This window comes from Arcicella aquatica, assembly GCF_034928825.1.
Classification (GTDB): Bacteria; Bacteroidota; Bacteroidia; order Cytophagales; family Spirosomataceae; genus Arcicella; species Arcicella aquatica.
The window spans coordinates 1-57671 of sequence record NZ_JAYFUL010000021.1 but is presented as its reverse complement, the minus strand read 5'-3'; the positions used below and the strand labels follow the sequence as shown (position 1 = coordinate 57671).

Sequence of the window (57671 nt, the reverse complement as noted above, 5' to 3'; positions counted from 1 at the left end):
AAAAATGTAAACCTGCCAACTTGACGCTTATTACAGAAACTAATAAAGCATTGCTAGGCTTTAATAAGTCGTTGGTAAATGCGTGGGCTAGTAAATTTGCTGAGAATGAAAGTGTTTTAAATCGTATTCAAGTATGTATTTTTGAAGTCAATCAGCAAAAAACTTCGCTTCGTTTTTTCAAAAATTTATCTTTATCACAGCCATCCAAGAAATATTCCAATAAATGGTTGAAACTATCAAGCATTAAGATAGACTCAGCAGCAAAACCATTTTATATTATCAATCCTTCCACAAAAAAACAAGAGGTATTCGTGCAGGATGATGATAATAAAATTCATTATCTCAAAGGAGGGAAAACGGTTTGGTCATATCAGCTAGGTGGCAAATTAGTAGGAGAAATAAAAAATGTAAAAATATTGCCAACTGCTCAACAACAGTTATTATTGGCTTGCCCTACAAAAATCTACATACTTACTAAAAACGAAGGAGGTTTTGAGGTACACCCTATTACCAATAATACGGGTACGAGAATAAGCGATTTTATTCTTTTTGATAAAGAAACGGATAGAAAATTCAATACAACACTTTTTACTGCCAATGCAGCGTCCTTTAAAATAGATAAATCTTCGCTGAGCTTAAAACTTCATTATAAGCCTGTCAGCGGATTACAATATATTTTACCCATCTCAACTGTTATCCTAAGAGGGGTTGAATATGCTATTTTGTTAGATAAAAAAGGCAAACTTACTTTGCAAGATGCAGATGGAAATATTGCTAATGGTTTTCCGCTTGCCTTAAACCGTACGTTCAATGGCCCGGCAATATTAGAAGGTTCTGGAGAGAAGATTTCAATAAAGGCTTTGAGCGAAAATGGAGAATTATTTAGCGTAAGTTTGTCTGGAAAAATTATGGAGAAAAAACAGTTGTTAAGACCGAGTATTGAGATTAAATTCTTTTTATGTGCCGACCAACGCAATGCTGATTGGGTCATTATGAAAACGGATGGTAAAGATGTCGTAGTACTTGATAAAACTGAACGTGAAATATTTACCATCAAAGAGGAAACCTATGGGGTAAAACGGTTGAAATATTATAATCTGGGCATTGGAGGAAAGTACTTTGCTTTGACTAACAGCTATACAAACTATCGTTTTTTTGATGAAAATGGGAGTTACGTAGGAGGGATGCCACTGGTTTCTACGTCCTATCCAGTACTAACCTATTCAGAATCGTATCAAAAATTAATCATTGATATCACAACGCCTACTGCTTTTGAAAACTGGTCGGTGAAACTTCGTTAATATGCTTTTTAATTCTATTCATTTTTTAATTTTCTTTATCATCGTTACGCTTGGCTACTGGTCTTTGGGTTGGAATGGGCGTTGGAGATTACTGCTTTTTGCAAGTTGTTATTTCTACATGGTTTTTCAACCTATCTATATTTTAATCCTGTTTTTTACCATCATTATCGATTATTTTGCGGGTATTTATATAGAACAATCAAAAGGACATAGCAGGAAACTCCTCCTTATTATCAGTTTGATTTCCAATATTGGCATCTTGGCCATTTTTAAATATTACAACTTTTTTAATACCAATATTACCCACCTCTTACATTTTATTCATGTAAGGAATCCCGCACCTTATCTGAAAATTCTGTTACCCATCGGGCTATCTTTCCATACCTTTCAGGCAATGAGCTATACGATAGAAGTGTATAGAGGTAATCAAAAGGCTGAAAGACATTTTGGGATTTATGCGCTCTATGTGATGTTTTATCCACAGTTGGTAGCTGGCCCCATCGAAAGACCCCAGAATGTGATTCATCAATTTTATGAAAAGCATCACTATAATTGGGAGAAAGTAAAAAGTGGGCTCATGATGATGGCTTGGGGGTTGTTTAAAAAAGTGGTAATTGCCGACCGACTGGCTATGGTCGTAGATGCTGCGTATGGCAATCCTGCTGAGAAAAATGGACTATCGCTTTTGGTCGCCACTTTCTTTTATACCTTTCAGATTTATTGCGATTTCTCGGGCTATTCAGAAATTGCCTTGGGTTCTGCCAGAGTAATGGGCTTTGAATTGATGGAGAATTTTAAAAGTCCCTATTTTTCAAAATCTATTTCAGAATTTTGGCGTAGATGGCATATTTCTCTTTCTACGTGGTTTCGTGACTACCTCTATATCCCTTTAGGTGGAAACCGTGTAGCCGAATGGCGTAAATATTTCAATCAATTTGTGGTTTTTATGGTGAGTGGTTTGTGGCATGGTGCTCAGTGGACGTTTGTCATTTGGGGTTCTCTACACGGACTATACTTGGTGATAGCTGCTTTTAGAAATAAATATTTCCCCAAATTAACTTTGCCCCAAAATACGTTAGGAAAAGGCATCAACTTGATTACAACCTTTATATTGGTGATGTTGGCTTGGGTTTTCTTTAGAGCAAAAAATACGACGGATGCCTTGTTGATTCTGAAAAAAATAGCCTTTTCTTCGCCAAACGATTTATTAGAAACGCCTCTGAATGGCGTTGAAATGCTATTTTCTTTGGGGTTGATTATATTATTATTATGGAAAGAATTAAGGTATTTTTATATCAATACACAAAGCAATATCAAGTTTTACAGTTTGGTGTCGGTCATAATGATATTGGTGTATTACTTTGGGGTGTTCAATACCAATAATTTTATCTATTTTCAATTTTAAGAGGGCTTTTGGCTTTCGGATTTCAGCTGTCAGCTTTTGGACATTTGATTTCAGTATAAATTATGAATATTTGAGTAAAGCCTCAAAGCTAGCACCCGAAGTCCAACATCCGAAATATAAAAGCTAAAATCCGATGACCGATTGCCGAAGTCTGAAAGCTAATAAATAACTATGTTAAAAAGTATTTTAAAATATTCAGTACTCATTTTAGCCATATTTCTATGGCTACAAGCATACTTTCCAGCCATTTACATGAGTACCAAACTGTTTCCAGATGATTATCGGTTTGGTGATTTGTACCGACTTTCGTATCTGCCTGAGTTTAAACAAAAAGCAGAAAATTGTCATGAAAATTCAAAACCTTTAAATAGCGATACCTCTAATGTACATTTATACATTATTGGAGATAGCTTTTCAGAGGAAGCGAGAGTCAATAAAACAGATTTTAACACTGGGAAATACACTTATATCCATTGGGCAAAAGATGCCTATATTCAATTAGATAGCACTAAAAGGAATATCTTGATTTTGGAATCAGTAGAAAGGTCAGCGAAAGAACATCTTTCAAAAGATGTAGATAATTTCCGTTGTGAAAAACCTGTAGGAAAAGTGGAAGAACCACACTTAACTTTTCGTCAAAAAGTAATTAGAGGATGGGATAATGTATCCCCTGTAATATTCCCTCCTGGCACAGAAGAACGCCTTGAGCATACCTTATTCAATTATGATATATTTCTTTGGTTCAGAGAATTGAAAGCTAAAATGACGTTGGTTTTCTTTGATAGAATAGAGCCTAAAGTGATATTGTCGCCAGATAAACAGCATTTATTTTATATGGAGGAGGCCGATAGTACCCACGGGCGTTCTGCTTTTTTCCCTGTGACCGATGCCCTGATTGATACCTTCGTTACTCATGCTAACAACAGTAAAGAAAAATATTTAAAGGCGGGTTTTGATGAAGTGTATTTATCCATTATTCCCAACAAAGTAAGTGTACAATCGCCCGATTTAGGAAAATATAATCATTTGATAGAGCGTATTCAAAGCAATCCAGCTTTGAGCGTTCCCGTTATCGATACGTATGAAATATTCAGAAAATCACCTGAAAAGTATTATCTGAAAAGTGATACCCATTGGAACTGTGCGGGCAGAAATGTTTGGTTAAGTATTATCAACAAACAGATTATAGGAGAAGGCAAAAAATAAAGAGCCAGCTTGCACTGACCCTCATCTAGCGGGGAATTAAAAGTGGTTTGGCAAGATTACAACAAAGTAATAAAGCTTTTGATAACAGCACCCAAACGAACGGCATCAAATATACGCTGTTCTGTTGCACCGTGAGATTTTACGGATGCTTCGTGTGAGGTAACACACATTTCACAACCGTTAATCGCTGAAATAACTAAGCTTAATAATTCAAAGAATTCTTTACCAAGCACAGGGTTCATCATGATTGACATTCTGACACCTGCTGGGATGTTATTGTAAGTTTCTTTATCCATAAAATGGCGAAAACGATACAATACGTTATTAGCATTCATTAAAGATACGCAAGCGGCAACCTCTAAAAGTTCTTTTTCTTCCGCTCCTTTGCTTTTTGCAAGTTCTTCCAAAGCAGTAATCAAAGTACCTGATTTCTCGTTGATAGCTACTGATAACGCTAACAAAACGGCTTCTTTTTCTTTCAAAGTCTGTGCTTTCAAAGCGTTAGAAACATTGATTTTAAGGTCTTTGATATAACGGTGGTCGGCTGTGTTTAAGCGATCAAGGAAAAGGCTTTCAAATGTTGAAGGAAGGTTTACTTCTGCCAACAGATTATTTTTAGTTTCACTAACTGTTCCGAACATGATTTTAATTTGAAGAGGTGAAAATTAAGAGGCTTTATGTATTTAAAGCCTCTTAATTGGGAAATTAAACTGATAAAGTTTCTTCGCCTTGTTTCCAGTTACAAGGACAAAGTTCGTCTGTCTGAAGTGCATCTAAAACTCTTAATACTTCGTCAACGTTACGGCCAACAGATAAATCGTTAGCACATACCCAACGGATAATTCCTTGTGGGTCAACGATATAAGTAACACGGTAAGCGATTTTTTCGTTTGCTTCTAAAATACCTAATTCTTCAGCTAAAGATTTAGAAGTATCAGCTAACATAGGGAATTTTAATCCACGAAGATCGTCATGATTGTTTCTCCAAGCTAAGTGAACGAATTCTGAATCTGTAGAAGCACCAATTAATATAGCATCACGATCAGAGAAATCGTCGTATTTCGCATTGAAAGCAGCAATTTCAGTAGGACAAACAAAAGTGAAATCTTTTGGCCACCAGAACATCACTAACCACTTGTCAGCATTCTTGTGATCTTCTGAAGTAATATCGTAAAATTCTTTTCCTTTTTCAAGAGAAACTACTGCTGTTTTTTGGAATTTTGGGAATGTTGAGCCTAATGATAACATGATTTTTTTGTTTTCTGTTTAATTAAAATATAGAAATTGTACAATTTTTAGTTCTTTTAGAAAGAAATTAAGTATTACCGCATTTAAAAAGTAATATTTCTTTTTCTTTTACAAAGTTGCTCACTAATCTCTTTGTAAACAAATTGATAATATTGATATTTACATAGATATTCCTTATAACTTCTTTTAATAACATGACTATTACACAATTAGAATATGTAATTGCCGTCGAAAATCATAGAAATTTTGTGCAAGCTGCTGATAGTTGTTTTGTAACTCAACCAACTTTGAGTATGCAAATTCAAAAACTGGAAGATGAATTGGGTGTGAAAATTTTTGATAGGAGTCGTCAACCAGTAGTAACTACCCAAATTGGATTAGAAATTATTCAACAAGCTCGTATTACTATTGCTGAATTTTATAAAATCAAAGATGCTGTCAATTCTGGGAAACACGATGTAACTGGTGAAGTCCGTTTAGGGGTTATTCCTACCATTGCTCCCTACCTGTTACCACTTTTTTTAGCTAATTTTCTTGAAAAATATCCGAATGTTGAACTAAAGATTAAAGAACTTACTACTGATAGAATTGTACATGGCTTAAAGAATGATGATTTTGATTTGGGTTTAATCGCTACGCCTCTCCAACAGCCCAATATTGTAGAATATCCCATTTATTACGAAGAATTGGTTTTATATGTGTCAAAAGAAAATGCGATTTATCAGAAAAAATATGCACTTTCGGAAGATATTAACCCCAAGGAATTATGGCTTTTGGAGGAAGGACATTGTTTACGTTCGCAGATTGAGAATTTATGTGAATTAAAGCGTAAATCTATCGGCAGAAATCAATTTGAATATCAGGCTGGTAGCTTAGAGACCCTCCGAAAGATGGTTGAAAGAAACCAAGGTATCACTATCTTACCGGAACTGGCAACCATGGATTTTGATGATGAAAGATTAAAATTGATACGTCATTTTAAATCACCAGCGCCTGTCAGAGAAGTGAGTTTGGTAGCGCACAAAAATTTTGCGAAATTAGGCATCCTAAAAGCCCTAAAAGAATGTATCTTAGCAGCCCTACCAAAGGAATTGACTGTGGAAAAGAAAAGAAATATTGTGGAGGTAGCTTAGTTTTTCTCTTGGACTTAAGGATTGTGAGACTTTATGACTAGAGGATTTTAGGATAAAGGACTTTATGACTTTAAGCATGAAAGATTGATGACTTTTCGGACTTAAGGACATGAACAATTTAAGCGTCTCAAAAATCCTAAAGTCCTGTAGTCCTAAAGTCCTGTAGTCCTAAAGTCCTAAAGTCCTGTAGTCCTAAAGTCCTGTAGTCCTAAAGTCCTAAAGTCCTGTAGTCCTAAAGTCCTGTAGTCCTGTAGTCCTGTAGTCCTAAAGTCCTAAAGTCCATTAATCCTAAAATCTAACAATCCTGAAATCCCAAAAATCAACAAACAACAATGAAATTCATTATCACTTTATGCTTCTGTACCCTAAGCTTTTTAGGATTTTCGCAGTTATTCCAACCTAAAAAAGCATATACGCGACAAGATTCGCTTAGAGGTAGTATTACCCCCGAAAGAGCTTGGTGGAATCTTCAATACTATCACCTCAGTGTAAAAGTTCAACCCAACGACAGTACCATTTCTGGGAATAATTTGATTACCTATAAAGTATTAAAACCCGCGCAGGTAATACAAATTGATTTACAAAACCCAATGCAAATCACTAAGGTGATTCAGGATGGACAATCATTACATTATAAAAGAGATGGGAATGCTTTCTTTGTTGAATTACAAAAAAAGCAGGTGAAAGGTAAAACAGAATCTATCACGGTATTCTATGAAGGCAAACCAAGAATAGCTCGTCGCCCGCCTTGGGATGGAGGTTTTTCTTGGAAGAAAGATGCTGAGGGTAAATGGTTCATTACTACCTCGTGTCAAGGCTTAGGTGCAAGCGTTTGGTGGCCATGCAAAGACCACATGTATGACGAAGCCGACAGTATGCTCATTTCTATCACAGTGCCTAAAGGCTTACAGGATATTTCAAACGGACGATTGTTGAAAGTAGTCGATAATCCTGATGAGACAAGCACGTTCGATTGGTTCGTTGCTAATCCAATCAACAATTATGGTGTAAATATCAACATCGGAAATTACGTGCATTTCTCGGAAAAATATAAAGGACTAAAAGGCGATTTAGACTGCAATTATTATGTGCTACCGGCAGACCTAGAAAAAGCCAAAGTACAATTCAAACAAGTACCTATGATGCTCAAGGCCTTTGAACATTGGTTCGGACCATATCCATTTTATGAAGACGGTTATAAATTAGTACAAGTATCCTATTTAGGCATGGAACACCAAAGTTCTGTTACCTACGGTAATCATTTCGCTAATGGCTATTTAGGGAGAGATTTATCGGGAACAGGCTGGGGGCTGAAATGGGATTTTATCATTATTCATGAGTCTGGACATGAATGGTTTGCTAACAATATTACGGATAAAGACATCGCTGATATGTGGATTCATGAAAGCTTTACTAATTATTCAGAAAGCCTTTTTACTGAGTATCATTACGGCAAAGAAGCTGGGGCGGCTTATGTGAAGGGATGTAGGAAACTAATTGGCAACAAAGAGCCTATTATTGGTGACTATGAAGTAAATCAGGGAGGTTCCGGAGATATGTATTACAAAGGAGGAAATATGTTGCATACTATCCGACAGGTTATTGATAATGATGAAAAATGGAGACAAATTCTGGTAGGGCTGAACAAAGATTTTTATCACCAAACAGTAGATACCAAGCAAATAGAGACCTACATTTCCAAAAAATCAGGGATTAATTTAAGTAAAGTTTTTGATCAATACCTTAGAAATACCGAAATCCCTACTTTGGAATATAAAGTAGAGAATGGAGCGGTATCCTACCGCTGGACTACCTGCATTGATGGTTTTAATATGCCCATCAAAATAGAAAATGCCACAGGTAAGTATCAGTTTATTCAGCCAACTACAACTTGGAAAAGCATTAAAGGAATTAAAGACATAAAAATTGATGATAATTTTTATGTGAATATTAAAAAGGTGTAATTAAATATAGAAGCTGTTTAAACTTTCCGTTTCGGGTTAAACTAAGTCTTTTAGAATAGCTTGTTTCAAAATTTACTCGACGTAGCGATGCTATGCTTCGCAAATTTTGAAAAAATCAATTCAAAAATACAATACTTTCACCTCAAAATCCGAAAGTTTAAACCGCTTCATAATTTAATTCCATTTATAAAGATTTAAAATTTGTAGCCACTAACATTACGCTAATTTAATATAACTGTTAAATGTTGTTATTACCTTTAGGTTGAATATTCTATGGTACTAAATTATGGACAACAAAATAGTTATTTCGGTACTGATGTCGGTATTCAACACCGATTTTGTATTAGTAAAAAGGGCGATAGATTCTGTACTCAATCAAGATTATCAAGACTTTGAACTCATTATCATTGATGATGGCAGTAATAACGATACTCACTATCAAGTGCTTGATTATGCCAAAATACACGAAGATAAAGTGGTTTACCTACGCCATAAAAATAGGGGGCAATCCAATGCCATCAATAGAGGCATATCTTATAGCCGTGGGGAATATATTACCATTCTGGATGCAGACGACGAGTATAAGCCGAATCATTTACGAGCCTGTTTGAACGAAATAAAAGGAAACGACTTAATTGCTTCTACCACTAAGACAATCGTTGATAACGAAAATGACTATTATGTACCTGATAAATATAATCTTAATCGAATTATCCATGTAGATGATTGTATTTTGTTCGCAACACTTTTTGGAAAAAAGGAAGTATTTGACAAGTTGAAATTTCAAGATATTTACTCAGCAGATTCTTATTTTTATGAAAGTGCCGCCCAAAGGTATAATGTTAAAAAAGTAGATTTAAGAACTTATATCTATTACAGAAACATTTCGAGTAGTATCTGTTCAACCATGAAGAAAAAAATAAATGCCCTTGTCTAATCCCTTTCTAAATCATACTGATATTGTTAGTGAAGAACTAATACTGGGTTGTCATATTACAGGAGTCTATGATGTAAATCGTAACAATATCTTGAAAGATGATGATTTTGGTTTGGTAGAAAAATGGGCAACATCAACCCGGAAATTAAATTTAAAAGCTATTTTATTTCATAATAATTTCTCGGAAAATACTCAAAAAACCTTTGAAAGCGAGTATCTGTCTTTTGTTGACATAAAGTACGATACTCGCTTTAATCCAAACGTATTTCGTTATTATGTTTACAGAGAGTTCTTGAAAACACATTCAAAAGGTATAGAAAGTATTTTTGTAACAGATGTTTCGGATGTGGTTGTAGTAAAAAATCCTTTCAAAGAATTATTATTCCTCACAAACCCTGATACTCTTTTTTGCGGAGATGAACCCAAAATACTTGAAAATGATTGGATGATTGAACACGCTAGTCATTTACGAAGTAAAATACCCGACTATGCCTTGTATGAAAATAATTTCAAAGACGCTACTTTACTAAACTGTGGGGTAATTGGTGGAAATGTTCAGGTTATGAATCCTTTTTTAGATAAGCTCTGGTATATTCACGAAACCTATAATGATGACAATAAAACCGCATTTACGGGAGACATGGGAGCTTTTAATTATCTAGTAAGAACTCAATTTAATACAAGGCTAATCCATGGGGCACCTGTTAATACGGTCTTTAAAATGTTTGAAGAAACTAGAGAGGATTGTTGGTTTAGGCATAAATAATATATCATGAAGCTGTTTAAACTTTCCCTTTCGGGTTAAACTAAGTCTTTTAGAATAGCTTGTTCCAAAATTTACTCAACGTAGCGATGCTATGCTTCGCAAATTTTGAAAAAATCAATTCAAAAATACAATATTTTCACCTCAGAAACGGAAAGTTTAAACAGCTTCCATTTAATAATGAATTGAAAGTGTTTGATCGGAGCAAATCAATAAGAGTATTATTCTTTGTTTGAAAGAATAAATATGATATTATTTTAATAAATTTACTTTAAAATTTATTCTTTAGTTACAATTTATAAGTTTGTAAATGATATGAGACAAGCGACTATATATATAACGGATAACGAATACAGTCATTTTATTGAATTGGCGAAAAACCTTCATTACGTTAAAAGAATTGAGACAGATGAAGAGCCTATCAACGATACAATTTTAGAGAATATCAAAGCAGGATTGGAAGAAGTAAAACTTTTTAAAAAAGGAAAATTAAAAACTACATCAGCAAAAGATTTTTTGGATGAATTATAATATTGAACTTTCTGATAACTTTAAGAAAGAAGCCAAAAGACTAGTTAAAAAATACCCATCCTTAAAAGTGGAGTTGGCACAACTATTTGAAGAATTAGAAGTAAATCCCACAATGGGAACTCCGCTTGGTAATGATATTTATAAAATTAGATTAGCTATTTTATCTAAAAATAAAGGTAAATCAGGGAGGGCAAGAGTGTTGTCCTTTGTAAAAGTTACAGAGACATCGGTTCTACTATTTTCGATTTATAGCAAAGGAGAGAAGGATAATATCTCTCAAAAAGAAATAGATAGCCTTATTAAAGAGTATTTATAAATCTTATGTTGATGATATTTCTTCCTTATTAAACTACTACTTTTTTTTCAAAGCAGTCTTCACTACGTTTTCTTTTACTTTAAATTGTATGATGCTTTTGACTAGCTCAGCGGGGATTGGCTTGTTGATGGGAAAATGAATTGTTCCTTTAGCAGTATCATAACCATGTAGTGCTGTTTTAAACGCTTCAATGGCAGAAGCACCTGGGTAAAAGCCTATATGGTTTTTATAAGCAGCAAAATGGGCTAGTTTTCCATGAAGTTTAAAAATAGGAATATCATAACTGATTCCTTCTTCAGCATTAGGCGCAGCTTCGGCTATTATTAACCTAAGGGTTTGTAGCTGTTCTTGTATCTTCAAAGGGAAACCTGCGATGTAATCATCAATGGTATTGATTTTAATGGTCGAGTTTTTCATGGATTGCTCTGATTACTGGTTTTTATCCAAATCTATTAATTTTCAAGAAAATTTAACATAAAACATGAGTTATCCCGAATTTTAAAATCACAAAAAAGCGGTCAAAATTAGTTTTTGACCGCTTTTTTGTGATTGATTTTTCCCGAATTCCTACTGTTTGAGCGAAGCGAGTTTAGGAATTCTTGATTTTTTTGTTACTTTTTGTATCAAGACAAAAAGTAAGGTCGAGTATACATCCAAAAATCTTTGAAATCTTTTAAAATTTACAGATTTATGAGAAAATTCGGGATGTCTCATGTTTATGAAATAAATTGAAGGAAATTAATTCCCTACAATAAATACTGCATTTCCAAACAATAATTTACCATTTTGCCAGAAACCTCTGAAAATAGGGTCATTAGCTAAGTAAACAATTTGTCCACGACCAAAATCTTGCGTCCCGAAAATCAATGAATTTTTAAGTTTTTCCTGTGCTTTCACACCTACATAACCCGCAACTAAATCTTTGGTTTTAGTGACACCCACGTTCCAACCATCCGTTAAATATTGGAAATCAGTTGTTTCTAACACCAAACTATAGTAGTTTTTATCATAACCAAAAGCTAAAGGATGAGTATTATCCATTGAAAGTTTGTAAATACTTCCCGGTGTTTCTTCTGAAACAGATTCTCTTTCAGCATTGGCATAAACCTTTAATTTAGCCGATTCGTTTTCTTTGTCTTTATCCTTTTTCTTATCCTCTTCTTTGTGTTTCAACTCAAAGCCATCTTTGCCCGCTAAAGCATTCAATGCGCCTTGTATTGCAATCAATTTACCACCAGCACGTATCCAGTCTTTTACTTTGCTTAAGTTTCTGTCATCCAAAATTTTATTGTATCGACCATCTGCTAAAATCAACACATCGTATTTAGATAAATCAACTGTTCCCAATGTGTTTTCACCAATAATTGTAGCAGGATACTCAAGTTGTTTATCAAAGAAATGCCACGTACCACCAAAACCAGTAGCAGAAACACCATCACCTGAAACAATTGCCACTCTTGGAGGTGCTAAATAAGAAACATTGTCTGACCCAAAATCTGAACCTTTAGTGGACATACCTGTAGATACTGAATAAAGATTTACTTGGAACTTATCAGCTTCAGCTCTTACAATTTTATCGAAAGAATCGCCTAAGCGTTCGTTTCCTGTACGAGTAATTACTAAAGTACCTTCGTTATACGTTTGGTTTTCAATTTCAAAAGGCTTGGCTGCTGAACGAACTTTGATGCCTTTTTTCAACAAAGAAGCCAATAATTTCAACTCACTGAATGCTTGCCATTTTACAATATAAGCATACGGTTTTTCTATTTTTGATGTAGCAGGGACAAACTGAGGCTTGGGTGCTGGCGTAATTTTATCTTTTACAGCAAAGGCACTTAAACCATAAGCATACGGTAATGACCATGAAGTGATGTCGTAAGTCACTGAGTCTTCAACCATTGTTTTAGGTTCTAATAAAATCTTTAAGAACGTAGAGCGAGGTTGGAATAAGTTAATCACAATATCATCAGGGTCGATGGCGAAACCTACATTTTTATCATCCTGATAGCTATAACCAGCTGCGACTAATGATTTTCCTGCAATACCATATTGGAAGTTCTCGCGGTCTAAATAATTCAAAAACTCACGTGTTCTGCTCTCGTTACCTTTCGTTTTAAAAACAAATGATTTGTATTGACCTACTGGCGTTTTTTGAGCATTATCAAAGAACTTGATAAACTCAGTAACGGTTTTGTCTGCATTCGCTGAAATGGCTTCTAAACAAGAAAACGAAGTACTTAAGTGGTGGTCGATTCTTTGTTTTAAAGTAAGGGTATCGCCATCTCTTTTAGTAACGCCTAAGCCTCCTCTTCCGCCACCACCTTGTTCGTAGGTCATACCAAAAGCACCGTTATAAGTTGGGTAAGTATCACCATACGAAGGATATAGCAAGTCAAAACGTTCTTTTGAGAAATACAACCAACCATTTTTATCAAAATCACGTTTGTTATAATCACCCAAAATCTTCTGGAATTCTCTTTGCCAGCTAGTAATGTCTTCGTGATATGGTTTGGCAGAAGGTGAGAAATAATAAGGGTTTTCTACACCTTGCTCATGAAAGTCGGCATGAAGATGTGGCATCCATTGACGGTACACTGCCATTCTTTCTTGCGATTCTTTTTGCGTTTGCCAAGCCCAGTCACGGTTCAAATCGAATAAATAATGATTAAAACGGCCACCTGGCCAAGGTTCAGCATGTTCAATTGCAGCAGGGTTAGGATTATACACAGCACCTACTTTTTGATTATAAAAGTTTACATAACGGTCGTATCCATCAGGGTTAATGCTAGGGTCTAGGATAACCACAGTATTGGCCAAAACAGCTTTTGAACGTTCGTTACTAGGGTTCAACAACTCGTATAAAGTAAATGGGGCAGTGCTTGTTCCGCATGATTCATTACCATGTACGTTAAAACTCAACCAAGCAATCGCTGGTTGTTTTTTAGTAGGCTTTCCTTCCAACAAACCAATCGACTTTAAGTTATTGGTCCTGATTTCTTCTAATTGTGCAAAATTTTCAGCCGATGCTAAAATGGCAATCATCAATGGGCGACCTTCATTCGTTGAGCCATACTGAATCAATTTAACCTGATTAGGATTCTGGCGAGCTACATATTCGTAATAACTCACTACTTGATGATGTCTTAGAAAGCGTTCGCCTTTTTTAAAGTTTAGAAACTCTTCTGGAGACTGGAGCTTGCTTTGTGCTGATGCACAGATACTTAGTAGCAAAAATGCGTAAATTAATAGATTTTTGGGCATGATTTTGAGTTTTGATGAATAGATTCAAACCAAAAATAGAAATAAAAAACTTCCTAAAAAATCAATTGTCCTTTTTTTCACAACAAGATTTTTGAGGTACAGGGTCATAGCCACTACCGCCCCAAGGATGGCAAGAGGCAAAACGTTTGATACCTAAACGAAAGCCTTTCCAAAATCCCCAGATTTGAATGGCTTCAATCATGTATTGCGAACAAGTAGGAGTATAACGACAAGCATTCGGGAAAAAAGGAGAAATGAGTCCTTGATATATACGCACAAAAATAATAAGGATTTTACTAGGGATATTGGCCATTGGTTTGAATGTTTTCTCAAAGGTAAACATCCTTTTTCAAATGCTAAAAAAATCAATACAGCTTTGAATAATACATAAAATAAGCATCGCGAAATGAGGAAAGTTTAAGGTTTCATTGTGTTTTTAAGGATGAAATATAAATTAGTTTTATATTGCTTTACTATCCAAAATATCTCAACTATTTATCCGTATGAAAAAAAGAACATTTTTAAAAACATCATCAATTATGGTAGGAGGAATCGTGCTTTCTCGCTTAGTAGCTTGTAAGTCAGCACCAAAAACGCACCTGAAAAACTGGGCTGAAAATTTAGAATACAGTGCCGAAAATGTCTATTATCCCAAAAATGTAGAAGAAGTACAGGAAATTGTAAAGAAGTGCGATAGTCTCAAAGCGTTAGGGTCGCGTCATTCTTTTAATACGATTGCTGATAGTAGCGAGAATCAGATTTCCTTAAAAGACTTCAATAAAGTAGTCTCATTAGATAAAAAAGCGAATACTGTTACGGTAGAAGGCGGTATACAATATGGAGAATTAGCCCCTTATTTAGAAGAAAACGGTTATGCCTTACACAACTTGGCTTCCTTACCCCACATTTCAGTAGTGGGAGCTTGTGCAACCGCTACACATGGCTCGGGCGTAAAAAATGGAAACTTATCTACTGCCGTTACTGCTTTTGAATTTGTAAATGCCGAAGGAGAAGTAATCAATCTTTCAAAAGAAAAAGATGGCGAAAAGTTTAATGGTGCCGTAGTGGGGCTAGGAGCGTTAGGGGTAATTACGAAAATTACCTTGGCATTGCAACCGAGCTTTAAAATGAAGCAAGTAGTTTATCGAAATCTACCAATGAGCGCCTTAGAAAAGAACTTCGAGACCATCATGTCGAGTGGCTATAGTGTAAGCTTGTTTACCGACTGGAAGAATAAAAATATCAATGAAGTATGGGTAAAAAGTAAAGTAGAAGAAGACGATGCGACGGAAATTCCAGCAGCATTATTTGGGGCAAAATTAGCGACGCAAAACCTACATCCGATAGAAGAAATTTCAGCAGAAAACTGCACAGAGCAATTGGGTATACCGGGCGTATGGTATGAACGAATGCCACATTTTAAAATGGGTTTTACGCCAAGTGCAGGGAAAGAATTACAGTCGGAATACTTTGTTCCTATCGAACACGGCTATGAAGCTATGATGGCGATAGAGAAACTACACGAAAAAGTTAGTCCGCATATTTTTATCTCAGAAATTCGCGCCATTCAGGCAGACGATTTATGGATGAGTCCATGTTACAATCAAACGTGTGTAGCCATACATACTACTTGGAAACAAGAAGTAGACGTAGTAATGGGTATCCTTCCGCTTTTTGAAGAACAATTAGCACCTTTTAATGCCCGTCCACATTGGGCAAAACTCTTTACGATGGACGCAACGGTTTTACAAGGTCGAATTGGAAAGTTAAATGACTTTAAGGCTTTGGTAAAAGAATATGACCCCAAAGGAAAGTTTCAAAATGAGTTTTTGAAGAAGAATCTTAGTTAGGGATTGAATGTATTTAAAAAGAGGCTGCCAAATACTTTTTGGACAGCCTCTCTTAATTTTGTATCATTCCAAATCAATCACCTGTTTCCCCGCTACTAATGAAACTGTTTTGCCATTCCAAACAAATCTACCAGAAAGGTTAGGAGGTAGGGTTACTTCCCCTTGAATACCTGTTTTGTCTTTACGGTTTAGCTTTACAGTAATGTCTCCATTAGGGTGTGGCATTTTGCCTGAGATGTTTTCTAAGGTTCCTAAAGAAGGTTGGATACGTACTTCTTCAAAGCCGGGGACATCGGGCATGATTCCGCAGATAGTCGCTAGAAAATCATAATTAGGCGATGCCGACCAAGCATGACAGTCGGAGCGAGTAGGGTCGGCTTGTTCTGCAAAAGTGGTTAAACCAGTCTTGAGCATATCTCGCCACGGCGTTAGTGTGTCATAATACAAAGAAGCACTTCCTGTTTTTTTGAGGGCTTGTGTTAAATAAAAGCGGAAATAGAAAGTAGCCTGCGTTAAACTTGGGTCATTTAAAATCTTGTCCATAATAGCCTTTTCATTGGCTTTAGGCACAGCGTTGGCAAGGATAGCAAATATATTTGCGTGCTGACTAAATGCCTTTTTGTCAGGTGTGTCAGCCACTTCATTTTTGGTAGCATCCCAACATTGTTCATAGCTAGATTTCGACAGTAAATCTGCTAAAGTACGATAGTAAATAGCCTTTTCCTTGTCGCCATAAGTCTCATAAATAGCAGCCGCTTGTCGTAAAGTATAGGCATACTGAAAGCTGATAATAGATGAATTTCCATCGGTTGCTCCATCAGGAACTCCACCAATATCAGAGATAGCATTCCATCTCCAAGGCTTTGCCCAATCTACAAATGACCACCAGTTCATCGCTCCCAACATATTTTTTTGTGGGTCTATCTTTCTTTCATACCATCCCAAAACCTTTTCTATGTTTGGCATTAACGTTTTCATAAAGGCATCATCCTTGCGGTGCATCCAATAATCATACGCCATTGAGACCCAGAACAATGAGAAAGTAGGAATAATTTGAGGCGTATTACAGGGGTAACGGCTTTGGGTTAAACCCTCGGAAGTCATAGAATTATTGAAATCGGTCAAGGCTTTACGCATCAAACGGTCATCGCCCGAAACATATAATGATATTAAAGCTTGGATGCGGGTATCGCCCGTATATTGTAATTGTTCATAATAAGGGCAATCAAAATAGCTTTCACCTGCACACAAACGTGCCGTTTGCCAGCCTACTTTCCAGATGTTTTGTAGGCTTGGGTCATTGCTTGAAAAATTCGCCTTTTCTTCAAACGGGTAGCCCGTTTTTAATCCATAATAATCATCGATTGCTAAAGGCTGTTCTTTGGTGACAATCGTAATTTCTATGTAGCGATAGGTTCTAAACCAAAGGGGTTTGAAACTGCTTTTGGCTTGCCCGTCTGGATGAAAAATATCTTGGATACCAATGATTCTTTTGCCCTCAATCTCATTTCTGTTTCCTTTCACCCATTTTTCATCAATCAAAGCCTCAGCATATGTAAAAGTAATATCAGCAGATTTACCTCCGCTTACGATGATTTCAGGATAGGCAACAGTTTCAAATGTTTGGTCTAATAAAATAGTGGTTTTGCTATTAGCAGGAATTGTTAATGAGCCTTTTCCTTTCAACCAATTATCATGCATGGTGATAGTTTTTGTACTCTCAAACCTGCGAACGGTATTAATATTTTGATGGATTTCCTCCATTTGTGGAATAGTCCGAGGGACTAAATACCATTCTGCTCCTGAACCTGTACCCGAAATATAACCATGTTCTAAAGTTCTGGCTGATAGCCACTGACTATCATCAAATGATGGTTTTTCCCAATTGCTTGGAAACTTTGTGGCATCTACTTCTTCGCCACAGCCTACTACAATATAAGTACGTAATTTTGAACCTTCTACAGGGATAGGTTTATAGGCCTGATTTTGCAATACCTTCCAACTGTTATTAGTATTGGCAACACTTTCCAGTTCAGTATTTCCTTGGATGATAAACCCTGTTTTATTACTCATCTGTGCAGCAGGCATATATTCGCCAAAATTCCAAACTACAGCAGCAATGGTATTTTTTCCTTGAGTTAGGTATTGAGCAATATCGAAGGTTTCAAAATTCCAGTGCATTAAATCACTTCTAGCTGGTCCAGTGCCAATAAAATGTCCGTTTACAAAAAGCCTGTAGCGGTTATCTCCCGAAACATTAATGATAAACGTTGTAGGTTTCTGACTCAAATCAAAATTTTTACGAAAATGGAATACGCCAAAATCTTTAAGATTTACATTTTGTGGAGCAATCCAGTTAGCTTGCCAGCGTTGTTTGAGTACTTTAGGGCTGATTTGTTGGGCAGTAATTGGAAGTGTAAAAATCAAAGAGATAAGCAGTGCTTGCAGTACTTTCATTGTTGTTTTTGATTGATTGTGGATAATGAAACGAAAATACAGATTTACCATAATATTTCATGCCTGTTCTTACATGTTATGTTCAAATCATTTCCTACTTAGCTGGCTACATAAGTCCTATTGATTATCTATATATCCGCCTGATAATCTTAATTTTATCTCTAGCGAGGGAATTAATTCCCTCGCTAGAGATAAGAATTGAAAGATAGCTTCGTGATGTTGGTGCCAAGACTCTTGGTTTGAAGAATGATTTAACCTATTTGCAATGAGCGATAGAAAAAGCTTTTATACCTCATAAAACCCCAGTTTCTTGAGGGATAGAAGAAAAAAACGCAGTGCTATTCGGAATGTAGATAGTATTTTAAAAAAATAAAGGCTCTTCCCGATAACAGAAAGAGCCTTTATTTCAATCAAAAAATACTACTTCGTACCATACTTCTCAGCATATTTTTTGTACAAACGTTTTTGTTTGTCGTCCAAATCTACCTTGCGACCTTGAATGAATGCTTGTTCTACTTTCGCAGTACGCATATCCAATACATCACCCGCAGATACGATTAAAGTAGCCTGTTTGCCTACTTCTAAAGTACCCACTAGCTTATCAATCCCTAAGATTTTTGCATTATTAGCCGTGATAAGCTTCAATGCATCTTCTTTGTCCATGCCATGTCCTGCTACTGTACCAGCCACGAAAGGTAAATTACGTGTTCTCCAGTTTAAGCCGATATATGCTAAACCTACCAAAACTCCTTTTTGTTGCAATAACTGAGGCAATTTATAAGGCAAGTCAGTATCGTCGTCTACTTTATTAGGCAAACGGTGTGTTGTACCCACAATAACAGGCACATTGTTTTCTTTCAAGAAATCAGCTGCTAACAATGATTCTTCACCACCGATAATAACGATTTTCTTTACACCTTTTGCTTTAGCAAACTGTACCGCTTCGATAATTTCCTTACCATAGTCAGCCGAAATGTATAGATTTTTTGAACCGTCAAAAAGACCCTTCATCGCTTCCATCTTTACGTTGATTACCGCAGGATTTTTGATTTGTGCATAAGCAATCGCATCATCAAATGTTTTATCTAACTCTCTCAACAACTCATCTCTTTTATCGTTCTTTTTAGTCGTGGCTGTAAAAGTAGAAAAATCAAATTCACGTTTGAAATAACCAATCCAGTTTACATGCACGCCATCGTCTTTCTTCAAAACGGCATCTTCCCAGTTCCAACCATCTAGTTGCATAATAGAAGACATCCCTGTGATAATATCACCTTGTGGTGTTGCTTGTGTCAATAATACGCCGTTGCTTCTTACCGTAGGAATCAACTCAGAATCTGTATTATAAGCAACTAACGCACGAACGTGTGGATTAATTGGCCCAATTTCAGCTTGGTCATCTGTTGCTCTTACTGCCTCAATTTCAACCATTCCCAATTGGTTTGCTGGCGAAATTAACCCCGGATAAACACTTTTGCCAGCTACATCGATAACTTCGGTGTTAGCTTTGTTAAAAGCCGTGTTAGCATCGCCAACAGCCGTAATGATGCCTTTATCAAAAACGATTACACCGTTTTGAATCACTTTACCTGCGGCAGTATGAATCGTAGCTCCTGTCAGGGCAATAGCTTTGGTTTGGGGCGAACCTGCGGCTTGGTTTTGGGCAAACATAGTGTTTGCCAACAATAAGCAAACTATGCTATATATGTATTTTATGTTTTTCATTATCTGTTCTTTTGAAAAAATGTTTTAAGTCAAGTCTATGAGTTCATGAGTTTAAAGTTTATGAGTAAAGGCTAAAAATAATTTTAATCACTCATTCACCACTCGCTCAATCACAACTATTAATCATGGTCATGACCTTCAGCTTGCGAAACGCCTGTTTCTTTAAATGCACCAGTTTCTTCTGTTAAATCGCCTTCTGAATTACAAACGAATAATCTTGGTCTTCTCACTTCTGGTTTCACGGTAGCAGCACCTCCCGCTTTGGCGTTCAACATCTTCTGTGTAATACGATTACGTTCAGCAGCGATTTGCAAACGCAATTCTTTGTCTTTTTCAAGGTCGAAATACGTAGCACCGTCGATGATTACTTTTTCTGGTTTAGCATACACCGACAATGGGTTGTTGTTCCATAATACTATGTCAGCATCTTTCCCAACTTTGATACTTCCCAAACGGTTATCCAAATGCAACATCTTAGCAGGGTTCAACGTAACCATTTTCCAAGCTTGCTCTTCTGTCATACCACCGTACATTACTGTTTTGGCGGCTTCTTGGTTCAAACGACGAGCCATTTCTGCATCATCTGAATTGATTGAAGTATTCACCCCAACTTTGGTCATCAATGCAGCATTAAACGGTATCGCTTCTTTTACTTCCATTTTATAAGCCCACCAGTCAGAGAATGTAGAAGCATTCGCACCGTGTTCTTTCATTTTATCAGCCACTTTATAGCCTTCCAAAATATGAGTAAAAGTATTTACTTTAAAGCCTAATGAATCGGCAACTTTCAACAACATATTGATTTCAGATTGTACATAAGAGTGACAAGTAATAAATCTTTTCTTATTCAAAATCTCAACAAGTGCATCTAACTCTAAATCACGTTTCACTGGAGCAAGTGCTGGATTTGCTGCGGCAGCTTTCGTTGCTTTTTCATATTCTTTTGCTCTCAAGAATGCATCCATCATGATTTGCTCAACGCCCATACGGGTTTGAGGGAAACGGATTCTAGCACGGTCGCCCCAGTTGGCTTGTTTTACGTTTTCACCCAAAGCGAACTTGATAAAACCATCAGCATTTGGAATCTTCAAAGCATCTGGTGCTTCGCCCCATTTCAATTTGATGATTGCTGATTGTCCACCGATTGAGTTAGCAGAACCATGTAATAACTGAGAAGAAGTCACTCCACCCGCTAATTGACGATAAATATTGATGTCTTCTGAATTGATAACATCTTCCATTCTTACTTCAGCAGTCACAGATTGCGTTCCTTCGTTTACAGATAACAATGCAATGTGTGAGTGTTCGTCAAAAATACCGTTGGTTAAGTGTTTACCCGTACCATCAATTACTTTTGCACCACTTTCCGAAAGGTTTTTGCCTACTTTCGCAATTTTACCATTTTGTAATAGAACGTCTGTATTAGCAATAATACCTTCTTTCTCGTTTGTCCAAACAGTTGCGTTTTTCACTAAAATAGTTTCTACTTTTGGTTTGTCTTCTGTACCGTAGCTAGTGAAAGGATATGATAATTTTCCGATTACTGGAACTGCTTTTTTGGCCGTATCAACTTTAGCAGGTGTTTCTTTGAATGCTTCTTTAAAAGTAGCGGCAAATGCAATCGCCTGTCCGTTAGCATCTAGTCCATCTCCTTTAAAATTCTTTCCATCAAAGTAAGTACTGATACGAGTATCGCCTTTCTCTTTTTTAGGGTCTAGTTTAAAAGTCAACGTAAAGTTTTCGCCTGTTCTAATTACTTTAGGAGTCACTTTGATTGAATCTGTTACTACAATCTGAAAATCAGGCTTTTCTATTTTACCTGTTACATTCAATTTCATTCCAGCTTTGTTGCCAACTGTCAAGTCGTAGTTCGCACGAACATCGATGATATTCATATTTGAAACCACATAACGCTTTCCTTTTACCCAGTTTTCATAAATTACGTTGCCATCTTTAAAAAGATTATCAGAAGTAATCAAGAAATTGGCTAGCATACCTGCTTTCAATGAACCCACTAAGTTGTCCACCTTCATCAATTGTGCAGGAGTCGATGTGATGGCTGCTAAAGCTACTTTCTCATCTAAACCATATTCAATGGCTTTGCGGAGGTTTGCGATAAAATCTGCTTTTGATTTTAAGTTAGACGAAGTGAAAATAAAATTTACACCTGCTTTTGATAAAAGACTAGCATTGGCAGGAGCCATCTCCCAGTGTTTCATCTCTGCTAAGGAAACCACTGAAGCATCATAAGGGTCTTCAACATCTGGCGTAGTTGGATAGTTTAATGGTAAAATCAAGGTAGCACCTGTTGCTTTTACTTCATCAAGACGTTGGTATTCGTCGCCCATCCCTTTAATGATATACTGTACACCAAATTCTTTAGCAATTTTATTCGCACGCAATATTCCTAATTTATCACCTACCTCAAATACTTGCGGAATGCCTTGATTAGCATTGAAAGCATCTAAAGAAATGTTAAACTCAACTTTGTTTTTTGATTTCTTAAACCAGTCTGCATCAAGATATGTTTGGCGAAGTAATGCCACCGAACCCATCATTGAGTTGGGATAATCTTGGGTAGAAGTACCCTTAGAGAAAGAATAATGCGCTGAAACTTTACTTTTCAATAAAGCATCTTGGTCACGCCCGTCGCCCAATGTAACAAATGCTGACGTTCCTCTTACGATTCCGTCCTGTACATGACTAACAGCCGAGCCAAATCCTGCCTTGCGTAGTTCGTCAGCAGCAGGAGCGTTGATTGAAAAAACACTGGCAGCATCTACTTCTGGTAAAACCGCTTGATTCCAGTTATAAGCACCTTTTTTCTTAGATTCAAACTGAGGGTCTGCTCTAAAACCTCTTCCGCCTTCACTTTTAATTTCTGGTAATCCATAATTTGAATACGCTTCTACTAAAGAAGGATAAATCCTTTTTCCTTTCAAATCTGTCACGGTGGTTCCGCTCGGAATAACGACTCCCTTGCCAACAGCTTCAATCACTGAACCACGAATTAATAAGGTTGCTCCCTCAATAGTAGTATTAGCGTCCACAACAATTGTTGCATTGGTGAAAGCAAAAAGGTTTAGCCTTTCGTCCTGCACACCGTTGCGAGGGGAGAATTGTGTTTGAGCATGAACTATTGACCCCAACAGTAATATGTTAATGAGGGTAATAAAAAGTTTTTTCATGTTTAGTTGATTTTTGTTTGTGATAAAATAATAAGCTCTAAAAATAGGCTCAAAATTAGAAATATCCTATTTCGCTTTTAGTTTTTCGCTTAAAGAATATTTTACAACGATTAACGAATTAGAAAAGTGATAATGACAAGCGTATACCACAATAAAATTTAACGATTTCAAACTTTTTTAATAAAAGTTTTGCTGTAAACGTTTCCGTAAACGTTTACGGAAAAATATTCAAAAAAAACCTTGAAAAGTGATATTTATTTAATATATCTTTAAGAGAAAATTATACAGATACTCTTATTTTATCTATGATAACTACAAAAAAACTAATCGACGAGGTTGCATTATGGAATGAATTTAGAGCAGGAGACCATGCTGCTTTTTCTTCAATTTATCATAACTATGTTAGTCTATTGTACAATTACAGTACAAGTATTACTGCAGATCGTGAATTAATTAAGGATTGCTTGCACGACTTATTTGTAGAATTGTGGAAAAATCATCGAAATTTAGGTGAAACAACTTCTATTCGTTATTACTTAATGGCTTCTATCAAAAGAAAATTGGTACGTCATTTGGAAACACAACAACGCCATTTCCAACATCAAGAAGCTTATTATCTTGAAAATCCAGATTTTATTACTTCTCATGAAAACCGTTTGGTTGCTTTTGAAGAAGAACAAACTTTTAGTGATACCCTAGCGGAATCATTCAAGTATTTGACCAAACGCCAGCGTGAAGCCATCTCTTTGAAGTTTTTTCATGATATGGATACCGACCAAATATCTAGCATGATGAGGATTAATCCACAGTCGGTTTACAACCTTATATTTGGTGCATTAAAAATTTTAAAAGAACATATTGCCATAGAAAGACTCGCTTTAGCATGATATAAATCTACTTTTCGTATGAAGAGCCAAAATCAATCGATTTTGGCTCTTTTTTTTTGTTGAATATTAGATGTGTTCAATTTTTAAAAAAAATAGTAATAATTGAGTAGAAAACCGATTAAGCAAGCTTTTGCTCATAATACAAGTTTTACTTAAAATATTTATAAAATTGTTTGAGCAGCGGTTTACAAAGTATAAAGATTTTATGTCTGAAGATTTTTTATCAGACACTTGCTTTATTGAATGGGTACAATCAGAAAATCATGAAGTTGGTAAAGAATTTTGGCAAGCATTTTTAGAACGTTATCCACAGAAGCAACAAGAAATCGAACTAGCAAAGTCAATCCTCAACCGAACACACGATGAAAGCTTATCGAAAGATGAAGTAGCATCAATCTGGAATCGAATCAATTTAACCATTTCAATAATTAATTAAACAAATTTATTTTAATCACATTTTAAAAAAATCAAAAACACATGAGTATGAAATCTCTACTAAAATTAAAAAGTAATGTAGGTTGGGCAATTTGTTTATTGCTTCTAACTCATACATTTACTGGTTATGCTCAAGATCGAACAATCGCGGGTAAAATTACATCCTCTGAAGATAATCAGGGAATTCCAGGTGTAACGGTTGCTGTAAAAGGAACAAGTAAAGGAACAACCAGTGATGCAGCTGGTACATTCAAAATTGCTGTAGGTAATAAATCTGTTTTAGTGTTTTCTGCTGTAGGCTTTGTAACGCAAGAAATAGCCATTAATAATCGTACAGCACTTGATGTAGTACTTAAGGCAGATGTTCAATCATTACAAGAAGTAGTTGTAGTGGGTTATGGTACTCAAAAGAAAAGTCAATTAACAGGTGCAATTGGCTCTGTATCGGCTAAGCAAATTACAGAAATGCCAATTACAAACCTTGGTCAAGCAATGCAAGGTAGAGTAGCTGGGGTTGACGTATCGCAATCTGGTAGTAAACCAGGTGCTGTACCTAATATTTTGATTCGTGGTCGTCGTTCATTCAACGCTGGTAACAACCCTTTGTATGTAGTAGATGGAATTCCAATGGCAGGTGATAGAAATGAATTAATGTCAAACAGACCTTTTGACTTTTCATCAGGTGGATATGAAGACATCAACCCAAATGATGTAGCTTCTATGGAAGTACTTAAAGATGCATCGGCAGCAGCTATTTATGGTGCTAGAGGTGCCAATGGGGTAATTCTTGTTACTACTAAAAGAGGAAAAACAAAAGGTAAAACAACCATTAGTTATGATACCTATTATGGTGTATCAAAAGCCTTGGATAAAGTAAAGCTTTTCAGTGGGTCTGAATTCCAAGAGTTTGTACGTGAGGCATACCGTGCTACGGGTGGTTATAAAGATATAAATGGTAATCCTGTTCCTACGGGTACGTCTGATGCTTATGCTGACTCTAAAGTAGCAGTTTTGGGTGGAGACCCTGCCGTAGCTGAAGGTATAGCCCAGAATAGAAATACTGATTGGCAGTCGTTAGTACTACAAACAGGTATTCAACAAAACCATACGTTGGGTATTCAAGGCGGCAATGAAAAAACACAGTTTTATATTTCAGCAGGTTTCTTTCAAGACAAAGGGATTAACCCTGGGTTAGATTATACGCGTTATTCAATTAGATCTAACATAGACCACCAAATCAACAAAACTATCAAGGTGGGTATTTCGACTTTTATGACAAATAGCGTGAGAAATGGTGCGAGTTTAAACCCTTATGGTGCAACCTTACAGCAAAACCCACTTGCTACGCCTTATAATGCAGACGGAAGTATTAAATTCTCGCCAACGAATGATGCCTTATTGACAAACCCATTGGCTGAGATTGTACCGGGCGCTCAGGTTGATGAAATTAAGAAATACCGTATTTTTAACAGTATTTATGCAGAGGCTACAATCTTGGATGGATTAAAATATAGAGTTAATTTTGGCCCTGATATGACTATTTCGAGAGCAGGTCGTTTTATTGGGTCAATGACAAATAATAACAAAGGAGGAAATGCTACTGCCTCTGAAAATACACAATTTGGGTTTAACTGGGTATTAGAGAACATTGTTACTTATAACAAAACATTCAATAAAGTACATAATTTGTCTGTTACTGCTTTACAGTCTATCCAGAAAGAAAATTTTGAATACAATACCTTAGCAGTGTCTGGTGTACCAGCTGAAACACAACAGTTTTATAATCTTGGTAATGCAGGAACAGTCCAAGGCTATGGTAGTAATTTAATTCAATGGGCTATTAATTCGTTTATGGCTCGTATTAATTATGACTATAAAGATAAATACCTTATTACTGCAACAATCCGTCGTGATGGTTCAACTAAGTTTGGGGTAAATACAAAATACGGTAATTTCCCTGGAGTTGCTTTAGGTTGGAATATCAGTAATGAACCATTCATGAAAGACTTAACCGTAATTGATTTATTGAAACTACGTGCAAGTATTGGAACAACTGGTAACCAAGGTGTTCAGCCTTATCAAACTCAAGGACAATTAGGACGTACTGCTTATGCTTGGGATGCTACACCAGCTTACGGATACCGTCCGAATACAATTGGTAACCCTGATTTGAAATGGGAAACTTCCACTTCTAAAAACATAGGTTTAGATTTCTCACTTTTAAGAGGTAGAGTATCTGGTTCATTAGAATTTTATCAAACAAATACTACTGATTTATTACTTTCAGATTATTTGCCAGGTTCTATTGGTTTTGCTTCGGTGACTCGTAACGTTGGAGAAACTCAAAACAGAGGTTTTGAAGCAGGCATCACCACTGTTAACGTAGATAAAGGTGGTTTTAAATGGACAACAGATTTTGTATTTACAAAAAATACAGAGAAGATTGTGTCATTGTATAACGGAGCGATAGATGATATTGGTAATAAATGGTTTATCGGTCAACCATTATCAGTAATTTACGATTACAAGAAACTGGGTATTTGGCAAACAAGCGAAGCAGACCAAGCTAAAGCAATGGGAAGCTCTGTTGGACAGATTAAAGTACAGGATACTAATAACGATGGAAAAATCAATGCTGATGATAGAGTAATCTTGGGTTCTGATATTCCAAAATGGAGTGGTGGTATTACAAACCGTTTTAGCTACAAAGGTTTTGATTTAAGTTTCTTTATTTATGCACGTCAGGGACAAATGATTGTAAGTGGTTTCCACCAAGATTTGAACCAACTTGCGGGTCGTTATGAACAAATGAAAGTTGATTATTGGACTCCAAACAACCCTACAAATGAGTTTCCACAACCAAAATCAAACCAAGAGTTCCCTGTAAATAATGGTGCTATTATTAATTTTGATGGTTCATTCGTAAAAGTACGTAATATCAACTTTGGTTATACTGTGCCAACAAAAATTGCTCAGAAAATGGGACTAGAGTCTCTACGTCTTTTTACTAGTATTCAACAACCGTTCATTTGGTCATCATATCGTTCTAAATACAATGGTGTTGACCCTGAAACACAATCGGGAAAAGTTGAAAGAAACGTTACACCAGCTACTAGCGTAATGACATTTGGTTTGAATGTTAAATTTTAATTAGCCTTAAGCATTCAGCTGTAAACTATGGGCTAATGTTGACTCAATGATGCTCATAGCAGTTAGTTAAAAACAAAAAAATAAAAAAATGAAAAGAACATATATAAAATCATTGAAATTTTTCAGTCTGCTAACATTTATGTTGGTTGGACAGTCGTGCCAAGATGTACTTAAGGAAAATGTAATATCAGGTATTAGTAATGATTATATCAGTACTCCTGCTGGTTTTAACGCAGCCATTAACTCGGCATACGCTACTTTAAGAGGCTTTTATGGTACACAGCAAGGGCTAACAGTAACAGAATATGGTACTGATTTGTATGCAACTGGTGCAGATGGAGGCTACAAAGGCTTTCATTTCTATGATGCCCAATTGAATTCTCAGGTAGACTGGTTAAAAAATATTTGGGATGAATTATATAGAGGAATCAATACTTGTAACGCAGTTATTGAAAGAGCTCCAAGTGCCACTGGCATAACTGATGCTTTGAAAAAGCAAAGAGTAGCAGAAATGAAGTTTTTACGTGCGCACTATTATTTTCTGTTATTGCAACAGTGGGGCGGAGTGGATTTACGTTTAACAGAAACTTTAGCACCAACTAAAAAAACAACTAGAGCGAGTGAAGCAGATATGTATAAAGCTATTATTGCTGACTTAGAGGCATCTCTGCCTGATTTAGAAAATAAAGCTAAATCGTCAGACTATGGCCGTGCTACTAAAGCTGCTTCAGAACATTTGTTAGCTCGTGTTTATTTAGCAAAAGCGATGTCATCATCAAAAGCTGCTGATGATTATTCAAAAGCCGCTACGTATGCTTCAAATGTAATTAATAATTATGGGTTCAAATTGCTTCCAGATTTTGCAAGTGTATTTGCTCAAGGTGCTGGTGAAATTAATAGTGAAGTTATTTTTGCGGTACAATATACTGTTGATCCATTGACAAATACAGCTCCTCCGCCATTAGATAACACCGGAGATGGTAATACTTTCGGTAATAACTTACACTTATTCTTTGGAATGCAATACGATGTTCAGGCAGGTATGGTACGTGATGTTGTTTATGATAGACCTTTCAAGCGTTTACGCCCAACAAAATATTGTATCGATAATGTTTTTGGTGAGCGTGTTAATGATTCTCGCTATAAAAAAACGTTTAGAGATACTTGGTTATCAAATAGCCCAGGAACATACAATACTGCTTTTGATAATTCTAAGGCTAAAGTAACTTTTAAAACAGGTGATACAGCCATTTATATTCCAGGATACGAAATGTCAGTTGCTGAGCGTGCTAAGAGACCATATCAAGTATTAGTGCCAAGTGCTTATACAGAAGCATTATTCCCTACGCTCGTTAAGTTTATGGATCCACTTCGTCAGGATAAAACTTATGCTCCTGGTAGTCGTGATTTTTTATGTTTCCGTTTAGCTGATACTTATTTAATGTTAGCAGAAGCTCAATTAATGCAAGGTAAAGTAACAGAAGCAACAGAAGCAGTAAACGTGGTTCGTCGTCGTGCGGCTTGGCCAGGAAAAACTGCTGCAATGGAAATAACGCCTGCTCAGCTGACTTTCGACTTTTTAGTTGATGAACGTGGACGTGAATTATGTGGAGAACAGATTCGTTGGATGGATTTAAAACGTTGGGGTAATTTAGTGGATAGAGTTCAAAAAACTAATCCTCAAGCGGCATCGAACATCAAGCCGATGCACTTGTTAAGACCAATCCCTCAGTCACAAATTGATCGTACAGAAGGAGGGGCTGCATCTTTCCCACAAAACCCTGGGTATTAATCTTTTTTAGAATAACTTAATAATAAAAAGCCTGACGAGTTAGAAACTTGTCAGGCTTTTTACATGAAATCAAGTACTAGTATTAACTCAATCTATCTTTGAAGCTTTCATAACCAAAGGTTTTAACCAAATCGAAAGTGTCATCTTCTCGCCAAATACCGATAGATGGTAAATTAACACCGTTGAATGTGGTTGTCTTTACCATCGTATAATGAATCATATCATCAAAAACGATTGAGTCGCCAATTTCCAAAGGCTCGTCAAAAGAATAATCTCCGTAGAAATCTCCAGCTAAGCAAGTCATTCCACCAAAACGATAAGTGTGTTTCCCTGCTACTGGTTCTTGGTGTGCACCCAAAATTTTGGGCTTATATGGCATTTCTAGTGTATCAGGCATGTGTGCAGCGAAACTTACATCAAGAATAGCCACATTAATTCCTTGAGAATCGATGATATCTAATACCGTAGAGGTTAAGTATCCCGTTCTCCAGCCCACTGCCGAACCTGGTTCTAGGATAATTTTTAGGTTCGGGAACCTACTTTTCAAACCTTTCAATACACTAATTAAATGCTCAGGTTCATAATCAGCACGTGTTATTAAATGTCCTCCGCCTAAATTCAACCATTTAGCTTGTTTCAATAAATCTCCGAAACGTTCTTCGATAGCCTTTAAGGTACGCTCAAGCGTATAAGAATCGTTCTCGCACAAAGTATGCGAGTGTAAGCCTTCAATGCCTTCAGGCAAAGTATCACCTAATTGATTGCGAGTAATACCCAAACGCGAACCCGCAATACATGGATTATACATATCTGTCTCTACCTCAGAATATTGAGGGTTAATACGTAGCCCACAACTGATGCCATGCTGGATAGTTCTTTCTTTGAATTTATCAAACTGTGCCAATGAATTGAAAGAAATATGTGAAGAATAAGACATCAACTCGTCAAATTCTTTATCCAAATAAGCAGGAGAATAAACGTGTGCTTTAGAGCCCATTTCTTCAAAAGCCAAACGTGCTTCGTGCAACGAACTTGCCGTGGCTCCAGCCAAATATTGGCGAACCATCGGAAACGTAGAGAACATCGAAAAACCCTTTAATGCACAAATGATTTCGATGCCAGCTTGCTGTTGAACGTATTGAAGGAGTTCTAAATTTTTACGTAACAACCTATCTTCCAATACATAACATGGAGAAGGTATTTGAGAAAAATCAATCATTTTTTGTAGTATGAATGGTTTATTTATTCACAAAATTGCCCGTACTTTTCAATACGGGCAAAAATAATTTTATTGTTTTTGATATAATGTTTATAACTTTTTCTTAAGCTTTTCCACTCTTTTCAAAGGCACATTTAAAGTCTCAGCAATTTGTTGAGCTGTCAATAAATTTGATTGAAGTAATAAAACGATATTATTATCAAGGTTTTTTTCTTTCCCTTTTTCTTCACCCATCGTCATACCTTGTACGTAACGGATGTCTGTTTCTAAGTCATATACAATGGGCATAATGGCAGTCTGTTTTACGGTATCATCTTGTAAATTACGAAGTTTAGCTAACACTTCCAATTGCTTTAGATATTTACCAAAACGGTTATGCCCTAAGAATTTTCCTTTAAAATTCTATCGTATTCGTTAATACTCATGCGGTAGAACGCCGTTAATTTCTTCGTTCCAAGGTAAACCATGAATATTCAACATTGCCATGAATGGATCTGGATTCATTTCTTCACAGTTCCAAACGCCTGGTTTCATCCATTCGCCAGTAATCATCATCATCGCACCAATCATCGCTGGTACGCCTGTGGTATAACTTACGCCTTGCGCTTGTACTTCGCTCCAGCAATCTTGGTGTTTACAGTTGTTCCAAACATAATATGTTTTTTCAACACCGTCTTTAATCCCTTTAATCTGACAACCAATTGAAGTTTCACCAGTATAATTTTCGCCTAATGAACCTGGCTCTGGAAGTACTGCTTTCAAAAATTCTAATGGTACGATATCAATTCCTTGGAATTTGATAGGAGCGATAGATGTCATTCCTACATTTTCCAATACTTGTAAATGCGTAATGTATTGTTGCCCAAAGGTCATCCAGAATCTTGCACGTTTCAACGTTGGGAAGTTTTTAACCAACGATTCCAATTCTTCGTGATACAATACATACGATTCTTTCGGTCCGATTCCTGGATATTCGATAGGTTTATGGATTGACATTGCATCAATTTCTACCCATTCGCCATTTTCCCAATAACGTCCTTTCTGAGTAATCTCACGAATATTAATTTCAGGGTTAAAGTTGGTTGCAAAAGCCTTTCCATGGTCGCCCGCATTACAGTCGATGATGTCTAAATAGTGCATTTCATCGAAGTGGTGTTTATTTGCATAAGCAGTATAAACTTGTGTAACGCCTGGGTCAAAACCACAACCTAAAAGCGCCATCAACCCTGCTTCTTTAAAACGCTCTTGATATGCCCATTGCCAAGAATATTCAAATTTGGCAACATCTTTTGGTTCATAATTTGCAGTATCCATATAATGAACGCCAGTTTCCAAACAAGCATCCATAATTGTTAAATCTTGATATGGAAGTGCTACATTGATAACCATAAATGGTTTCACCTGATTAATCAAGGCTACTAATTCTGGTACATTATCAGCATCTACTTGCGCAGTTTCTACTTTGGTTGGTAGCCCTATTTTAGCACATTCCTCAGCAATGGCATCACATTTACGCTTTGTACGGCTTGCTAAAACTACTTCAGAAAATACTTCTGGATTCATGGCACATTTCTTTACAACTACGTTTCCTACGCCTCCTGCACCAATAATTAAAACTTTCTTACCCATTATTTTTTGATGTTATCTGTTAGATGTTGCCCACAAATACATTACATATTTACGACATACATGAATATAGTTGCAAAATTAGTTAAAGCTTAGAAATTATAGGAGTTATGAAGATTAAATTTGTTAATGATTATCATAATACTATAAGAGAGATATAAAATTTACCCTTAGGATGATTTAAAATGGTTCAAAACACCTATTTTTGTTTTATACCCTGCTGTTGAATGGTGATTTTTTAAGCGTATGTTTTTTTTGATAACAAAATTTTCACTTAAAAACTTTACAATATGCTTCCAAACATAGGTATTCTCTTTAACAATTTCAATACTTTGATTATCAAATATTGGCAGAATAGATACTGGTGTATTAGTATCAGTATATTAGTTTTTCTAGTTTTTTCTTTGATATATTTCCCAGAAGTAATTAGAAAAAGGGTGCATGACGATTGGACGGGAAATGATGTGTTGGTTCAACAATTTGTCAATAATAAGATTGCCAATCCCTTTAAACCAACTGAAAATCTTTTACCGCACGACCATTTCAGTAAAAGAGACCTAAGGATAACGCCTTATATCCTTGCAAATGCCTTTGGGTTAAATTCTCTTCGTTTATTCTATCTCCAGATTTTATTGCTTCCCCTTTTTATTTGGCTATCTGTCAAGGTAATCTATAAAGCCACCAACAATTATGTATTGGGTTTTTGGGGAACTATCGCCCTGCTGTTTTCGTATGTGGGCAATTCCTTTAATTTTGATACCCTATTTTACGATTCTTACGCTTATTTTGGGTTGCTACTTTCCTTATATTTCTATAAAAATCCATTAGGTATTTTATTTTTAGTAGCTAGCTATTTTGTAGATGAAAGGAGTGTGGCTCCATCCCTAATTATTCCATTGTTTGCAGGGCTGACTATCTATCCTATACACAGCACTAATAAAGATTTTGCGACAATTTTTCAGAAAATGATTGTCCAGAACAGAACCTTCTGGCTTGTTTTTATTAGTTTGGTCATTTATGCCACCATCAGAATCATTTTTTACTTGCTTTATCATCTGCAAACCCCCGTTGGCGAACATAGTGGCGTTACCTTGGGTTTGGGTTTTATTCATGGTGCAAAGATTCCCTATGCTATTTTTTCATCTTTGAAATTAAACTTGCTTTTAATTATTTTTGCTTGCTTTTATCTCTTCAAAAAGAAACATTATATCGTGGCTGTATGGTTTACTGGCGTTTTCCTTGTTTCTTTTTTGGTAGGTACTGCTGTTGAAGATGTTACCCGAAGCTTGGCTTATTCCTTTTTGCTAGTGTATATAGTGTATTTATTAGTGGCACAAATCAAGGAAAAAGCAAGTAAGTTTATATACCTGATAGCTTTTGTAAATATTCTGACGCCAACTTATTCTTTGCTTTTAAACTTATATAAAGTAGAGGCTTTTAGCTGGCTCATACATTTTCCCCAACATTTCTAAATTTTAGAAAACGCTTTGTTTTTCTTTAAGTATTTTCATGAATCAAACCAATACCGTTTTTATCACTGCTTTGAGTATTATTTTAGTAGGGTATTTCCTAAAACGCCAAAATGTTGTATCTGAAACAGAAGGCAAAGTTGTTTCTAAGTTGTTAATGCACACTACTTTCCCTGCTTTGATGTTCTTGACAATGAGGCGTGTGCATTTTGAGTTCAACTTGCTATTACTTCCCGTTATTTCTTTTTGTTTTTCCTTACTTACAATGTTTACGGCGGCGTGGTTATTCAAAAACCAAACCCAGAAAATGAGGGCAATCTTGATTATGGGGAGTGGAGGTTTCAATCTTGGGCTTTTTGCTTATCCACTCATTGAAGGTATTTGGGGACAAGCGGGAATGGTCTATGCCGCCATGTTTGATTTTGGTAATTCCTTTGCCATTTTCGGATTAGTGTATGGAACAGGCGTATTTTTATCGGATAAAAATGAAGGGGCGACCATCAGTCAAAATGCGAAAAAAGCTATTTTGAAAATCTTTACTTTAGTGCCTTTCCAAGCTATTCTGTTGGGCGTTTTTGTTAATTTGGCTAAGATTGAACTTCCTACGATTGTCATAGATGTACTAGACGTGATGGCTAGGGGAAACAAAGTCATTGTATTATTAATCATGGGAATTTACTTGAATCTTTCCATTTCTGGCGAAATATTCAAGAAGGTTTCCAAAGTACTCATGATTCGTTATTTCTGGGGATTTTTATTGGGTTTTGCTTTTTTTTACTTCCTGCCTGTAGAGCAATTGTACAGAAATGTGTTGTTAATTGTACTGATAATTCCTGTAGGAATGACGCTCTTGCCTTTCTCTGACGAGCTCAATTATGATACTAAAATTGCAGGAATGTTAGTGAATGTTTCGATGTTGATTAGCTTTGCCATGATGTGGGCTTTGGTAATTGGCTTGAAATTGGCTTAAAAAGGTCATTCATAGCCGATTTTGATTGGCAAATAAAATTAAATCACTTACTTCATCTTCTTTATTGATGAGTTTTGAGCTTTTAATCTTTCCACTTGCTCTTTCGCTTTCTCTAAGGAAATCGAGGGCTGTTTGGATAAGATTTCTTTCTGCAATTTTCCTAATTCCTGTAATGATATCCCTAAGTTCATCGGTCATTATTCAGTTTTGAATGTTTTATAAATAAAAGACTGCAACTAATTTATACACTAAAAAAATACTATCAAAACGGTCTGCTCGCTTTAGCAAAACAACTCATCCAAAATTTAGTAAAAAGATTATCTTCTCTGATACCTTTTGATGAGGAGGCATGAATAAACATCACTTCTTTATTGCTTCGCAATTCCGTAATCATGCCAGCATGATTGATATTGCTGACGTTACCTTTATTGGTTACAAAAAATACCCAGTCGCCAGGACGGAGGTCGTCTAGGGAAATTTCTTTGCCAAAGTCTGATTGCTGATACGATATTCTTGGAATTTTATAGCCCAATTGCGAATAAACACAAAACAACAAACCCGAACAATCCATGCCATTTTTATCGGCTCCGCCTGCCCGATAAGGCACACCCGTATAGCTTCTTGCTGTTGAAACAATGTTGTTGATGGTTTTACTATTATAAACCTTGTTGTTATTTGCTGGTCTTGTGACTGGCTTGGAACGAGCAGCAACACTATCTTGCTCTTTCCTACGGAATAATTTACATGAATCTAAAAAGACAGCTAAGCTTATCAGTAAAAAAAAACGATAAAAAATATTCAAGTGGTTTTGTCTCATAAAAATCAATAAAATATGTTTATAGCTGAATAATATTGTTTTTGGCACTCTTCAATACTTTCACTGTGACATAAAGTTGCCCCGTATGGCGTTGCGTATGTTCAGCCGAATGAAACAATAGTCCAAGTACATTACTAGGGATTTTCTTCCTGCCAATACCCCGTGGTTCTAGCAACGTTTTTTCACTCGTATTTTTTAATTGTGTAAGTACTTTGTTTACTTGATTGTTAAAACGTGTAAGTAGTGTCTTTACGTTTATATTAGGTTGATTTTTTACAGATTCTAGTTGTAAAAGTTCTAATTGATCTTCATTAAGGGCTTGGTCGTTGGCATAAGTAAACAGTCTATCTAATACGCCCGATAAGTGTTGCAAATGAAAAGCTACTGATGCACAGCCCGCAGGAGATTCCCAAAGTAATTCTTCGGGGAAGTCAATCATCATGAGATTTACTTCTTCTCGCGCCTGTAAGATTGCATGAGCCACTGGTTGTAATAATGGAACCAAACCCGCAATGGGTCCACGCATCCATACTTCTAGGTTGTTGGTTTGTTGATTCATTTTTTTGTGGATTTTGTAGACTTTAGGACTTTAGGAACTATGGACTTAGGATTGGAAGACTTTATGACTTTAGAATTGAAGTAGCATTTTTAAGTTCTAATTCTTTTCTATTAGCGAGTGACTTAAGTCACCCGCTAATAGAAATTTTGAGGATTATCTTATTACAATAGCCATTCCAAAAGCTAATATTGTAATTCACTTATGACTTTTATCCTAAACCTAAAGTCCTAAGTCCTCCAATCCAAAAGTTTCCAAAATCCTAAAGTCATAAAGTCCAAACGTCCTTTAGTTCTAAAAATCTAAACCGCCTTCATACTCAACGCAATTCTTTTACGAGCAATATCTACTTCCATCACCCTTACCTGTACTTGTTGCTGTAGTTTCACCACTTGGTTAGGGTCAGAAACGTATTGGTTAGCTAGCTGAGAAATATGTACTAAGCCATCCTGTTTTACCCCCACATCCACAAAACAACCAAAGGCAGTAATGTTAGTAACAATACCCGGAAGCACCATGCCCTCGTATAAATCCTCTACCTTCTTTACATTTGCATCAAATTCAAAAGCCGTTAATTGCTCACGTGGGTCACGCGAAGGCTTTTCCAGTTCTTTCAGAATATCTTGAAGTGTCAGCAAGCCAATTTTATCGTTGGCATAAGCATTCAAATTTAATTGTTTTCTTAATTCCGCCGAACTCATCAGGTCTTTTACAGAGCATTTCAAATCCTTCGCCATTTTTTCGACAATAGGATACGTCTCTGGGTGAACCGCAGAATTATCCAACGGATTTTCAGCGTTCTGTATTCTCAAAAAGCCAGCACATTGTTCAAACGCTTTATCGCCCAAGCGAGCAACCTTTTTAATTTGCTGGCGAGATTTAAAATCGCCATTTTCCTGACGATACTTCACAATATTGGCTGCCAACGAAGGTCCTAGTCCAGCTACGTAACTTAGCAAATGTTTAGAAGCCGTATTCAAATTTACGCCTACCGCATTTACACAACTCTCGACCACAGTATCCAGCGTGCCTTTTAACATCGACTGGTCAACATCGTGTTGATACTGCCCCACACCAATAGATTTCGGGTCTATTTTTACCAACTCTGCCAGAGGGTCCATCAATCTTCTACCAATAGAAACGGCTCCGCGCACAGTAACATCTTTATCAGGAAACTCTTCGCGGGCAATAGGAGAGGCCGAATAGATAGAAGCACCCTGTTCAGATACTACAAAAATTTGTGGTACTTTCTTAAAAGGCAATTTCTTGACAAAATCTTCGGTTTCTCTACCAGCAGTCCCGTTTCCAATAGCCACGGCCTCTATTTGGTATTTTTCGGAAAGCGTCAAAACAACGTTTTGGGCTTCCTGTACTTTATCGAATGGATAAATAACGGTATCGTGTAATAAATTTCCTTGACCATCTAATACTACTGTCTTGCAACCAGTACGATAGCCTGGGTCGATGGCCAATACTTTTTTCTGACCAAGCGGCGACGCCAATAATAACTGACGAAGGTTCTGTGCAAAAATTTTGATGGCTTCCGCATCAGCTTTTTCTTTTGAAAACCCTGCAAACTCGTTTTCAATCGATGGCTTCATCAACCTTTTGTAACAGTCGGTGATGGAATCTTCGACAATCTTTTTCGCATCAGGCAATCCTTTCAAGAAAATTCTATCCAATGCCCCCAAAGCATTATCTTCATCAGGTGAAATACTTACGCTCAGGAATCCTTCTTCTTCACCCCGACGCAAGGCTAACAACCTGTGCGAAGGTACTTTTTTCAAAGGTTCGTAGAAGTCAAAATAGTCTTTATACTTGATTCCTTCTTCCTCCTTTCCTTTTTTTACTTTGGCATACACCATCGCCTCACGCTCAAATACCTTTCTTACGGCATTGCGGGCATCTACGCTCTCATTAATCCATTCAGCAATAATATCCCTCGACCCTTGCAGGGCTTCTTCTACATTACTTACTTTATCATTCAAATATGCTTCGGCTTTTTTAAGGATATTGGCTTCTTTTTGCTCAAAAATAAGTTTTGCCAAAGGCTCCAATCCCTTTTCAATCGCAATGCTTGCTCTGGTCTTACGCTTTTGTTTATAAGGCAAATAAAGGTCTTCTAATTCTTGTAGGTAATAGGCATTGTTGAGCTTCTCTAACAACTCGGGCGTCATTTTTCCTTGCTCTTCAATAGATTTAATAATGCCTTCACGACGTTTATCTGCTTCTTTTAGTTTCCCCAAAAGTTCTTTAATGTCAAGAATCTGTACTTCATCCAAACTCCCTGTGGCTTCCTTTCTATACCTTGCTATGAACGGAACTGTTCCTCCTTCTTCTAATAAATTGATTGTATTCTGTACTTGGGTAATGTTTACGCCAACTGTTTTGGCAATAATTGAAAGCTGTGTTTTATTCATGAATTTGTATAAAAATAATCTTAGTGATAGTAGCACGAGTCGCTAAACCTACCGTGTTTAATGCTTGTTTTTGGTCAATTGATGTTGATTGATAAATGATGATTTGGCGTTTTTTGTTCGCTAAAATACGGATTTGTTTTATTCAATCCTTAACATTTCTATGTGTTCGATGTCGTCTTCTAAATATATTTCACTAACTTGTTGAAAGCCAAAAGATTCATAAAATTGCTTGAGATATAATTGTGCTCCGATTCTGATGGGGCTTCCTGCAAAGATTTTCTCCATCATTTCAATAGATTTTATCATCAATGACTTGCCGAAGCCTCCACCACGTGCCAATGGTGAAGTAACCACTCTGCCAATAGACGCTTCTTCATAAGAAATCCCGGGGGCTATTAGTCGAGTATAAGCGACAATCTTTTGGGTCTCGGTATCAAAACCCATAAAATGAAATGAGACAAGGTCTTTATTGTCCAAATCTTGAAAAGGACAATGCTGCTCAACAATAAAAACTTCATTACGGAGTTGTAGAATTTGGTATAATTCGATTGTAGTTAAGTCTCTGAAATGCTTGAGGTACCAGTGAATGTTCATTATGAAATTAGTTTTGATGAGTAATTGATACAATCGTGAATATACAAAGTTTATTATCTTTGTAAAACTCAAATTTTCAAATATGCTAAATAGATTCATCTGGATTTTAATCATACTGTTTACTTTTCAAGTAGGGAAGGCTCAGAATACAGTTTCTGAATATGAGCAAGCTTATAAAAAAGCATTAGAATTATACAAAAATCATGAGTACGAAAAAGCTAAAATAGCCTTCACGCATCTTGCCAACAATCATGTAGCGACGTCCCTCGTACCCAATACTTTTTACTTTGCTGCCTTGAGTGCCATCCAATTAAAAGAATTTACTGGAGCAAAAGCTACGCTAAAAAATTTAATAGCAGCTTTTCCAAGCTGGGCAGGTAAAGCAGACATTAACTTTTTGTTAAGTGTCTTGGCTTTTGAAGAAAAAAAATACATAGAGGGTTTTGCGATAGCTCAAAAAATTCCTTCGGATTCCCTTCAAAATGAACTAACGGAGATGAAAATATTTTATACCCGTAGGATAGATTCACCGAAACTTATACAAGAGCTATCAAAGAAGTTTCCTAATGAAACGGTTTTGTCTGATAAAGTTGAACAAAATTTAACCATTAATGCTACCTCCGCTGGCGTTACAAAGTCGAGAACCTCTAAAGGATATTTTAATTTTGCCTTGTTAGTGCCAATCGAAATTAAAAATATTGGTATCGATAGGGTCAGGAAAAATCAATATGCTTTGGATTTGTATCAAGGCATGAAATTGGCGAAAGCACAATTATTGAAAGAAGGAGTGACGGTAAATTGCTTTGTATATGACATGGCAAACGAACCCGACGAAATGCTTGAACTGGTCAATAATCGTTCGTTTCAAATGATGGATTTACTCGTTGGACCACTTTATACGGAGACGAATAAAATTGCTTCTGTTTATAGCGAAACCAATCAGATTCCTATCGTGAACCCGATGTCGAATAATCAGAAAATTTTGGAAGATTATAATTTATCGTTCTTGGCTCAGCCTTCGGCATCCATGCAGGCAATGAAGGCCGTTGAGTTTGTTAGTCGACAAGCTTTTATGGGCAGAGACGCAGCTATCTATTACTCTGATGCTACCAACGATTCTGTTACAGCGGAGGTCTATCGAAAACAAATGGAAAAAATTGGCTACGATATTGTTAAGTTTGAAAAGATAAAATCTACTGCTGAAGATATTATGGCGAAACTTCCTGAAAAAAGAGTGAGCCATATTTTTATGGCTACTTCTGAAAAGAAAGCAGGACTTTCGATGATTACGGCCTTGAACAAAAAGGAAATAATGGCTCCGCTGATTACAACTGCGGAGGCTTTCAATAGTTATAATTTAAGTAATGGAACATTGGCGGGCAGGGAAATCTATTGTATTAATCCTGAGTTTATTGATAATGATAAGCCAGAAGTAGATAGTTTCCGAAAAGAATACTTAGCAAAGTATGGCGTTATTCCATCTTATTATGCTTTTCATGGGTATGATTTAGCACTTTTCTGGGGGAGACTCTTCGGGAAAAATGGATATGACATCCGCAAAGGCTTGGATAAGCCAGCTACTTACAATTATTCATATACTTTATTAGGCTTTAATTATTTCAAATCACAAGACAACCAAATTTGCCCAATCACGACTTTGCAAAATTATAAGTTTGTATTGGCGAAGTAGGTTCTTGGGGAGACTTTAGGAATTATGACTTTAGGATTTTGAGACTAGAGGACTTTAGGAATTAGGACTTTAGAATTTTATGACTATAGGACTTTTGGATTTTAGGAATGAAGACTTTAGGGCTAGGAGATTTTAAAATTGATGTCTTTAAGATTATGATTTTGGAGAACGAAGTATTTTAAGTTGCACTTAACTTAAAGTCTTTCAGTCCCAAAATCTTAAAGTCCTCAATCCAAAAGTCTTCTAGTCCCAAAATCCTAAAGCCCTCAATACCAAAGTCAAAAACTCCTAAAGTCCTATAGTCCCAAAATCCTAAAGTCCTTATAAAAAAAACAACAATGACACAATCAGAACAACTTTTTCAGAAAGCTAAAAATTTTATTCCTGGAGGCGTGAATTCGCCAGTAAGAGCATTTCGTGCAGTAGGGGGAAACCCGATATTTATAAAATCAGCAAAAGGAGCCTATTTATATGACGAAGATGGGAATGCTTATATTGAATTAATCAATTCATGGGGACCAATGATATTAGGTCATGCCAATGAACTAGTAGAAAAAGCCGTTTCAGATGCCATTCAAAGTGGTTTTTCATTTGGTGCACCCACACGCAGAGAAGTAGAAATGGCAGAATTGATTTGCTCGATGGTTCCTTCAGTTGAAAAAGTGCGCATGGTAAACTCAGGGACAGAAGCCACGATGTCGGCAGTAAGAGTTGCCAGAGGATATACAGGTAGAGATAAAATGATTAAGTTTGAAGGCAACTATCACGGTCATGGCGACTCCTTCCTTATCGCAGCAGGTTCAGGCGTGATGACATTCGGAAGTCCAGATTCACCAGGCGTAACCAAAGGCGTTGCCAACGATACCCTAACCGCACCTTATAATAATTTAGAAGCCGTGCAAACCCTAGTAGATGCCAATAAAGGGAATATCGCCTGTATCATCCTTGAGCCAGTAGTAGGGAATATGGGGTTGGTAAAACCAGCCGAAGGTTTTTTAGAAGGCTTGCGTACTATTTGTGATAAAGAAGGCATCATCTTGATTTTTGATGAGGTAATGACAGGCTTCCGTTTAGCCAAAGGAGGTTTCCAAGAGCGTTGTGGCGTAACACCCGACATGACCACGATGGGGAAAATCATCGGAGGAGGAATGCCCGTAGGAGCTTATGGTGGTAAGAAAGAAATCATGGACTGTGTATCACCAGCAGGTCCAGTCTATCAAGCAGGAACACTTTCGGGTAATCCGATAGCGATGGCCGCAGGGTTAGCAATGTTGAATCATTTAAACGAAACACCATCTGTTTATGCCCGTTTGGAAGAAGTAGGGACAAGATTAACCGACGGAATGAAAGCCAACATGGATAAGTTAGGATTGAATTATACCTTAAATCATGTAGGCTCTATGTTCACGTTGTTCTTTACCGACAAGGCAGTAAACAATTTTGAAGATGCCAAAACATCTGATACAGTAGCTTTCGGGAAATATTTCCAAGCGATGTTAAAAAGAGGCATATATTTGGCACCATCACAATACGAAGCCATGTTTCTTTCAACAGCCTTGACAGACGAACACATAGCAACTATTTTGCAGGCTAATTACGAAAGCTTACAAGAAATTCAGTAGGTCGAGTTTCCAACTCGACTTAATAAGTAATCCAGTAGGCTAATTTGGATAGTTTAAAGGAAATTTAGTAAAGAATCAGCACGTTAATACTTTACTAGTCCATTCAATCAAAAAATATTTTTTGTAAATTGGAATAAAATTATGAATGCATTTAGACAAAATACAGACCAATTTGGGGTTTATTTAAATAAGCTATATTTAAAGAATGTACGCTGTTTTAAAGGTAATCATGAGATTAATTTGAATGATGGAAATAATAATCCTATTCAATGGACTGTAATCTTAGGGAATAATAATGTTGGGAAGACGACTTTATTAAGAGCTGTGTCATTACTTGAATTTTTTAATAGGAAAAAAAAACAAAAGGTTGATAATGATTTTAGAGAATTTAATCTCTTTCAAAAGTATGTGGCTATTGATGAAAATTTACTTTTTATTGGAAGCGAATTATTATTGAAGGATAAAAATTTTTTAGTGCCGATAAAACAATCTCCATCTACTAATAACGGCTTTGATTCTCTATTTCCAGAATTTTATAAGATACAGCGGGAAAGTTTGAATTTAAATTGGCTTGAAAATCTCAATTTAACATATGAGATTAAAAATAATATATTATATAGCTCTGGTTTTGTTGAAGAATTAAATCATTTCAAGCTCTTTGGCTATGGTACTTCACGCATGATGGTTGATTCTCAGTCTCCTTTACAAGATAGTACACAAGGTCTTTTTGATAATAAAACATTACTACTAAATGTAGAAGAATGGCTCAAGGAATTGCATTTTGCCGCAAACAATAATGTTGATGGAGCTGAACAAAGATATAATCAAGTAAAAGAAATTTTGTGCAGCGGATTATTACCTGATGTAATTGATATTCGTATTCAAACGATTCCTGATAAATCAAGCTATGAAACATTTCCAGTGTTTTTAACTTCAAATAATTGGGTACGAATGGTTGATTTAGGCTATGGTTACCAAGCTACGTTGGCTTGGGTTGCTGATTTAGCTAAGCGAATGTTTGATACATTCCCTGATTTGCCCAATCCTTTACACGGTTCGTCTCTTGTGCTAGTAGATGAAATTGATTTGCATTTACATCCAGAATGGCAACGTAAAATCATTAAATATCTTAGTGACTTATTCCCTAATGTGCAATTCGTCGTCACGGCTCATAGTCCACTTATCATCCAGTCCGCTGATAATGTAAATCTAATAATGCTTGAAAAAGATGATAATCCCGATGGGAATGGTATTAATATTAGGCAAAGATTTGGTTCATTTCAAGGATGGACAATTGATGAAATCTTAACAGAATTGATGAGTTTGGGCGAACGTACTCGTTCAGATTTATATTTAACCTTGATGGAAGATTTTGAAAATGCAATTTTGGAAAATAATTATGAAATGGCTCAGAATATTTATAAGCATTTAGACCAAATTCTTTCACCGAGTAGTTATCAACGCAAAGTTTTACAAATACAAATGTCTTCATTAATACCTGTTGTATTATGATTAAATTAGAAGCAGTTCCACCACCACCAGAACTTACACAAGCACTTGTTGAGGAGTTAACAGCAAAATTCAAACATGATAGAAGTTCTGTTTGGAATAAAGACTTTATTAAAAGGAGGTTACTTGAAATGAGTAATGGTAAATGCGCTTATTCTGAGATTAGACTTCAACAAGAAGGTAAGTATATGGAGGTAGAACATTTTTTACCTAAATCAGCACATCCAGATAAAGTAGTAGAATGGAATAATTTATTGCCTGCTAGTAAGTTTTGTAATATGAAAAAAGGAAATAAAGCTCATCCAATTGTTCATCCAGTTCGTGATAATCCTAAAGAGCATCTTTATATGAGTAACTCCATGATTCTCGGTAAAACTCAAAAAGGAACAAACTCTGTAATCATTTTGGGATTAAATGACCAAGAACATTTATTGAAACCTCGTGCTGAAATTCGTGATGCAACTCAAGCCGAACTTAAGAAACAGAAATATCTCCTATCATTTTATGAAAGGGACACAACCGAGAGTCAAGGTTTATTACTTACAGGATTTCTTATAAACTTGCTAAAACTAGGAACAAGAAAAGAAGCTTATAGTGCAACAGTGGCTACCACAATATTAAATGATCCTCATTATTTAGCAATCAAAAATGTTTTGCAAGCAAATAAGCTTTGGACAAACGAAATAGAAGCATTGGAGGAAGAACTCAAATTCTGTGCTTTAGACACCAAGCCTTGATAGATAAATGGATTGATTCAATCAGTAAATCGAGTTTCCAACTCGACTTGCAAGACGATAAGTCGAGTTAGAAACTCGACCTACAGATTTTATGGAAAACAGCAAAAAAATATTACTCATAGAAGACGATAAGCGGGTTTCGGATAGTGTACGAAATGGACTAGAGAAGAAAAACTTCATCGTTGAACCTGCATACGATGGTTTTATGGGGGCTAGTTTGGCTACGAATAATACTTACGATTTGATTTTGTTGGATGTAAACCTACCTCTAATGAATGGTTTTGAAGTCTGTAAAATCATTCGACAAAATAATATCCTCACGCCCATCTTGATGCTGACAGCGATGGGAGAGGTGGATGATAAAGTAAAGGGCTTAGAGCATGGTGCGGATGATTACTTGGTGAAACCTTTTGAATTCAGAGAGCTGATGGCTAGGATTCAAGCATTAATTAGGCGAGCTAATCAACAACAGGATGTCAGCACAGAAATATTACGAGAAGCGAATTTGGCCTTGAATCTGAGGAGTAAGACCGTCACCCGTGATGAACAAAGTATTGAGCTAACAGCGAGAGAATTTGAACTATTGGAATATATGCTGAGGAACAAAGGACGGGTTTTATCAAAAATGGACATCGTAGAAAACGTGTGGGACTTGAATTTTGATACCAGTACCAATATCGTAGAAGTATATATTAATTACCTCCGCAAAAAAATTGATAGGGAGTTCGAACCCAAACTTATTCATACCAAAACTGGCTTAGGATATGTATTAAAAACCTTGTAATACATGCAAATCAGGTATAAAATAGCCATTCAATTTACCATCATCGTAGCGATTATCTTGCTGATTTTTTCTGCTATTGTCTATCTAAGGGCTGAAAATCAACAACAAAAAAACTTCTATGACCGCCTTCAGGCTCGTTCAAATACTACGGCTCGTTTACTAGTAGATGTACAGGAATTTACCCCAAGACTGTTGAAATTAATTGATAGAAATTCTTCTTTGCGCCTTGCTGATGAAGAGGTATTCGTCTTTAATTTTAAGAATGAATTGCTGTATTCAAACGTAGAGCATCAGGCTAATTATATCTCTAATAGCTTGTTGGAAAAGATAAGACAAGAAGGCAAGGTGACTTTCAATAGCGATGAGCGACATGTGGTGGGAGTATTGTTCGCTGGCAAATTTGATAGATTTGTAGTAGTAGCTTCGGCCACTGATAAAATTGGTATTGCTCAGAAGGAAAATCTGATTAAAACCCTGACCATTGGTTTAATATCGGGTATTTTAATTACGATTGTTTTAGGGATATTTTTTGCCAGTCAGGCACTAAAGCCTATTCAATCGATTAATGAAGAGATTTCAAGAATTACGGCACATAACCTCAAAAAACGATTGGACGAAGGGAATGGGAAGGATGAAATCGCCGAGCTGTCTGTCAATTTTAACGATATGCTTCAAAGACTTGAAATGGCTTTTCTCCAACAAAAACAGTTTGTTTCACAGGCTTCGCATGAACTCAGAACGCCATTGGCAGCCCTGAAAACAGAGGTGCAAGTTGGTCTGGAGGAGGAACATTCTATGGAAGAATATCAGCAAATGCTAAGGAATATTTTGAACGATACAGAAAGGTTGATTCAATTATCCAACGGACTTTTGCAGTTAGCCAAAACCATAGATGAAGGCGAAAAGTTTGTATTTGAAGTGTTGAGAACGGAGGAAATATTATTGAATGCTCAAAAAGCTGTGCAAAACAGTCATCAACATTATAAAATCATCTTCGGCTTTGAGATGATTCCCGAGGAAGATAACCTTACTTTAATCAATGGAAACGAAGTATTGTTAGAAAACCTCTTTGTGAATCTGCTGGAAAATGCCTGTAAATATTCTTCCAATCAGCAAGCTAATATTTTGTTGAGTTTTGATAAAAAGTATTGCATCATCAAAATAAAAGACAAAGGTATTGGTATTTCAACAAGCGATTTACCCTACATTTTTAATCCTTTCTACCGAGCTAGAAACACTAACAATATCAAAGGCTTTGGCATTGGTTTGTCGGTAGCCAAACACATCATTGAACTTCACAATGGCATTATACAGGTAAAAAGTAAGCTAAACTTGGGCACAGAGTTTATTGTAAAAATTCCGCACTGTTAATTTTTATCTTTCTAAGGGAATTCTAATATTAGATTAAGCTATCCTTAAGGTTAAAACAAGACCTTTGTCATGTAACAACAGCATACTAGACCATTGATACATTAATGAAATGATAGCTCAGGAGAAATTAAAGTGTCGATGAAAGGATTACTGTTATAACGTAGTAGAATAATTTGATCTGTTAGCGAATCACCGTTAGTCATGCTGGCGGTGATTTTTGTATATCAATTTTTTTATCTCAATATTTAACTATTTAATGTTATTAGCTTAAACCATATATATGCAGACTTTACTAATTATTACTTTTGTGATTGGCTATTTGGCCATTGCTTTTGAACACCCTATCCACCTTAATAAAACCGCCACCGCCTTGATTACAGGGGTTTTATGCTGGACAATCTACATCCTCTTTGCTGATGAACCAACGTTGGTTGGGGAGGAACTGTCCCATCATTTAGGGAGTGTTTCTGAAATCCTCTTTTTTCTATTAGGAGCCATGACGATTGTTGAGTTAATAGACGCTCATCATGGATTCAAGATTATTACAGATAAAATTACCAGTAAAAACAAGGTTGTTTTATTATGGATTATCGCCCTCATTACTTTTTTCTTATCAGCTGCTTTAGATAACCTTACTACGGCTATTGTGATGGTTTCTGTGTTGAGAAAACTGATTAGGGACAAAGAAACTAGGATGCTTTTTGCAGGGGTTGTGATTATTGCGGCTAATTCAGGGGGTGCTTGGTCGCCGATTGGTGATGTTACGACTACCATGCTTTGGATTGGCGGACAAGTGACTGCTACTGCTATCATGAAAGGCTTGTTATTACCAAGTTTGGTTTCGCTCATTGTGCCTTTGATTTATCTTTCTTTTACGATGAAAGGAAATATTCAAGCCTTTGATTCAAAAGATATGAAGGCCGACAAGAATATTCCGTTGGCTCGCAAACATTCTATTATCATGCTGATAGCAGGTTTGGGAATGCTGTTATTAGTGCCTGTTTTCAAAACAATTACTCATTTACCTCCTTATATGGGCGTTTTGTTAGGGTTAGGTATTGTTTGGGTGGTTTCTGAAATACTCCATCATGGCAGAGATGAAGCCGAACGTAAGCCCTATACGGTGGCTTATGCATTGAGTAAAATAGATTCTTCGAGTATCTTGTTTTTCTTAGGGATACTCTTGGCAATTGGCTCTTTAGAGGCTACTCACCTGTTAACAGATTTGGCAGCGTGGATGGATACTACTATTGGTAATCAGGATATTATTGTCATTACAATCGGGTTGGCATCGGCCATTATCGATAATGTTCCTTTGGTGGCGGCTTCGATGGGAATGTATGATTTAGCAAGCTTCCCGACTGATTCTAAGCTTTGGGAATTTATGGCTTATTGTGCTGGAACGGGCGGAAGTGTCTTGATTATTGGCTCAGCTTCGGGAGTGGCTGTGATGGGAATGGAAAAGATAGATTTTTTGTGGTACTTAAAGAAAATCAGCTTTTTGGCTTTGATAGGCTATTTTGCAGGTATTGTTGTTTATTTGTTGTAAGATACTCATGGCATGACTTCCAATTAATTGGTAATTAGGATAAACCTGACAGAGTCATGCCATGAGTATTTTTTCTATTAGAGGGTGACTTAAGTCCTACTAATTACCCACAAGTGTATAAATAACTAACAATCAAGCTCTTATCTCTAGCGAGGGACTTAAGTCCCTCGCTAGAGATAAGAGCTTCAAGTAATCAGGCTGTGACATGAGTCGACCAAAGCTCGGTTTGAAAGGCGATTTAAGCCCATTTCAATCAATTCTATCAATAATCACATCTTCATTTCAACTTTCTTAAAAGATGTGGGTAATCAGTAGGACTTAAGTCACCCTCTAATAGAAAGTTTTTCACCGCTCTGAAGTTAATTTGCTTTTTAATGATGCAAAATTTCCGACTACTGCTACTGGCTCTATTTTAATCATAATCTGTGCAACTACCGCATCATTTTCTTCTGTCAAGGTAAAAGATGCCTTGTCTTGAAAATTTAATAAAAGGCGTTTTTGCAGATTCTTCATTCCCACGCCTTCGTCACTGGTTTTGTTAATGAGCTTCCCTGTATTAATCACTTTCAGGGTAAAAATATTTTGCTTATAATCAGATACAATCATCAGTTTACCTCCCAACTTGTTTTTACCAATTCCATGCTTAATGGCGTTTTCTACCAATAACTGCACCGACATAGGAGGGACGCTTAGGCTAAGTGTTTCGGGTTTGATATCAAAAGAATATTCTAGTCTTTTTTCATACCTTATTTTTTCCAGAAAGAGATAATCTCTGACCAACATCAATTCCATCTCAAGCGATACCAATTGCTGATTGCCCATTGTCAGGGATGTCCTGAGCAATTGTGATAATTCAGTCAATGCTTGACGAGCAAGTTCTGGGTCAAAAATAGTGAGTGCCTTAATGCTATTGATTGCATTAAAAAGAAAATGAGGATTGAGTTGGTTTTTCAGGTTTTCGAGCTCAGCAGTTTTCAATGACATTTCAGCATTCGCCAACTGCAATTCTTTTCTTTGTGCATTCCGATTGCTTAAGAAAAGATGGAAAAATAAAAACCAAATAATTACATAACGGATTGACTCTAGGTAAAACTGATAATAATCATACGCTTCAAGTTCGATGCCCAAACTCGGTTTTCTATATCTTTGAAAACCAAAAAAATAATCAATTAAAAAAAAGCATAAGCCTAATAGCAAAGTAGCTACCAACGGAAAAACAATCATTTGTCCGTTTTCTCTTTCTCGTTTTAAATAAATTTTTGAATAAAAGTGCGTAAAAAGAACCCCTACGATGAAATTAACGCTCAAGTAGGAACCCAGGGGCATAGGTTGTTCAAAGTATTTAGTTAAAGGTTGTCTGAGAACAAGTGTTGTAAAAAGCCACCAAGAAATTTGCATTACCCAGTAAACCCTATAAGAGAAAAAACTCATGTTAGATGCGCATCGTTGAACTGATTGATTATAAATCAAACATAAAGAGTTTTTTGTTAAAAACCAATATCAATGACTAAAGGTTGAAAGATAAATTGTCCTTTATTAGGAAGATAAATTCCACGGCAACCAGCTTCAAATTGTTGAGAGAAACGCAAAAGGTGGAATTGTGCGGTGAAATCAAAACCAATAGAGGTGAAGTTGCCCGTATCCGAACCTTTGTAAGTAACTGTCCGTCCATTTTTTGTTTCAGTCCAATTATAATTGGTTTCGCCTTGCCCTAAATCCATAAACAGATTGGCTTTCAATCTTTTTAGGTAAACCAATCTCCCCAAATTCCAGTCAGGGTCAAATAAAGGTAGCCTGTATTCTACCGAGCCAGTCGTTAAATCTTCAAAAGCTCTGTAGCCATACCCACGAGGGAAAAAGGTAGGGCTAGCGAAAATATATAGATTACTGTTCGGCGAACCAATGGCATTTTTAAAGCCAGCTTGATGTTGGAATGCCGCTCTCAAACGAAGGCTATGATGCGGAAAAAATCCTGGGAAATACATACTTCCTTGCACAACGGTAAGCCCCCCTTGTAAGCTACCGCCAAAGGGTAAATTCCTTGTATAAAAGTTAATGCTTTGTCCCCAACGTGGTGCTATATCTCTGACTGCTCTTTTCAATTGTCTGCTATAGGCAAATGTATAAATCATCGAGCTCAACGTTCCGTTAAAGCTTTCTGAAAGATAACGGTCTTGTAAATCATAACCTGATACTTGTGTGATTGCCGTATTTACGCCAACTTCTAACGATTGGTAATATTTTGAACGAGTAAAGTTAAACGGCAAAGTCACTCCAACGACGATTTGCTGTTGATTCCATTTGTCCGACCTTAAGCTATCCAAAGGATTGGCCCTGTCAATATAAATATTGGTTTGTCGCTGTCCGTTGGTATAATTGACATTTATTTTCGGATACCATGCTTCAAAACTCAAATCCGCAAAGAATTGCCCTGTCTTCTCGTTAGCATTGTAAGAATACCCCGTACTGATGGCGGTAGTACTTAGCAAATCCTGCGAAGTAATTCCCATATTCAGCTTGTTGTTATTCGAGCTAAACACAGCTCCCCAACTATAAATATTAAAGATGTTGGCTTTACTATATGGTTTAGTGTCAAAAGTCTGATTCCCTATACTTTTAAGCAAATTTTCTCCTGCTTCTTGTCTCAATAGTGCTCCAAAAAGCTTCACTGGCTTGTGGAGGGTTTCATCAAAGGCTAAAAATTGATTGGGACTAAAAGGCATTGCTACAACTCTATGGCCATTTTCAGTAAAATCATTAAAATACAATAGCTTTCCATCAGCCGAAAAAGCAGGGTTGAATGCCCCAAATTTGCGATTAGTTACCTGATAACGCTTGTTAGTGGTAAGGTCGAAAGCAAAAATATTATCAATCCCCGTTACACCAGAATTGAACAACACATAGTTCCCCGACTTAACAGGATGTGCAATGTTTTCAGTAATAGGGCTAAACAATTCTTTTTCAGCATAGCTGTCAGCGTTGATGCTAACTATATTTTTTTTGCCATTCAGTAGCTTTACTGCCAATATTTCATTGTCAGTCGTCCAGCGCGGGTGGATATAAAAAGCATTGTTTGGATTAGGAATCCTTGCTATTTCTTTACCGCTTTCAGTTGCTAGTACGACTAAATTATACTTGTTTTCAGCAGTAGTTTCCACGACCACTATCTTACTGGCATCATTTGATAGGGCAGGGGCTGCAAATTTGGTTTTATGGGTTATCATTTTAGTGGTTTCCGTATTAAAGTCATACACTTTGATAACCGAATAATCTCGCTGTCCCCAACGAACATCAAAATTAAATTCCGCCCACGCCACTTTAGGACCAGCTACTGATAGCATGCCCGCATTATTAAAAATGCCTAGTTCAATTACTTTTTCTTCCGTATTTTGTTTATCCAGCATAACAAACTGCTGAATATCTGAAAGTCCCGATTTTAAGGCTAGTACCCTGCCATCTGGTAAAATCTGTGGAAACTCATAATTGGTAAAAAACTTATTTTTACTGTTTTGAAGACTAGCAACGGGCGTTTCCTCCATGTCTTTCAACTGTGTTTGCCATCGTTGTTTGGCATCCTCAAAGGCATTTGAATAAAGCTGTTCTGTTGTTAACCTTGTTGCTTTTTTAATGTTGTTAGAGAAAGAAAAAGGGTAGAATGGCATTCTATAAGTACCCTCCAAAATTTTATCCCAAGCATCAACGCCATATTTGGTCTTCATGTAAGACGTCATCAGATAACCATTCACATAATGATTAGGGATGAAATTTTTATACGAACCGCCCACTGCTTTGGAATAGCTATAAGCCCCTTTGGTCAACAATTGCGTGCGCAAAGCCATGTCAAAAGCAGGGATTTTTCCTCTGCCCGAAGTCGTTAAAGCTGATTCTGTTCCCACGGCATCACCCTCTGTAAACCAGTTTGGCACCGCCAATGAGTTGATGATTCCTAAGCCATTGTTCCCAAAAATGGTATAAACTAGCTTCGTAATGCCCGTAATGGCTTTATCGTACTGTACAACGTGTCTGAATTCGTGTACTGCCAATAAATCTAGCCAATTGTTTGTGCCAAGCAGGGTATAGTCTTGTGGAGGAGTAGTGTAAAACTCTGAACGACGCGGGAATAACGAAACAAAACCATTGGAAACTGTCGTTTGATTTTGAAGGAGGATAGAAATCGGACGCGGATTATGCCCCAGACTATTACTGACGGGTTGATAAACGGTTTCTAACACATTGGCCGTTCGTTGTCCTATCGACTGGATATTGGTTGGAAAAATTAAACGAAAGTGCGGTGTTTTTATCTGCGACCATTTTAAGGAGGCAGGATTTTGAGATAAATTAACTGAGTTTTCTTGAGCAAAAATTTGGCATCCCCCCAACAGGGTAAATAAAAAAATGAGTACTCTTTTCATAGATTTTACACAGTAAAAATGGATTAGGAATGTTGGAATTTGTCACGACTTCAAGACATGCGCCATAAGTATTTTTAGGAAACGTATTGCTGACGCCTAGCATGTTGGAGATAACTCCAACATCGACACCATATTCATTACTATTAGCGGGTGACTTAAGTCACCCGCTAATAGTAATGAATATATAATAGGCTGTTTGTCAGTTGTTTAATTCTCGTTGACTAACCTCTCAAAACTCATCACTCACACCTACAAATACTCCTCAAACCTTTCATATAAATTTATAATATAAGCTTTGTTCCCATTAGGATTTTTTAAGCTCTTAGTAAATTCATACCAGAAACCATCACCAATCGAAAGAAATTTTCCTGCCGTTTTAGGTTCCGCTTTACTTGCCTTATCAGTAATAAAATCACCGATAAAAATATGCTGTAGCAAATCGCTAGCTTCTTCCCACGAAATCTTTTTATGGTCTACCACCTCTGCAACGCTTGTTGTCGCTTCTACGGTTCTGTTGGTATAATGTAAATTCAATTCAAAAGTCGAAGTGCTTTTATCTTTTTCTATTTTTTTAAATATCAATTTAAAAGGCGCTTCCTTGCCATAGGTTTCATATACCGCTTGCGTAAGCTCTTGTAATAAATATTCCCATGCATCGTGGTTAATAAGATTGCCCTTCGCTTTTTGATTAATCGTAATTTCCAGAAAATTCTGTTCTTCCTCCAACGCCTTCGTGTTGAATTTTTCAGGAGTTTTGCTCAGGAGGTTTAAGATAGGCGCTTCCCATGCTTTCGACAACTCGCCAGCCCATGCCAAATCTTCATTACCTGTAAATCCTTCTTCCAAAATCTCCTCGTCGCTCAATTCGTCTCGATAAGTATAGGCAATTTCAAATTTGGTATCAATAAAATTTTCCTTAAAATCTAAAGTCAGGAGAATCTGATGAGAGAAAGGAGGAGGCAAAATATCTGCCGTCTCGAATTTGATTTCTAATTGTGATAATTTATCTACTTTCATGCTTTTTATTAAGTAATTGAGTGATTTAATGAATGAGTGATTGAGCAATTAATATATTTAAAATAAATACATTCCCTTTTTGCTAGGTCGTTTAATGTTGCCTCATTATTTAAGCCTCAATGTTTTTTTTACAAATTTAATCTTTTTATAGTGGCTTTTTTATCAATTTTTCCCGTGGGTGTTTCCGAAAAACTAAAAATCGTAAAAATGTTTTTAGGAACCTGATAAATATCTAAATCATTTTTCACTTTTTCAAGCAACGTCCGTTTTATGTCGTCGCTAAGCTTGTCAGTTTCAACGACTAGAATTAACTTTTGTCCAAGTCTATCATCAGGAATGCCAAAAGCAAAAAATCGGTTGATATTAAGCGGTTTTAAGTAAGGCTCAAAGATATTTTCTACTTTTTCTAATTGAATTTTTACGCCACCGCTATTAATAATATTATCGTATCTGCCCGTCAGTTTAAACTGATTATCGGGTAAGATTTCCACTAAATCATTGGTTTGTATCAATTCAAAATTAGTAGCCGCCGCCACGATGTTCAAACAACTTCGTTCGTCGATACCAATCTTTACACCTTCTAATACACAAAAATGTGCGTTGCTATTGCTTCCATTCAGCTTTTTAATGGCAATGTGCGATACCGTCTCCGTCATGCCATAGGTACTATACACAGGAACTGATAATTGTTGAATTTGTTCCGCCAATTGATTATTGGTGGCAGCTCCGCCCACGATGATAGCCTTCATCTTGTTCAATGTATCTATTTGTGCTTGGTGTTGGCTCTCTAAGATGCTTTGTAATTGTAGGGGCACAAAAGCGGCAAAATCAATAGCCTCGTTTGAGATAGCACCAAGGGGATTATTACTAGGTGGAACAATAATCAGTTTTAAACCCAATACCATGCCTCGCACCAACATCATCGTACCTGCAATATAATCTACATTAAGACAAACTAGCGCTACATCACCTTTGGTTAAACAAAAAGTTTTTCCAGTAAGCACCGCACTCGCCTCCATTTGTGTTCTGGTAAGGGTAATGGGCTTGGGTTCGCCTGTTGAGCCAGACGTCTTTAATATAAATGTCTGCTCTTGGCTCAACCATTTTTTACAAAACGCTATTACTTTTTTGTCATACTCCGAAGCGGGGTTCGGTAAATGATTATAATTATCAATGATCATGGGATAGAAAAACAGAAACACTCCTAAAAACGCTAAAGATAGCATTTTTGAGGAGTGTTTTAAGTAAAAACACAATCGATTTTCTAAGAAACCTTTATTGTGTTTTTGGTACTATCAAAAACGGCGGCGAATTGTGTTAGTGGACTAGCTGCTGGTCCATTGATTACTTTTCCTGTCAAATCAAAGTTTGATCCATGATTTGAACAATTAAAACGGTTATTATCTGGTTCAAAACTTACAGTTGTTCCTTGATGTGTACATGCCTTAGCTACAGCAATATACGTGCCAGTTTTTGTACGTGCTACAATTACGTCACCGCTCACTATCGCTTTGCCATCGGTCTTTAAATCAGCAAAGCTTGCACTTGTTAAATCTATCGTAAAATCGATTGTTCCATTTGCTTTTAAGTTGTTGCCTGTTATGCCGGTAGTCGTTCCTCCGCCATTATTCCCTCCAGTATTCCCACCGTTATTGGCTGGGGTTGGTGTCGAATCGTTTTTACAGCTTGTCATGCAATTTTGTAAAATTATTGCCCCAACACTCACTCCGACGAGTGATAAAAATTCTTTACGTTCCATAAGATGATGATTTTAAAAGTAAATTGAGTAAGATTTAGTTTATTGCCTATACGCCAAAAACTTTGACGGAGTTGCGTTAGTTATATTAATTAATAAAGTGAATGATTCAGAAAATCATCCTTTAGTGTTGAGTATTAGGCTTAATATGTCTTTATTTTGTAGGAAAAATGTCTTTTTGACAATCGTTTTTGTAAAACATTTAATTTTTTAATCTGTATTTTATCTATTTTGCAGATTTATTATCTATATTATTTATCAATAATAAATATATTATCCATATTTATTAATTTTGTTAGAGGTTTTTATCAGTTTTTAGTGTAATAGCATTATCAAATTTTATTAAAACAGGCAGCACTACGTGCTCTGGACAATCATCATTTAATCAATTTATACAAAGCCATGGCAGAATCTGAAGATAAATTTTTAAACCCTATCAATAAAGATAAAGTAGCCGAAAATCCGGGGCTACTTCCTTATGCACATACCACGGGGAGTGCCGTTATCAAACCTGAGGATATGGGCAAAACCAAAGGGCGGTCGGTGCTGGCAATGCGTCAACAGACTGATAGACAGATGAATCAGTTGTACGAACAGATGGAGACACTCGCACGTCAGGCTAAACTATTAGCACAACGGAAGGAAATATCTGAACGTATTTATGATGCCGCTATCGGCTTTGAACCAATTATTAACGAAACCTATTATATGTACGAGAAAGAGAATGGTACAGATTTACTATCGTTGATAGCACCCAACGAATGGGGGCGTTCTTTTAAATATAGTCGGTACTTGGCAAAGTGTTTATTACTCGCCGACCACACGTGGGATGTGCATTATAACGAAGAGCTTAACAAAGAATAATTGGAGCTTTGTGAATGAGTGATTAATTTTGGGTTCATTTACTTTAGTATAGCTTAAACATTTTAATATTATAATAATATGCAGTGGGAAACCCTTAAAGAATACAAAGAGATTTTATTTACTTTTCATGAAGGAATCGCCAAAATCTCAATCAATCGTCCGCAAGTGCACAATGCTTTTACGCCCTTGACGGTAAAAGAAATGATTGATGCCATGAACATTTGTCGTGATACAGAAGAAATTGGGGTAATTATTTTGACAGGTGAGGGTGGAAAAGCATTTTGTTCTGGTGGTGACCAATCTGTGCGTGGACACGGAGGGTATATCGGTGATGATACTGTACCAAGACTAAATGTGTTGGATTTACAAAGACAAATTCGCTCTATTCCTAAGCCAGTAGTGGCGATGGTAGCGGGCTGGGCTATCGGTGGCGGACACGTTTTACACGTAGTGTGTGATTTGTCAATTGCGGCTGAGAACGCTCGTTTTGGACAAACAGGGCCAAACGTGGGTTCGTTTGATGGAGGCTTCGGAGCATCTTATTTAGCCAGAGTAGTAGGTCAGAAGAAGGCACGTGAGATTTGGTTTTTATGCGACCAATACAATGCACAGGAAGCATTAGACATGGGTCTTGTTAATAAGGTTGTACCTTTGGAACAACTAGAAGAAACAACGGTAGCGTGGTGTAAGAAGATTTTAGAAAAAAGTCCATTAGCACTAAGAATGTTGAAATCATCATTCAATGCTGAACTAGACGGACAGGCAGGTATTCAAGAATTAGCAGGCAATGCCACACTACTTTATTATCTTTCGGATGAGGCGAAAGAAGGTAAAAATGCCTTCTTAGAAAAACGCAAGCCAGACTTTAGTAAGTTTCCAAAGTTTCCCTGATAATAAATTCCGAAAGCCTCCTAAGCTTTCGGAATTTTTATTTAGTTTTGAACCGAAGGGTAGAGGCTTTGATAATTAATTATAAAAAATACTCATGGCATGAGTGTAAGGTTAACCCTTTCTATTAGCGGGTGACTTAAGTCCTACTGATTACCCACATCTTTTAAAAAGTTGAAATGTAAATGTAATTATTGATCAAATTAGCTTAAATGTACATAAATAGTCTTTAAAACCAAGCGTTGAAGCCCT

General features: G+C 36.5%; 46 protein-coding genes (1 of these 46 running past the window's edge). 25 read left to right on the top strand and 21 right to left on the bottom strand.

Annotation, left to right across the window (positions count from 1 at the left end):
- The 3 genes from VB264_RS13685 to VB264_RS13675 form a co-directional block, all read left to right on the top strand.
- On the top strand, positions 1-1301 hold the end of the coding sequence (locus VB264_RS13685) for a hypothetical protein (protein ID WP_323250225.1). It extends 1351 nt beyond the left edge of the window; 1301 of the gene's 2652 nt are visible here — the last part of the coding sequence; its start codon lies off the left edge, out of view; it ends in the stop codon at positions 1299-1301.
- 1 nt (position 1302) lies between these two features.
- Complete coding sequence (locus tag VB264_RS13680; RefSeq protein WP_323250223.1) at positions 1303-2706, top strand: MBOAT family O-acyltransferase; 1404 nt, start codon at positions 1303-1305, stop codon at positions 2704-2706.
- A 171-nt stretch (positions 2707-2877) separates the two neighbouring features.
- On the top strand, positions 2878-3912 hold the full coding sequence (locus tag VB264_RS13675) for a hypothetical protein (RefSeq protein WP_323250221.1): 1035 nt from the start codon (positions 2878-2880) through the stop codon (positions 3910-3912).
- 56 nt (positions 3913-3968) lie between these two features.
- On the opposite strand, the gene VB264_RS13670 is transcribed toward VB264_RS13675, so the two are convergent.
- Together VB264_RS13670 and VB264_RS13665 are read right to left on the bottom strand one after the other, a co-directional pair.
- Positions 3969-4553 carry a carboxymuconolactone decarboxylase family protein gene (locus VB264_RS13670; RefSeq protein ID WP_309922810.1) on the bottom strand — a complete coding sequence of 195 codons (585 nt, stop codon included), beginning with the start codon at positions 4551-4553 and terminating at the stop codon, positions 3969-3971.
- 64 nt (positions 4554-4617) lie between these two features.
- Positions 4618-5160, bottom strand: coding sequence for a peroxiredoxin (locus tag VB264_RS13665; protein WP_309922808.1), 543 nt, complete (start codon positions 5158-5160; stop codon positions 4618-4620).
- Between the two features lie 194 nt (positions 5161-5354).
- On the opposite strand from VB264_RS13665, the gene VB264_RS13660 reads away from it, so the two are divergent.
- From VB264_RS13660 to VB264_RS13635, 6 genes are all read left to right on the top strand, one after another.
- On the top strand, positions 5355-6293 hold the full coding sequence (locus VB264_RS13660) for a hydrogen peroxide-inducible genes activator (protein ID WP_323250219.1): 939 nt from the start codon (positions 5355-5357) through the stop codon (positions 6291-6293).
- Between the two features lie 332 nt (positions 6294-6625).
- Positions 6626-8257 (top strand): M1 family metallopeptidase, encoded by a 1632-nt coding sequence (locus VB264_RS13655; RefSeq protein WP_323250217.1) that lies wholly within the window; start codon positions 6626-6628, stop codon positions 8255-8257.
- Between the two features lie 286 nt (positions 8258-8543).
- Positions 8544-9194: a glycosyltransferase family 2 protein gene (locus tag VB264_RS13650; protein ID WP_323250215.1), complete on the top strand. Its 651-nt coding sequence runs from the start codon at positions 8544-8546 to the stop codon at positions 9192-9194.
- Positions 9187-9960, top strand: a complete 774-nt coding sequence (locus tag VB264_RS13645; protein ID WP_323250212.1) for a hypothetical protein — start codon at positions 9187-9189, stop codon at positions 9958-9960. Before VB264_RS13650 ends, VB264_RS13645 begins: the two co-directional genes overlap by 8 nt.
- Positions 9961-10272: 312 nt before the next feature.
- On the top strand, positions 10273-10488 hold the full coding sequence (locus VB264_RS13640) for a hypothetical protein (protein WP_323250210.1): 216 nt from the start codon (positions 10273-10275) through the stop codon (positions 10486-10488).
- Positions 10478-10804 (top strand): type II toxin-antitoxin system RelE/ParE family toxin, encoded by a 327-nt coding sequence (locus tag VB264_RS13635; protein ID WP_323250208.1) that lies wholly within the window; start codon positions 10478-10480, stop codon positions 10802-10804. Before VB264_RS13640 ends, VB264_RS13635 begins: the two co-directional genes overlap by 11 nt.
- Positions 10805-10840: 36 nt before the next feature.
- On the opposite strand, the gene VB264_RS13630 is transcribed toward VB264_RS13635, so the two are convergent.
- From VB264_RS13630 to yidD, 3 genes are all read right to left on the bottom strand, one after another.
- Positions 10841-11221, bottom strand: a complete 381-nt coding sequence (locus VB264_RS13630) for an iron chaperone (RefSeq protein ID WP_323250205.1) — start codon at positions 11219-11221, stop codon at positions 10841-10843.
- 321 nt (positions 11222-11542) lie between these two features.
- Complete coding sequence (locus VB264_RS13625; RefSeq protein ID WP_323250203.1) at positions 11543-14065, bottom strand: M14 family metallopeptidase; 2523 nt, start codon at positions 14063-14065, stop codon at positions 11543-11545.
- Between the two features lie 61 nt (positions 14066-14126).
- Complete coding sequence (yidD, locus tag VB264_RS13620) at positions 14127-14378, bottom strand: membrane protein insertion efficiency factor YidD (RefSeq protein WP_323250201.1); 252 nt, start codon at positions 14376-14378, stop codon at positions 14127-14129.
- A 190-nt stretch (positions 14379-14568) separates the two neighbouring features.
- On the opposite strand from yidD, the gene VB264_RS13615 reads away from it, so the two are divergent.
- Positions 14569-15915 (top strand): FAD-binding protein, encoded by a 1347-nt coding sequence (locus tag VB264_RS13615; protein WP_323250199.1) that lies wholly within the window; start codon positions 14569-14571, stop codon positions 15913-15915.
- Between the two features lie 63 nt (positions 15916-15978).
- Here the strand turns inward: VB264_RS13615 and VB264_RS13610 are convergent, their stop codons facing one another.
- The 3 genes from VB264_RS13610 to VB264_RS13600 form a co-directional block, all read right to left on the bottom strand.
- Positions 15979-18372, bottom strand: coding sequence for an alpha-L-rhamnosidase-related protein (locus VB264_RS13610; RefSeq protein ID WP_323250197.1), 2394 nt, complete (start codon positions 18370-18372; stop codon positions 15979-15981).
- Between the two features lie 420 nt (positions 18373-18792).
- Positions 18793-20097, bottom strand: coding sequence for an amidohydrolase family protein (locus VB264_RS13605; RefSeq protein WP_323250195.1), 1305 nt, complete (start codon positions 20095-20097; stop codon positions 18793-18795).
- Between the two features lie 119 nt (positions 20098-20216).
- Complete coding sequence (locus tag VB264_RS13600; protein WP_323250193.1) at positions 20217-23285, bottom strand: amidohydrolase family protein; 3069 nt, start codon at positions 23283-23285, stop codon at positions 20217-20219.
- Positions 23286-23590: 305 nt separating this feature from the next.
- On the opposite strand from VB264_RS13600, the gene VB264_RS13595 reads away from it, so the two are divergent.
- The 4 genes from VB264_RS13595 (at position 23591) to VB264_RS13580 (ending at position 29549) form a co-directional block, all read left to right on the top strand.
- Positions 23591-24172, top strand: a complete 582-nt coding sequence (locus VB264_RS13595; RefSeq protein WP_309922781.1) for an RNA polymerase sigma factor — start codon at positions 23591-23593, stop codon at positions 24170-24172.
- 169 nt (positions 24173-24341) lie between these two features.
- Entirely contained in the window at positions 24342-24608 is a 267-nt protein-coding gene (locus VB264_RS13590) for a hypothetical protein (RefSeq protein ID WP_323250191.1), read from the top strand.
- A 47-nt stretch (positions 24609-24655) separates the two neighbouring features.
- Positions 24656-27757 carry a SusC/RagA family TonB-linked outer membrane protein gene (locus tag VB264_RS13585; RefSeq protein WP_323250189.1) on the top strand — a complete coding sequence of 1034 codons (3102 nt, stop codon included), beginning with the start codon at positions 24656-24658 and terminating at the stop codon, positions 27755-27757.
- 88 nt (positions 27758-27845) lie between these two features.
- Entirely contained in the window at positions 27846-29549 is a 1704-nt protein-coding gene (locus tag VB264_RS13580; protein WP_323250187.1) for a RagB/SusD family nutrient uptake outer membrane protein, read from the top strand.
- Positions 29550-29631: 82 nt separating this feature from the next.
- On the opposite strand, the gene nspC is transcribed toward VB264_RS13580, so the two are convergent.
- The 3 genes from nspC to VB264_RS13565 form a co-directional block, all read right to left on the bottom strand.
- Entirely contained in the window at positions 29632-30768 is a 1137-nt protein-coding gene (gene nspC, locus VB264_RS13575) for a carboxynorspermidine decarboxylase (RefSeq protein WP_323250184.1), read from the bottom strand.
- 90 nt (positions 30769-30858) lie between these two features.
- Positions 30859-31110: a hypothetical protein gene (locus VB264_RS13570; protein ID WP_323250181.1), complete on the bottom strand. Its 252-nt coding sequence runs from the start codon at positions 31108-31110 to the stop codon at positions 30859-30861.
- Between the two features lie 72 nt (positions 31111-31182).
- Complete coding sequence (locus VB264_RS13565) at positions 31183-32397, bottom strand: saccharopine dehydrogenase family protein (protein WP_323250179.1); 1215 nt, start codon at positions 32395-32397, stop codon at positions 31183-31185.
- Between the two features lie 287 nt (positions 32398-32684).
- On the opposite strand from VB264_RS13565, the gene VB264_RS13560 reads away from it, so the two are divergent.
- Together VB264_RS13560 and VB264_RS13555 are read left to right on the top strand one after the other, a co-directional pair.
- Positions 32685-33866 (top strand): hypothetical protein, encoded by a 1182-nt coding sequence (locus VB264_RS13560; RefSeq protein WP_323250177.1) that lies wholly within the window; start codon positions 32685-32687, stop codon positions 33864-33866.
- A gap of 37 nt (positions 33867-33903) precedes the next feature.
- Positions 33904-34833, top strand: a complete 930-nt coding sequence (locus VB264_RS13555; RefSeq protein WP_323250176.1) for an AEC family transporter — start codon at positions 33904-33906, stop codon at positions 34831-34833.
- Between the two features lie 9 nt (positions 34834-34842).
- Here the strand turns inward: VB264_RS13555 and VB264_RS13550 are convergent, their stop codons facing one another.
- The 5 genes from VB264_RS13550 to VB264_RS13530 form a co-directional block, all read right to left on the bottom strand.
- Positions 34843-35031, bottom strand: a complete 189-nt coding sequence (locus tag VB264_RS13550; protein ID WP_323250174.1) for a hypothetical protein — start codon at positions 35029-35031, stop codon at positions 34843-34845.
- A gap of 64 nt (positions 35032-35095) precedes the next feature.
- Positions 35096-35650 carry a C40 family peptidase gene (locus tag VB264_RS13545; RefSeq protein ID WP_323250172.1) on the bottom strand — a complete coding sequence of 185 codons (555 nt, stop codon included), beginning with the start codon at positions 35648-35650 and terminating at the stop codon, positions 35096-35098.
- A 19-nt stretch (positions 35651-35669) separates the two neighbouring features.
- Positions 35670-36209 (bottom strand): DinB family protein, encoded by a 540-nt coding sequence (locus tag VB264_RS13540; protein WP_323250170.1) that lies wholly within the window; start codon positions 36207-36209, stop codon positions 35670-35672.
- Between the two features lie 299 nt (positions 36210-36508).
- Positions 36509-38626, bottom strand: coding sequence for a Tex family protein (locus VB264_RS13535; protein WP_323250168.1), 2118 nt, complete (start codon positions 38624-38626; stop codon positions 36509-36511).
- 138 nt (positions 38627-38764) lie between these two features.
- Complete coding sequence (locus tag VB264_RS13530) at positions 38765-39220, bottom strand: GNAT family N-acetyltransferase (RefSeq protein WP_309922758.1); 456 nt, start codon at positions 39218-39220, stop codon at positions 38765-38767.
- Between the two features lie 82 nt (positions 39221-39302).
- On the opposite strand from VB264_RS13530, the gene VB264_RS13525 reads away from it, so the two are divergent.
- The 7 genes from VB264_RS13525 to nhaD all read left to right on the top strand — a co-directional run bounded on the left by VB264_RS13525 (position 39303) and on the right by nhaD (position 48482).
- Positions 39303-40910 (top strand): ABC transporter substrate-binding protein, encoded by a 1608-nt coding sequence (locus VB264_RS13525; RefSeq protein ID WP_323250166.1) that lies wholly within the window; start codon positions 39303-39305, stop codon positions 40908-40910.
- A 338-nt stretch (positions 40911-41248) separates the two neighbouring features.
- Entirely contained in the window at positions 41249-42532 is a 1284-nt protein-coding gene (gene hemL, locus VB264_RS13520) for a glutamate-1-semialdehyde 2,1-aminomutase (protein ID WP_323250164.1), read from the top strand.
- 141 nt (positions 42533-42673) lie between these two features.
- A complete protein-coding gene (locus VB264_RS13515) occupies positions 42674-44044 on the top strand; it encodes an AAA family ATPase (RefSeq protein WP_323250162.1) in 1371 nt (456 codons plus the stop codon).
- Positions 44041-44778 carry an HNH endonuclease family protein gene (locus VB264_RS13510; protein ID WP_323250161.1) on the top strand — a complete coding sequence of 246 codons (738 nt, stop codon included), beginning with the start codon at positions 44041-44043 and terminating at the stop codon, positions 44776-44778. Before VB264_RS13515 ends, VB264_RS13510 begins: the two co-directional genes overlap by 4 nt.
- Before the next feature lie 91 nt (positions 44779-44869).
- The gene (locus VB264_RS13505) at positions 44870-45562 is read left to right on the top strand and encodes a response regulator transcription factor (RefSeq protein ID WP_309922752.1); all 693 of its coding nucleotides are present in this window, start codon (positions 44870-44872) and stop codon (positions 45560-45562) included.
- 3 nt (positions 45563-45565) lie between these two features.
- Entirely contained in the window at positions 45566-46933 is a 1368-nt protein-coding gene (locus tag VB264_RS13500) for a HAMP domain-containing sensor histidine kinase (protein WP_323250159.1), read from the top strand.
- 280 nt (positions 46934-47213) lie between these two features.
- The gene (gene nhaD, locus VB264_RS13495; protein ID WP_323250157.1) at positions 47214-48482 is read left to right on the top strand and encodes a sodium:proton antiporter NhaD; all 1269 of its coding nucleotides are present in this window, start codon (positions 47214-47216) and stop codon (positions 48480-48482) included.
- Positions 48483-48827: 345 nt separating this feature from the next.
- Here the strand turns inward: nhaD and VB264_RS13490 are convergent, their stop codons facing one another.
- The 5 genes from VB264_RS13490 to VB264_RS13470 all read right to left on the bottom strand — a co-directional run bounded on the left by VB264_RS13490 (position 48828) and on the right by VB264_RS13470 (position 55670).
- The gene (locus tag VB264_RS13490) at positions 48828-49913 is read right to left on the bottom strand and encodes a sensor histidine kinase (protein WP_323250155.1); all 1086 of its coding nucleotides are present in this window, start codon (positions 49911-49913) and stop codon (positions 48828-48830) included.
- A gap of 56 nt (positions 49914-49969) precedes the next feature.
- Complete coding sequence (locus VB264_RS13485; protein ID WP_323250153.1) at positions 49970-52894, bottom strand: BamA/TamA family outer membrane protein; 2925 nt, start codon at positions 52892-52894, stop codon at positions 49970-49972.
- Between the two features lie 249 nt (positions 52895-53143).
- Positions 53144-53911: a hypothetical protein gene (locus tag VB264_RS13480; RefSeq protein ID WP_323250151.1), complete on the bottom strand. Its 768-nt coding sequence runs from the start codon at positions 53909-53911 to the stop codon at positions 53144-53146.
- A 128-nt stretch (positions 53912-54039) separates the two neighbouring features.
- Positions 54040-55137 (bottom strand): AMP-binding protein, encoded by a 1098-nt coding sequence (locus VB264_RS13475; RefSeq protein WP_323250149.1) that lies wholly within the window; start codon positions 55135-55137, stop codon positions 54040-54042.
- A gap of 38 nt (positions 55138-55175) precedes the next feature.
- Positions 55176-55670, bottom strand: coding sequence for a QcrA and Rieske domain-containing protein (locus VB264_RS13470; protein ID WP_323250147.1), 495 nt, complete (start codon positions 55668-55670; stop codon positions 55176-55178).
- Positions 55671-56069: 399 nt separating this feature from the next.
- Between VB264_RS13470 and VB264_RS13465 the strand changes: the two genes are divergently transcribed.
- Together VB264_RS13465 and menB are read left to right on the top strand one after the other, a co-directional pair.
- Complete coding sequence (locus VB264_RS13465) at positions 56070-56531, top strand: DUF2452 domain-containing protein (RefSeq protein ID WP_323250146.1); 462 nt, start codon at positions 56070-56072, stop codon at positions 56529-56531.
- 78 nt (positions 56532-56609) lie between these two features.
- Complete coding sequence (menB, locus tag VB264_RS13460; RefSeq protein ID WP_323250144.1) at positions 56610-57422, top strand: 1,4-dihydroxy-2-naphthoyl-CoA synthase; 813 nt, start codon at positions 56610-56612, stop codon at positions 57420-57422.
- Positions 57423-57671: the final 249 nt, after the last annotated feature.

What these genes read in the sequence shown, in the direction of transcription:
- VB264_RS13680 (WP_323250223.1), top strand. Translation starts at nt 1,303, where the DNA reads ATGCTTTTTAATTCTATTCATTTTTTAATTTTCTTTATCATCGTTACG.
- VB264_RS13675 (WP_323250221.1), top strand. Translation starts at nt 2,878, where the DNA reads ATGTTAAAAAGTATTTTAAAATATTCAGTACTCATTTTAGCCATATTT.
- VB264_RS13670 (WP_309922810.1), bottom strand. Translation starts at nt 4,553, where the DNA reads ATGTTCGGAACAGTTAGTGAAACTAAAAATAATCTGTTGGCAGAAGTA.
- VB264_RS13665 (WP_309922808.1), bottom strand. Translation starts at nt 5,160, where the DNA reads ATGTTATCATTAGGCTCAACATTCCCAAAATTCCAAAAAACAGCAGTA.
- VB264_RS13660 (WP_323250219.1), top strand. Translation starts at nt 5,355, where the DNA reads ATGACTATTACACAATTAGAATATGTAATTGCCGTCGAAAATCATAGA.
- VB264_RS13655 (WP_323250217.1), top strand. Translation starts at nt 6,626, where the DNA reads ATGAAATTCATTATCACTTTATGCTTCTGTACCCTAAGCTTTTTAGGA.
- VB264_RS13650 (WP_323250215.1), top strand. Translation starts at nt 8,544, where the DNA reads ATGGACAACAAAATAGTTATTTCGGTACTGATGTCGGTATTCAACACC.
- VB264_RS13640 (WP_323250210.1), top strand. Translation starts at nt 10,273, where the DNA reads ATGAGACAAGCGACTATATATATAACGGATAACGAATACAGTCATTTT.
- VB264_RS13635 (WP_323250208.1), top strand. Translation starts at nt 10,478, where the DNA reads ATGAATTATAATATTGAACTTTCTGATAACTTTAAGAAAGAAGCCAAA.
- VB264_RS13630 (WP_323250205.1), bottom strand. Translation starts at nt 11,221, where the DNA reads ATGAAAAACTCGACCATTAAAATCAATACCATTGATGATTACATCGCA.
- VB264_RS13625 (WP_323250203.1), bottom strand. Translation starts at nt 14,065, where the DNA reads ATGCCCAAAAATCTATTAATTTACGCATTTTTGCTACTAAGTATCTGT.
- yidD (WP_323250201.1), bottom strand. Translation starts at nt 14,378, where the DNA reads ATGGCCAATATCCCTAGTAAAATCCTTATTATTTTTGTGCGTATATAT.
- VB264_RS13615 (WP_323250199.1), top strand. Translation starts at nt 14,569, where the DNA reads ATGAAAAAAAGAACATTTTTAAAAACATCATCAATTATGGTAGGAGGA.
- VB264_RS13610 (WP_323250197.1), bottom strand. Translation starts at nt 18,372, where the DNA reads ATGAAAGTACTGCAAGCACTGCTTATCTCTTTGATTTTTACACTTCCA.
- VB264_RS13605 (WP_323250195.1), bottom strand. Translation starts at nt 20,097, where the DNA reads ATGAAAAACATAAAATACATATATAGCATAGTTTGCTTATTGTTGGCA.
- VB264_RS13600 (WP_323250193.1), bottom strand. Translation starts at nt 23,285, where the DNA reads ATGAAAAAACTTTTTATTACCCTCATTAACATATTACTGTTGGGGTCA.
- VB264_RS13595 (WP_309922781.1), top strand. Translation starts at nt 23,591, where the DNA reads ATGATAACTACAAAAAAACTAATCGACGAGGTTGCATTATGGAATGAA.
- VB264_RS13585 (WP_323250189.1), top strand. Translation starts at nt 24,656, where the DNA reads ATGAAATCTCTACTAAAATTAAAAAGTAATGTAGGTTGGGCAATTTGT.
- VB264_RS13580 (WP_323250187.1), top strand. Translation starts at nt 27,846, where the DNA reads ATGAAAAGAACATATATAAAATCATTGAAATTTTTCAGTCTGCTAACA.
- nspC (WP_323250184.1), bottom strand. Translation starts at nt 30,768, where the DNA reads ATGATTGATTTTTCTCAAATACCTTCTCCATGTTATGTATTGGAAGAT.
- VB264_RS13565 (WP_323250179.1), bottom strand. Translation starts at nt 32,397, where the DNA reads ATGGGTAAGAAAGTTTTAATTATTGGTGCAGGAGGCGTAGGAAACGTA.
- VB264_RS13560 (WP_323250177.1), top strand. Translation starts at nt 32,685, where the DNA reads ATGCTTCCAAACATAGGTATTCTCTTTAACAATTTCAATACTTTGATT.
- VB264_RS13555 (WP_323250176.1), top strand. Translation starts at nt 33,904, where the DNA reads ATGAATCAAACCAATACCGTTTTTATCACTGCTTTGAGTATTATTTTA.
- VB264_RS13550 (WP_323250174.1), bottom strand. Translation starts at nt 35,031, where the DNA reads ATGACCGATGAACTTAGGGATATCATTACAGGAATTAGGAAAATTGCA.
- VB264_RS13545 (WP_323250172.1), bottom strand. Translation starts at nt 35,650, where the DNA reads ATGAGACAAAACCACTTGAATATTTTTTATCGTTTTTTTTTACTGATA.
- VB264_RS13540 (WP_323250170.1), bottom strand. Translation starts at nt 36,209, where the DNA reads ATGAATCAACAAACCAACAACCTAGAAGTATGGATGCGTGGACCCATT.
- VB264_RS13535 (WP_323250168.1), bottom strand. Translation starts at nt 38,626, where the DNA reads ATGAATAAAACACAGCTTTCAATTATTGCCAAAACAGTTGGCGTAAAC.
- VB264_RS13530 (WP_309922758.1), bottom strand. Translation starts at nt 39,220, where the DNA reads ATGAACATTCACTGGTACCTCAAGCATTTCAGAGACTTAACTACAATC.
- VB264_RS13525 (WP_323250166.1), top strand. Translation starts at nt 39,303, where the DNA reads ATGCTAAATAGATTCATCTGGATTTTAATCATACTGTTTACTTTTCAA.
- hemL (WP_323250164.1), top strand. Translation starts at nt 41,249, where the DNA reads ATGACACAATCAGAACAACTTTTTCAGAAAGCTAAAAATTTTATTCCT.
- VB264_RS13515 (WP_323250162.1), top strand. Translation starts at nt 42,674, where the DNA reads ATGAATGCATTTAGACAAAATACAGACCAATTTGGGGTTTATTTAAAT.
- VB264_RS13510 (WP_323250161.1), top strand. Translation starts at nt 44,041, where the DNA reads ATGATTAAATTAGAAGCAGTTCCACCACCACCAGAACTTACACAAGCA.
- VB264_RS13505 (WP_309922752.1), top strand. Translation starts at nt 44,870, where the DNA reads ATGGAAAACAGCAAAAAAATATTACTCATAGAAGACGATAAGCGGGTT.
- VB264_RS13500 (WP_323250159.1), top strand. Translation starts at nt 45,566, where the DNA reads ATGCAAATCAGGTATAAAATAGCCATTCAATTTACCATCATCGTAGCG.
- nhaD (WP_323250157.1), top strand. Translation starts at nt 47,214, where the DNA reads ATGCAGACTTTACTAATTATTACTTTTGTGATTGGCTATTTGGCCATT.
- VB264_RS13490 (WP_323250155.1), bottom strand. Translation starts at nt 49,913, where the DNA reads ATGAGTTTTTTCTCTTATAGGGTTTACTGGGTAATGCAAATTTCTTGG.
- VB264_RS13485 (WP_323250153.1), bottom strand. Translation starts at nt 52,894, where the DNA reads ATGAAAAGAGTACTCATTTTTTTATTTACCCTGTTGGGGGGATGCCAA.
- VB264_RS13480 (WP_323250151.1), bottom strand. Translation starts at nt 53,911, where the DNA reads ATGAAAGTAGATAAATTATCACAATTAGAAATCAAATTCGAGACGGCA.
- VB264_RS13475 (WP_323250149.1), bottom strand. Translation starts at nt 55,137, where the DNA reads ATGCTATCTTTAGCGTTTTTAGGAGTGTTTCTGTTTTTCTATCCCATG.
- VB264_RS13470 (WP_323250147.1), bottom strand. Translation starts at nt 55,670, where the DNA reads ATGGAACGTAAAGAATTTTTATCACTCGTCGGAGTGAGTGTTGGGGCA.
- VB264_RS13465 (WP_323250146.1), top strand. Translation starts at nt 56,070, where the DNA reads ATGGCAGAATCTGAAGATAAATTTTTAAACCCTATCAATAAAGATAAA.
- menB (WP_323250144.1), top strand. Translation starts at nt 56,610, where the DNA reads ATGCAGTGGGAAACCCTTAAAGAATACAAAGAGATTTTATTTACTTTT.